Source organism: Aeromonas sp. QDB31, from assembly GCF_027707605.1.
GTDB lineage: Bacteria > Pseudomonadota > Gammaproteobacteria > Enterobacterales > Aeromonadaceae > Aeromonas > Aeromonas media.
The window spans coordinates 1-49,305 of sequence record NZ_JAPCIX010000022.1; the positions used below are offsets into that span (position 1 = coordinate 1).

The following is a 49,305-nucleotide window of genomic DNA, read 5'->3' on the forward strand; positions in this document are numbered from 1 at the left end:
GGTATCCATGATGGAGGCCCTCAAGGTGATGACCTACTCCAAGGTTAGTCTTCCAACACGTAATTGGGACAGCGCCTAAAAAAAGCCACCCGAAGGTGGCTGAAAAAGATGACGGAACTTCATAGAGCAAAGCATTCAGCGGGAACAAGTTGCTTCCCGTCACCCAGTAAGGAATACATTAACCGTGCCAACTTGGCAGAGTTGCCTTCCTTCCCCATCCCATCATGGGCAAACCACGACAGCACAGGCCCATGATGATAGAATCCCGCGGTTTCACATTTATGAAGAGTCGACCCCATGCCCTGGATACAAATTCGAATCAACGCCACCGCCAAGACTGCGGACAAGGTGAGCAACATGCTGCTGGGGCGTGGAGCCCAGGCGGTGACCTTTATGGATGCCCAGGATGTGCCCGTCTACGAGCCACTGCCTGGTGAAACGCCGCTCTGGGGCGAGACCGAGGTGATGGGGCTGTTCGATGCCGAAACCGACCCGGCCCCCACCATCGCCTTCTTCCAGCAGATCTTCGGGGAAGACGTCGGCTACAAGGTTGAGCAGCTGGAGGACAAGGACTGGGTGCGGGAATGGATGGATCACTTCCACCCGATGCAGTTCGGCAAGCGGCTCTGGATCTGCCCGAGCTGGCGCGACGTGCCGAATCCCGATGCGGTCAACGTCATGCTGGATCCGGGCCTGGCCTTCGGTACCGGCACCCACCCCACCACAGCGCTCTGCCTGCAGTGGCTGGATGGGCTGGATCTGGCCGGCAAGACGGTGGTCGACTTCGGTTGTGGCTCCGGCATCCTCGGCATCGCCGCCCTGAAACTCGGCGCCGCCCGGGTCATCGGCATCGACATCGACCCGCAGGCCATCCAGGCCAGCCATGACAACGCCGAACGTAACGGCGTCGCCGGCCAGATCGAACTCTACCTGCCTGCCGACCAACCGCAAGACGTCGAAGCTGACGTGGTGGTGGCCAACATACTGGCCGGCCCGCTGCGCGAGCTGGCGCCGCTCATCGCCGGCCACGGCAAGCCCGGCAGCCTGATGGCGCTCTCCGGCGTGCTGGAGAGCCAGGCCCCGGAGCTGGAGACCATCTACAGCCAGTGGTTCGACATGGACCCGACCGCGGTGAAGGAAGAGTGGTGTCGCCTCTCAGGCCGCAAGCACGGCTGATAGAGACCGTCATCTTGATGCCTGCGGTCACAAAGACGGCTGATAGAAAGCAGCTATTGCGGCGGCAACACTGCGGTCGCAAGCACGGCTGATAGCAACAGGTATCCTCTATACCCAACAAGGGCACCCCAGGGTGCCCTTGTCGTTTCCCGGCGCCAGCTGCGCGCCCTTCTGCCCACTCTGGGGAGAGCCTCACGCTTCTATTGCCCTTGATGGCTTATCCTCTCCTCCTTCACCCCATTGAGGCCTAGCCATGACCGAATACGAAAAGATGATCGCCAGCCAGCCTTACAACTGCATGGCCCAGGAGCTGGATGCGATACGCCGGGAGACGGCGTTCCGCTATCGCCGCTTCAATCGCGCGGAAGAGGAGCAGCAGCAGTTGGCGCTGCTCAAAGAGATCGTCGGCGAGCTGGCGGAGGGCGCCTTTATCTGCCCGCCCCTCTACTGCACCTATGGCCGCCACATCCACCTTGGCGAGCGCAGCTACATCAATATGGGGGCCACCCTGCTGGACAACGCGCCTATCCGCATCGGCGCCGATGTCATGATAGGGCCGAACGTACAGATCTATACCGCCGCCCACGCGCTGGACGCCGATGAGCGCATCCAGGGGGTAGAAACAGCGCTGCCGGTGACCATAGAGGACAGGGTCTGGATCGGTGGTGGCGCCATCCTGCTGCCGGGGGTCACCATAGGACGGGAGGCCATCGTCGGTGCGGGCGCAGTGGTGACCAGAGACGTCCCTGCCGGAGCGCGGGTGGTGGGCAACCCGGCCCGCATCCTGCCCGCCAGGGCCTAGATGCCAGTGACCGGCAGCTAGGGGCCCACAGACGCCGTGGTGCTGATGCAGAAAACCGCCCATAAAAATAAAGCCCAATGTCATAACGACGCTGGGCTGTAAAAAGGTGCTACGGAATTGCGACTCTCATCGCAGAAAATTAGAAGGGGTCACCTTCTAAACTGGCAGTGGGATAATAACGGGGCGCAAACGTTTTACATAGGGTAATCAACCAGGATTGAGAACAGCCTCTCACTATTCAAAAAATGTCCGGCCAACCCCCTACCCCCCTCTTGGCAAGCCTCCAATTTTGAGTACAGCCCGATGTCGTTCCGGGGGAAATAAAAAAGCCCTGAATATTCAGGGCTCTTGTGCATTATCTTTGACTCAGAAGCGACGTACGAAGTCGGCGATCGGCAACTCCCGCAACTTGCGCGCCTCCAGCATGGGGGTGCCCAGGTAGAGGAAGCCCACCAGTTGATCGTCCGGTGCCAGCCCCAGCCCCTGATTGATCCCCTCGTCGAAGATGAACCAGCCGGAGCGCCAGATGCCGTTGAACCCCTGTGCCTGGGCCGCCATCTGCATCGCCATCAGGGCGCAGCCAGCGGAGAGCTCCTGCTCCAGTTTAGGTACCTTGGGGTGCGCCTGATAGCGGGTCGCGACGGCCACCACCAGGGGCGCTCGCAGGGGCGCCTCACTGCATTTCTTGATGCTATCTTCATCCTCGCCGCGGGTGCGAGCGGCGTCCGCCAGCAGGGTCCCCAGACGCTCACGCCCCTCCCCTTCAAACAGGATGAACTGCCAGGGAGTCAGGGTGCCGTGATCCGGCGCTCGCAGGCCGGCCTTCAAAATATTGTCGAGCACCTCGCCACTCGGGGCCGGGGTGGTCAGACGGCCACAGGAGTGGCGGTTGAGTAACAGGGAGAGGGCATCCATGGTCAGTTCCTTATCAGGAGGCAATGATGGCGCTACCTTAGCACAGCCCGAAGGGGAGCACAGCCAGGGCCGGTCGGCACCACCAATGATAACCCCCTGATAGTCAGGGGGTTATCATTGGTGGTGCCGGCTCAGGCCAAGGCGCTAGATGACGGACGCCAGCTCGGCTCCCTGGCGGATGGCGCGCTTGGCGTCCAGCTCCGCCGCCACGTCGGCACCGCCTATGATATGCACCGGCTTGCCCGCCGCCTGCAGGCCGGCCTGCAGCTCCCGCAGGGGCTCCTGTCCGGCGCAGATGATCACCTGATCCACCGGCAGGCACTGTCTGGCTTCCCCCACCTGGATGTGCAGCCCTTCATCGTCGATGCGCAGGTACTGCACGCCGGAGAGCATCTGCACCTTGCGGTTCTTCAATACGGTGCGGTGGATCCAGCCTGTGGTCTTGCCGAGGCCATCCCCCACCTTGCTCTCCTTGCGCTGGAGCAGCCAGATCTGGCGCTCGGGAGCGTCGATCACCGGCGTCATCAGACCGCCGCGCTCGCCGAGGCTCTTGTCGATGCCCCACTCCCTGAGCCAGTGATCGCGATGATGATCCGCGCTCCCCTCCGCCTTCTTCTCCACCAGGAACTCGGCCACGTCGAAGCCGATGCCGCCGGCCCCGATCACCGCCACCTTGTCGCCCACCGGCTTGCCATCGCGCAGCACGTCGAGGTAACTCAACACCTTGGGGTGATCGATGCCGGGAATGTTGGGGGTGCGCGGTCGTATGCCGGTGGCGAGGATCACCTCGTCAAAACCACCGCCAAGCAGGCTCTCGGCGCTCTGGCGCTGGCCCAGATAGAGTTCGACGCCGCACTTCTCCAACCGTCTGGCGAAATAGCGCAGGGTCTCGTGAAACTCCTCCTTGCCCGGGATCTGCTTGGCGAAGTTGAACTGGCCGCCTATGGTCGGCGCCTGATCGAACAGGCTCACCTGATGGCCGCGCTCGGCGGCGTAGCAGGCGAACGCCAGCCCGGCCGGCCCGGCCCCCACCACCGCCAGCCTCTTGGGCTGGGGCACCCGGCCGAAATTGAGCTCGGTCTCGAAGCAGGCGCGGGGATTGACCAGGCAGGAGGCGCGTTTTTGCTTGAATACGTGATCCAGGCAGGCCTGGTTGCAGGCGATGCAGGTGTTGATCTCGTCCGCCCGGTTCTCGGCGGCCTTGATGACAAACTCGGGATCCGCCAGGAAGGGGCGCGCCATGGAGACCATGTCCGCCTCCCCCTGCGCCAGGATGCGCTCGGCCACCTCGGGGGTATTGATGCGGTTGGTGGTGATAAGCGGCACTGTGAGGTGCTTTTTCAGCTCGGCGGTCACCCAGCTGAAGGCGCCGCGCGGCACGCTGGTGGCTATGGTGGGGATGCGCGCCTCGTGCCAGCCGATGCCGGTGTTGATGAGGCTCACCCCGGCCTGCTCCAGCGCCTTCCCGAGCGCTATCACCTCCTCTAGGGAGGAGCCCTTCTCCACCAGATCCAGCATGGAGAGGCGGAAGATGATGATGAAGTCGCTGCCGACCCGCTCGCGAATGGCCCGCACGATTTCCAGCGGAAAACGCATGCGGTTTTCGCTGCTGCCACCCCAGCCGTCGCTGCGCTGGTTGGTGCGCTCGCAGATGAACTGGTTGATGAGATAGCCTTCCGACCCCATCACCTCGACACCGTCATAGCCCGCCGCCTTGGCCAGTGCCGCGGTCGAGGCGAAGTCCCGTATGGTGCCACGGATCTGCCGCTCACTCATGGCGCGCGGCTTGAATGGAGAGATGGGAGCCCGGATGGCGCTCGGCGCCAGGCTGAACGGATGATAGGCATAGCGACCGGCATGGAGGATCTGCAGGGCTATCTTGCCCCCCTCCTGATGCACGGCGCCGGTCACCTTCTTGTGCTTGGCGACCTGCCAGGGGAAGCTGAGCTGCGAGCCATGGGGCACCAGGCGCCCCCGCAGGTTGGGGGCGATGCCACCGGTGACGATGAGGGCGACACCGCCGCGGGCGCGCTCGGCATAGAAGGCGGCCAGCTTGTCAAAGCCCCCCTTCTCCTCCTCGAGGCCGGTGTGCATGGAACCCATCAATACCCGGTTCTTGAGCTGGGTAAAGCCGAGATCCAGGGGTGTCAGCAGCGTTGGATACAGGCTCATGACGCACTCCTTTTAGAGGCAGACGCACAAGATGCCGCCAGCACATGGTGACGAAGAAGGGGACTGCGGGGGGTCAGCAACGTCGGGTAGCGGCTCACAGGGCCTCCAGTTAATTTTTTGTTATCAAACTGAGGCTAGAGTAAAGAATCGAAAATCCTTTTTCAAACAAATGTTTGGACATTTTTTCGGCGAACAGCCGTATCCCGAAGCCAGGGGGGGCGATCCCAGCCAAGCGAAAATGGCAATTGGCGGGTCAACTGGTTAATAATGCCCTTCTCTACCCATTAACAGGGCGTTAGCACGGCTATGTCTATTTTCAAAGGTCTGGGGTGGCTGTTTCGCAGCCTCTGGCGTCTGCTCAACTTTACCCGCTTGATGCTGGTCAATCTGCTGTTTCTCATCGTCGTGCTGGTCATCGCCTTCAGCCTCAACCAGAGCGAGACCCCCAGCACCCCCATAGAGGGCGCCCTCACCCTCAATCTCGCCGGCGTACTGGTGGAACAACGCACCCAAACCGATCCGACGGTGCAACTGCTGAGACAGGTGGAGAAAAGCGACGATCAGCCGAGCGAAATCGTGCTCTCCGACCTGTTGTGGGCCATCAAGAGCGCCGGGGATGACGATCGCATCAAGGCACTGGTGCTCAAGCCCCAGGGGCTGCAGGGAGCCAGCCTCTCCAAGCTGCAGGAAGTGGCAAGCGCCATCGACGCATTCAAGGAGAGCGGCAAACCGGTCATCGCCATGGCCGACTACTACAGCCAGGGCGCCTACCTGCTCGCCGCCCACGCAGACCACGTGCTGCTCAACCAGAGCGGCGCCGTGCTGATCGAAGGCTTTGGCGTCTACCAGACCTACTTCAAGTCGGCGCTGGAGAAGCTCAACGTCACCCCCCATGTGTTCAAGGTCGGCACCTACAAATCCTTCGTCGAGCCCTATACCCGGGATGAGATGTCCCCCGAGAGCAAGGAGGCGAACCAGCGCTGGCTGGATCAGCTGTGGCAATCCTATGTCACCGACGTGGCCGAGCAGCGGGAGATAGAGCCGGATGCTGTCGCACCAGACAAGGATCACTTCCTCGAGCTGCTGCGCAAGGCCGGTGGCAATGCCGCCAGCTACGCCCTCGACAACGGCCTGGTGGATCAGCTCGCCACCCGTGACGAGATGACCCAGGCGGTGATCAAGGAGGTGGGCGAGAGCGAGGATCACGGCTGGAAAGGGGTCGGCCTGAAAGAGTATCTGGCCGCCATCCCCGAGCAATATCCCCAGAGCGGCAAGGATGAGGTGGGTCTCATCACCGCCAGCGGCGCCATCATGGACGGGGTGCAACCCGCCGGTACCATAGGCGGCGACAGCCTGGCCGATCTGCTGGCCGAGGCCCGCCGCGATGACCAGGTGAAGGCCGTGGTGCTGCGGGTCGACAGCCCGGGTGGCAGCGCCTTCGCCGCCGAGCAGATCCGCGCCGAGCTGCTGGCCCTGAAGCAGGCTGGCAAGCCGGTGGTCATCTCCATGGGCAGCTACGCCGCCTCCGGTGGCTACTGGATCTCCGCCGATGCGGACAAGATCTTCGCATCCCCCACCACCCTCACCGGCTCCATCGGGGTGTTCGGCATGTTCGCCACCATCGACAAGGCGCTCTCCCAGTACGGGGTGCACACCGACGGCATCGGCACCACGGACTTCGTGGGGATCGGGCTGACCCGGGCCCTGCCGGAGCACGTCGGTCAGGCCATCCAGCTGAGCGTGGAAGACACCTACCAGCGCTTCGTCGGCCTGGTCGGCAAGGGCCGGGGCCTGAGCCCGGAAGAGGCGGAGAAAGCCGCCGAAGGCCGGGTCTGGACCGGCCTGGATGCCAAGGCACTGGGGCTGGTGGACGAGTTCGGCAACCTGGACGACGCCCTCAAGGCCGCCGCCGAGCTCGCCAACCTCAAGAGCTGGCAGGTCACCCCCATAGCACCAGAAGAGTCGGCAAGGGACAAGTTCCTGCGCGAGCTGTTCGACAGCAGCGCCCAGGCGCTGGCCCCGCACCTGCAAAGCTGGCTGCCCGCCGGGTTGGGCAAGGCGCTGGTGGAGATGAACCGCAGCCTGGACCCGCTGACCCGCTTCAATGACCCGCAAGGCACCTACGCCTTCTGCCCGGTCTGCGTGCCCTGATCCGGCATCGACAATAAAAAAACCGCCGAATGGCGGTTTTTTTATCCTCAGAACCCCATGGCGGTCAGCTCAGCAGACCCGCATCCACCCAGTGCTGCAACTCGGCCAGCACCCTCGTCTCGCGCACCGTCCACTGGGGACAGGGGCCAGCCAGCTGGGTCTTGTTGGTCTGCAGAGCCTCTTCCAGTGCGAACCAGCCCGGGGTGAAACCAAGGCGTATCTCGTAGGGTTGGGGGCGCGGCTCGCTCCACGCCTCCCCCACCTGGCAGAGGTAATAGAAGGAGCGGATGCAGTAGGCGTCGTAGTCGGCCTCGCGGGCGGCGCGAAACTCCCGGGTCTGCCCGAGCAGCAGACCCACGGCCACCAGCTCGGCGCCGCACTCTTCGCGCAGCTCCCGGGCCAGGGCGGTACCGTGGCACTCCCCCGCCTCTATGCCGCCCCCGGGGAACATCAGATCCCCGTTGACGCGAGAGTGCACCAACAGCAGTTCATCCCCGCGCATCACCACGGCCCTGACCGTGGTCCGCTCGAGCACCCGCCCCTCGCAGGGAACCTGACCATGGACGAGGCGGATGTCGAACGCATGGGCCCATTCACGGGCACTGGGTGGTAGCGGGATCATGGGGCCTGGTAGCTCCCTTCCCTGAGCGCGTCGACTATGGTGGCGGCCGCTTGATCCAGCCTCTCCTGCTGCTCCTTGCCGATGGCGTGGTAGATCCCGAGGCGGGTGGATGACACCTCGGGGGTCTCCTGAAACGACTCGCTCACCTTGCCCCACTGATAGGCCAGATCAAATGCTTTCTGCCCCATGTAGAGGGTGCTGAGGGCGGTGAGGATCCGGCTGTTGACCTTGTCCCCTTCCCCGTAGAGGGAGAGTGCATGGTGCATCAAGGCGATGGCCTTCTGGGGCTCGCTCTTGGCATAGATACCCCCCAGGGCCAGTTGCAGCTCCGGCTCCTCGAGGGCGGGGGTGCCTTCCAGCGCAAGGAAGCTGGCACGGGCCGCTGGATTGGTGTTGTTGGTCCAATGCCAGAGCAGCAGATAGGGATCCTGGGAACCACGGGTCTGCGCATCCAGCTGCGCCAGCTGAGCGCCGGCGGCCAGCATGCCCTCCACCCTGGGGCTCTTCTGCTCGCGGGCCCGCTTGTATTCGATGTTGGTGGAGTGCTCGGCACACTGCAGATAACGCTCCAGGCCACGCATCAACTCGTACTGGCGTCTGTCCGTGCCCTCCTCCTGGAGGTAGTAACGGGCACGGATGACATCGCTGCGCTCATGGCGACACCAGCCGTCGTCCACCAGATCCTCACACAGAGTCGGGGATTGGGAGCAGATGTTGTGGATCCTGTCGTCGTCGCAGGCCATCAGCGTCAGACAACAGGCGAGGGGGAGCAGTAACGGACGCTGTGAGAATAGGGTCATGGTTCACATCTGGTTGGTAACAATCGCAACCCGCACTGGCCACCGCCAACTAGCAAACAGGCTACATATCCATTACAATGCGCGCGCCGTATAAGGCCGCGACTGCAGAATAATATAACGAAACCGTCAGCCCTACACTGATCTGCATTCGACGAATGTCAATTTGCCCAGGCAACTTGCTTCAACAACGTGAAATAAAGGATCTGGTTAATGACCCACGAGCACTACTTGCAGGCGTGGCAGGAGAGCCAGGAGCTCGCCGAAGCCATGCAGCCCTTGATTGGTCGCCTCTACCGCCAGCAAGGGATAGAGATCACCCTCTACGGGCGCCCGCTGCAGAACGCCTCCACCATCGACATCCTCAAGGCCCACCGGGTCGTTCGCCGCCACCAGGGCGCCCCCCTCCCCATCCAGCAAAGCTTCCCCCTGCTCCAGGCCATGGTCGCCCTGAACCCGACCGCCGCCGAAGTGGACCTCGGCAAGCTGGCGGTGGGTTACTGGCAGGATCATCAGGATGAAGCCGGTATAGACGACTACCTGCGCGCCAAGCTGGCCCCGGCCCTGAACCGTGCCAGCGTGCCGGCACCGACCGACGTGGTGCTCTACGGCTTTGGCCGCATCGGCCGCCTGCTGGCCCGGCTGCTGATCGAGCGCACCGGCGCCGCCAACTCTCTGCGGCTGCGCGCCATCGTCGTGCGCGGCGGCCGCGAGGGGGATCTGGAAAAGCGGGCCAGCCTGCTGCGCCGCGACTCGGTGCACGGCCCCTTCAACGGCTCCATCGAGGTGGATAGTAATCGCAGCGCCATCATCGCCAACGGCACCTTCATCCAGGTGATCTATGCAAACAGCCCGGCCGACATCGACTACACCGCCTACGGCATCGACAATGCGCTGATCGTCGACAACACCGGGGTCTGGCGCGACGAGGCAGGCCTGTCCGAGCACCTCAAGGCACGCGGCGCCGCCCGGGTGCTGCTGACCGCTCCCGGCAAGGGGGAGATGAAGAACGTGGTGTTCGGGGTCAACCACGAGGTGATAGGCCCGGATGACAAGATAGTCTCCGCCGCCTCTTGCACCACCAACGCCATCACCCCTGTGCTCAAGGTGATGCAGGACAAGTTCGGCATCCGCCACGGCCATGTGGAGACGGTGCACTCCTACACCAACGACCAGAACCTCATCGACAACTATCACAAGGGCGAGCGACGCGGTCGCAGCGCGGCCCTCAACATGGTGATGACCAGCACCGGCGCCGCCAAGGCGGTGGCCAAGGCGCTGCCGGAGCTCAAAGGCAAGCTGACCGGCAACGCCATCCGGGTGCCGACCCCCAACGTGTCCCTGGCCATCATCAACCTGAGCCTGGAACAAGCCACCGACAGAGAGAGCCTCAACGCCTATCTGCAGCAGATGGCCCTGAGCTCGGCCCTGCATCGCCAGATCGATTTCAGTGCCAGCACCGAGCTGGTCTCCTCCGACATGGTGGGTTCCCGCTTCGCGGGCATAGTGGACTCCCAGGCCACCATCGCCGAGGGGGATCACTGCGTGCTGTACGTGTGGTATGACAACGAGTTCGGGTACAGTTGTCAGGTAGTACGGGTAATGGAGCAGATGGCCGGCGTAGTCCGTCAGGATCTGCCCGCCTGATCCCTTCATGGCTCAATTTTCAAGGAGAGGCCGAATGTCGTTTCAACAGGTGATAGGGCAGATGCCCAAGGAAGTGTACGAGCGGCTCAAGACCGCGGTCGAGCTCGGCAAATGGCCGGATGGCCAGCCCCTCACCGACGAGCAGAAGGCCACCTCGCTGCAGGCCGTGATGGCCTGGCAGGCGATGCACCTCGAGAATCCCGAGCACATGAACATAGGCCGTGACGGCGAGATCGTGATGAAGAGCAAGAGCGAGCTCAAACGCCAGTATCGCGATGAGGAAGAGATAGTCCGTATCGATCTCAGCCACTGAGCCTGACCCGCCCGCCACAACTAAAGAGGGGAGCCATTATGGCTCCCCTCTTTTTTCACTCTCCCCCATGGGGGGAGGTCAGAAGCTGTTCACGACCTGTAGCGAGAAGGCGTCAGCAAGGTGAAGAGCAGCGCAGGAACCGGAGCGTATAGATATACGTGAGGATTCCGAGCAGCACATGAGCCTTGATCACGGCTTCGCAGTAAGATCGTGGGCAGTTTCTCAGGGCGTCAGCTCGCCGCGCAGGGACTGCTGCATCAGCTCACGGATGCGCGGCGCCGGCAGATCCTGGCTCAGCAGGAAGTGCAGCTTGGTGAGCGCCGCCTCGGCGGTCATGTCAAAACCCGAGATGACCCCGGCCCGGGACAGCGCGTTGCCGGTGGCATAGCCCCCCATGTTGACCTTGCCGTGCAGACACTGGCTCAGGTTGACGATGATGACACCCCGGGCCGACGCCTCGGAGAGCAGCGCCAACATAGCCGGGTTCTGGGGCGCGTTGCCCACCCCGAAGGAGAGCAGGATCAGCGCCCGCACCGGTTGCTGCAGGATGTTGGCGATCACCTCCGCCGAGATGCCGGGATAGAGGGTCACCACGCCGATGGGCTGGGGGGTGATGTCGTGCAGCACCAGCGGCCGCTCGGACGGCACGCCCAGCTCCCCCGCTTCCAGGGAGATGGCGATACCGGCGTTGAGCAGCGGCGGGTAGTTCGGTGAATCGAAGGCGTGGAAGCCGTCCGCGTGCACCTTCTTGCTGCGGTTGCCGCGATAGAGCTGATTGTTGAAAAACAGCGTGACCTCGTGGATCGGGTAGTTGGCCGCGATATAGAGGGCATTGAGCAGGTTCTGCTGGCCGTCGGAGCGCAGCTCGGCGAGCGGGATCTGGGAGCCGGTGATGATGACCGGCTTGTGCAGATCCTCCAGCATGAAGGAGAGCGCAGACGCGGTGAACGACATGGTGTCGGTGCCGTGCAGGATCACGAAGCCGTCGTACTGCTCGTAGTTGTCACGAATGTCCTCGGCGATGCGCTGCCAGTCCGCCGGGGTCATGTCGGAGGAGTCGATGAGGGGGGCATATTCGTGAATATGATAATCCGGCATCTCGGGCCGGTGGAACTCGGGCATCCGCGCCAGACAATCTTCCATGAAACCCGCCATCGGCACATAACCGTGGTCGGAACGCTGCATCCCTATGGTGCCGCCCGTGTAGGCGATATAGATAGACTTCTTCACACCCTCTCCTCTCTCTGGACTGACAACCGGCAGACATTTAAAGGCTTAGCCGGTTCCTTCACTTCCTATTCCGGTGCCGCTCATGGGCGGGAAACTGGCGAATTATAGAGACTGCCGCTGCAAATGACAGCAGTCATTGTTGCGGGCCGGAACACGCCCAGCACACAGTGTTAAATGCTAGGTTAATGCACTGTTTTGAGCATTAATATGATGAAAATGGATATAAACGGTGATTTTTGCTACTATCCGGCGAATTTTTCATAAATGTCATCTGGATGCCTGATGAAATCGGGCTCGCATCGATCCCATTTTTACCTGGGACTGGGCCCGTGGCCCCCTCTTGAACTGGCGCCTGCGCCACACTGTTTCATCCCGGCTGAATCTGTGCGTCTTTCTCGCCAAAGACACAGCCGATCAACATGGGAGTACCGCATGATACAACTTGATTCCTACGCCACCCTGGTCGCCGCCACCCTGGTGCTGCTGCTCGGCCGTCTGCTGGTCAACCGGATTGGCCCCCTGCGCACCTTCAACATCCCCAAACCGGTGGCAGGCGGCCTGGTGGTCGCCCTGGTGCTGCTGCTGCTGCGCTCCACCATGCAGCTTGAACTGCAATTTGACACCACACTGCAAACCCCGCTGATGCTGGCCTTCTTCGCCTCCATCGGCCTCTCCGCTGATCTGGGCAGCCTCAAGCGCGGCGGCAAGGCGGTGATCACCTTCCTGCTGGTGGTCACCGGCCTGCTGCTGGTGCAAAACAGCCTGGGGGTCGGTCTGGCCACCCTGCTGGGTCTGGACCCGCACATGGGGCTGCTGGCCGGCTCCATCACCCTCTCCGGCGGCCACGGCACCGGCGCGGCCTGGGGCTCCATCTTCACCGAGAAGTACGGTGTGCAATCCGCCGCCGAGCTCGCCATCGCCTGCGCCACCTTCGGTCTGGTGCTGGGGGGACTGATCGGCGGTCCTGTCGCCCGCTACCTGGTGAAGAAGGTGCAGGTGCCCGGCGAGGAGCACAACCGGGACGGCGCCCCCCAAGGCTTCGAGATGCCGGACATGGAGCGACCGCTGACCACCTTCAGCGTGATCGAGACCCTGGCCCTCATTGCCATCAGCCTGAAGGGGGGCGAGATGCTCTCTCTCTACCTCAAGGGCAGCGCCCTGGAGCTCCCGGTCTTCGTCTGCGTGCTGTTCGTCGGCGTGCTGCTGCGCAACCTGCTGACCCTGCTGAACTGGCACGAGGTGAGTGATCGGGAAGTCTCCCTGCTCGGCAACGTCAGCCTGTCGCTCTTCCTCGCCATGGCGCTGATGAGCCTGAAGCTGTGGGATCTCGCCAGCCTGGCCCTGCCCATCTTCATTCTGCTGGCCGCCCAGACGGTGGCGATGGCGCTCTACGCCATCTTCGTCACCTTCAGGGTCATGGGCCGCAACTATGACGCGGCCGTGCTGGCGGCGGGCCACTGCGGCTTCGGTCTGGGCGCCACCCCCACCGCCATCGCCAACATGCAGGCCATCACCCAACGCTTCGGCCCCTCCCACCTGGCGTTTCTGGTGGTGCCCATGGTGGGTGCCTTCTTCATCGACATCATCAATGCCGTGGTGATCAAGCTGTTCCTGGCTCTGCCCTTCCTGTAATTCCCGTCCTCTCAGACGCAATATGCGCAAGAACCCTCAGTCCGGAGGATTCTGGTGACCAAAGCCCCCTCTTTTTGCAAAGAGGGGCTTTTTGCTCAATAGGAGTCAGACAGCGACCGCATTGATCACCTTCCACCGGGAATTCAGATAATAAGTGCGACACTCATGGATGAATGGCGAGAGGTGGCCAACTGCTGATTGGTGGTACCCTTCTGCTCGCCAAAGTAAAAGCAGTATCACCATGAGCTATCAGCAGTTGACCGAGGGGCAACGATACCAGTTATCGGTGCTTCGCGCACAGGGGATGTCCATCCTTGCCACCGCACGCGCCATTGGCGTTCATCGCTCCACCCTCTACCGGGAGCTGCGTCGTAACGCCGGGCCGCAGGGCTACCAGCCAGACAATGCGCATCAGCACGCCACCCACCGACGGGCCAGTGCGGCCAAATCTCGGCTATCTGCCGATGTCATCCAGTTTGTCGAGCTGACACTCGCCTGGTGGTGGAGCCCGGAGCAGATAAGCGCGGTGGGCAAGCAGATAGGCCTCATGGTGAGTCACGAGTGGATATACCGCCATGTGGCCGCCGACAAAGCCCGGGGTGGCCAGTTGTACCGCCATCTGCGCCAGGGCCACAAGCGCTACCGCAAGGGGGCGAGCAGCCTGCGTTCTCCCATCAAGGAAGCCCGCTCTATTGATGAACGGCCGGCTATCGTCGATAGCCGGGAGCGGCTCGGTGATTGGGAGGCGGACACGGTGCTGGGCAAGCAAGGCACAGGTGCACTGGTCACCCTGGTGGAGCGCAAGAGCCGGCTCTATCTGGTCAAGCGGGTCGCGAGCAAACAGGCTGGGGTGGTGCGGGATGCGATAATCGAGATGTTAACGCCCTACATCGAGCAGGTGCATACCATCACCTTTGACAACGGCGGCGAGTTTGCCGAACACAAGGCGATAGAGGAAGCGCTGGGTGCCGAGACTTACTTTGCGCACCCTTACTCTTCGTGGGAGCGCGGTCTGAACGAGAACAGCAATGGGCTGTTGAGGCAGTTTATCCCAAAGGGAACAGACCTGAGAGAGGTCACGGACGAGGATGTCAGGAGAGCGGAGCAGTGGCTCAACCTACGACCTCGGAAATGTCTCGGATTCAGGCAGCCTGTCAAGGTATTCGAAGAGTACCGTCAGGCGGCATAGGCGAGTGTCGCACTTCGAAGTTGAATTCGCGCACTACTATTGGCATACGACGTAGTCAATGCGAGGTGGTGCGGTGAGACTCAATAGTCTGCGCAATAAAGTGTCTCTCTATCTTCTGCTGCTGATCTCATGCGCAGCAGCCATCAGTTATGGCGTCAGCACGGCTGTACTCTCTGCCAATACCCGGATTTTAAACGAGCATAATCAGCAAGCAGCCCTGGATCGTGCACAGCAGTACATTGAATCCATGCAGAAAAGCCTCATGGTCAGCACACGGGACTATGCCGAATGGCGAGACTCCATTCGCTTCATCAATGGCAGCTTGCCCACTTATCTCGACGAGAACTTCAACGCGGGAACACTGGATAACCTCAATGCCCACTTTGTACTGTTCATCAGACCGGATCACTCGCTCTATCGTGTCATCGGTAGAGGGGGGGCAACCTACGTAACCTTGGGCGACTCCCACCCCATCTGGTCCAAAGCGCAGGACTATCTCTCTCACTACTGGTCATCACAACACACACGGGGATTCACACTGAACGGCTGGTATCAAGAGCACCCCATCCTGCTAGCGGTTCATCCTGTTCAAGACCCTGATGCCACCAACCCGCACGTGGAGGGCTGGATAGCCATGATCCGCCAACTTGATGGGACAGACGTGCAACAGATCCGGGACATGACCAAGCTGGACATCGAGTTTCTCCGAGATACAGGGGAGGCCCCTCTTGCCGAGCAGCGCGCTCTGCCAGACAGTGAAAATGCCCATCGCCTCATACTGCACGTCCCCCCGGATCACCAATTGCTGACGCAACAGCGGCTCAGCAATCGCATGCTACTCATCAACTCAACCCTGCTCCTGATCGCCGCCGGCCTGGGCACTATTACCATTTATGAACGCATGGTGATGCGTCGGCTCACCACTTTTACCCGCCTGGCCGAGCAATACAGCAGCTTGCAGCCCACAAGCAAACATTGGCCTTTATCGGGTAGTCCCGAGTTCGATACCCTGGCCAGGGCGCTCAATAGCATGGTGGAACAGCTCCGACTCTCGGAGCAGGCCCTCTACAACGAGGCCAGACGCGATGGACTGACCCAATTGGGCAACCGGAAATTGTTGAGCGAGCAGCTCAATCAGCATCCCTGCCTGCGCACCAAACATGACCGTGGCCGCATTGCCTTGCTGATGATCGATCTGGACGATTTCAAGACCCTCAATGACAGTCTGGGGCACGAGACAGGGGATCAGGTCTTGCTAACCATCGCAGGGCGTCTCAAGCAGGCTATTCGTGGTGAAGACATGCTGTTTCGCATAGGTGGTGACGAATTTGCCATCATCACCAAGATGGTCAGAGAGGAAGAGGGTGCCATTTCGCTCGCCGAACGGCTGATGCTGACTATATCCGGCCAGCAAATCGAGCAGGGGGGACGAAAAATCCAGGTCGGTGCCTCTATCGGAATCGCTTACGATGATGGTGCCATGGGCGCAGATGAGCTCATCCGAAACGCCGACTTGGCCATGTATGATGCCAAGCAGGCGGGCAAACATTGCTACCGTTGTTATCGAGAGATCTTGCATCATCAGCTTTCACAGCGCATGCAGCTGGAACAAGCGCTGCGGGAAGCGTTGCAACTGCGACAATTTGAGGTCTGGTATCAACCCATCATGGATGTGGAAAGTGACCGCGTCGCCATGGTGGAAACCCTGTGCCGCTGGCCCACCCCAACGGGGTTCTGCCCCCCCAGTGTATTTATCCCTCTGGCAGAACAGGCCGGGCTGATTATCCCCCTGGGCAAGTGGATTGCCGACCAGGCGATGGGAACGCTGCATGAACTGAGATACGCCTACCCCGACCTGAACATCAATATCAATCTGTCGGTACTGCAATTGATGGAGCCAGATCTGGTGACACAACTCACCGAGCTGGCCGATCGTCATCAGTTGCCAAGAAGCGCGATCCATTTTGAACTAACGGAGAGTCTGTTTGCCGAGAATCACGGTCGCTTGGAAGATCAACTGCTGGCACTGACTCAAGCGGGGTTCAAAATCCATCTTGATGACTTTGGCACCGGTTACTCCTCCCTGGAACGATTGCTATCTCTGCCTATCGATGCGATCAAACTGGACTACAGCTTCACCCAGACACTGCTGAAGGGGGATGAAAGACTCGTCAAAGCGGTGCTTTTACTGGGACGTGAACTTGACATGCCGGTCATTGCAGAAGGAGTCGAGACCGAGGAGATGCGTATACAACTCTACCAACTTGGGTGCCATTTGATGCAAGGCTACCTGTTTGCGCATCCCATGAACAAAACCGATCTGACTCAATGGCTTGAACTCAAAACTGGCACGGCGCCCACCGGATTGGCAGAGACCTGTAGCCAAGTGAATTCATTCACTCGCTGACGTTCCCAGGCGAACATGCCAGAGGGAGATCGCTTGGCGCAATTGACGCTTCGGCGCAAGCAGCGTTGACGACATAGCAACAGCCCCTGACGAACAAGCCCCGCGCTCTCTCGAGTGCGGGGCTTGTTTATGTCAGCTCGAACAGGCTGCGACTGGCGTCTTAGAGGATAAAGGTCGACACCTGCTGGTTCAGGTTGGTGGCGCGTCCCTTGAGGTTGTGCGCCTGATCAAGGTCGCGCATGGCGGAGGCGGTGATCTCGTCGCTCACATCCTTGATGGCGGTGGTGTTCTGGGTGATCTCGCCAGTCACCTGGGTCTGCTCCTCGGCGGCGGTGGCGATCTGACCCGCCATGTCGGAGATGAGCGAGACCGCCTGGGTGATCTCTTCGAGCGCAGCGGCGGCGGCATCGGCGTCCTTGACGCTGTTGTCCGCCAGCCCCTGGCTGGTCTGCATCAGGCTGACCGCCCGGGCCGTGGTCTGCTGCAGGGTCTCTATGGTGGACTGGATCTCCTGGGTGGAGTCCTGGGTACGGCGCGACAGCACCCGCACCTCGTCCGCCACCACGGCGAAACCGCGACCCTGTTCACCGGCACGAGCCGCTTCGATGGCCGCGTTCAGCGCCAGCAGGTTGGTCTGCTCGGCGATGCCCTGGATGGTGGAGAGGATGCCGGAGATGGCCTGGGCGTGGCGGCTCAGCTCGCCGATGACGCCGGTGGCCTGACCCACCTCCTCGGCCAGGTTGTTGATGGACTGACGAGTCTGGTTCACCAGCATCTTGCCCTGCTCGCTGCTCTGGGCAGATTGCTGAGCGGCGGCAGCGGTGTTCTCGGCGTTGCCGGCGATCTCCATGGTAGCGCTCGCCATCTCGGTGACCGCGGTGGCGACCATGGTCACCTCCTGCTGTTGACGCTGCAGCTCTTCCACCGCGGCCTGGTTGGTCACCAGGCTGCGCTCCGCATCGGCGTTCAGCTCGTTGGCGAGCTGGCGGATGTTGCCGATCAGCTGGTGCTGGCTGCCGACGAAACGGTTGAAGCTGTTGGCCAGCTGGCCCACCTCGTCATTGGCATCGATCTTGATGCGCTGGGTCAGATCGCCGTTACCGTCGGCGATGCGGGCCAGAGCCTGGGAAACCTTGCCGAGGGGGCCCAGCAGCAGGCTGACCAGCCAGGAGATGGCGAGGATGCTGCCCACCAGCACCAGCAGGGCCAGGCCGAGTTGGGTCATCAGCAGGGAGGAGAGCGGCGCCTCCAGGGTGGCCTTGTCCAGCACCAGCACCAGCTCCCAGTCGGTGTTCGGGATGTCCGTCGCCCACAGCAGCTTGTCGCGGCCTTCGTTGTCAAAATAGACGGGAACCAGGCTGTTGCTGCTCTTGCTCTGATCGATCAGGGCATTGGAGAGATCGTTGTCGATCTCACTGCCAGGTTTCATCGCCTTGGCTGCATCTTTATAGGCGATGACGGTGCCGTCCTTGTGCATCAGGATGGCGAAGCCGTCCGCCGGCAGGGCCATCTTGGTGACATCCTCCACCAGGGAGGCGATGGAGAGATCGCCGCCGACCACGCCGCCCTGGGCCGGCTGGGCCAGGGTCACCACCATGACGTTGTAGGCCACGTCCAGGTAGGGTTTGGTCACTATCATGCCGCCCTTGGCCATGGCTTCCTGATACCAGCCACGGGAGCGGGGATCGTAGCCGTCACGGTTGATAGAAGGATCCGAGTCGTTCATCTTGCCGCTGCCCTCACCGAAATAGGTGAGCTGGAAGCGACCGGACACCTGGGCCTGTTGCAGGGCGTTGAGGGGCTCGGGGCCAGCCTTGTTGCCAAGGGCCTGGATCACGTCGCGACGGGCGGCGAGCCAGTCACTGACGCTGGCGGCCTGCTGGCTACCGAGGCGCTGCACCTGTTCCTGACTGCCTTGCAGCAACAGGGACTTCTGGCTGCTGTAGCTCTGCCAGGAGAGCAGCAGGATCACCAGGGAGAGGGCGATCACCACAGACAACAGTATCTTCTGCTTGAGTGATAGGTTTTTCATCATGCTTTCTTCTTGTGGGGTCAGGAACAGGATTACTCGAAAAGTGCGCGGCACTCCATGTTGTTGTTAGCGGCCAAAGCGCACAAAACTGAAGCGGAGAATGGTGAGGCTGGCGATATTTTCTGCAAGAAAGCACAAAATAGCCTCCGAAATCGGTGACAGAAGGCGGCCAGGGCCAGCCAACCCTGTTTATTCCTTCCGCAATTGGCTAGAATATCCCGTTTTTAAATCACATCGACCCCGAGAGTTTTCACGATGTTTGAAGTCAATCCTGTATTAAACAAGCTTAAGGAGCTGTCTGAGAGGACCGAGCTGCTTAGGGGGTACCTTTGACTATGACGCCAAGAAAGAGCGTCTAGAAGAGGTCAATGCCGAGCTGGAACAGCCGGATGTCTGGAATGAGCCGGAACGCGCACAGGCGCTAGGCAAGGAACGCGTGTCACTGGACAACGTGGTCAGCACCATAGACGTCTTGACACAAGGTGCTGAGGACGTCGAGATGCTGGTCAGCCTGGCGGTCGAGGGCGAAGACGAGGAGACCTTCAACGAGGCCGTCGCCGAAGCCGATCAGCTGGAAGCCAAGCTGGTGGATCTCGAGTTCCGTCGCATGTTCTCCGGTCAGCACGACGGCTCCGACTGCTACATCGACATCCAGTCCGGCTCCGGCGGCACCGAGGCCCAGGACTGGGCCAACATGGTGCTGCGCATGTACCTGCGCTGGGGTGATGCTCACGGCTACAAGCCCGAGCTCATCGAATGCTCCGAGGGCGACGTGGCCGGCATCAAGTCCGCCACCGTCAAGTTCACCGGCGAGTATGCCTTCGGCTGGCTGCGCACCGAAACCGGCGTGCATCGTCTGGTTCGCAAATCGCCGTTCGACTCCGGTGGCCGTCGCCACACCTCGTTCTGCTCCGTCTTCGTCTATCCCGAGATCGATGACGACATCGAGATCGAGATCAACCCGGCGGATCTGCGCATCGACGTCTACCGCGCTTCTGGTGCCGGTGGTCAGCACGTCAACCGGACCGAGTCCGCGGTGCGTATCACCCACGTCCCGACCGGGGTAGTGGTGCAGTGCCAGAACGACCGTTCCCAGCACAAGAACAAAGATCAGTGTATGAAGCAGCTGAAGGCCAAGCTCTACGAGCTGGAAATTCAGAAGCAGAACGCCGAGAAGCAAGCCCTCGAAGAGACCAAGTCCGACATCGGCTGGGGCAGCCAGATCCGCTCCTACGTACTGGATGACTCCCGTATCAAGGATCTGCGTACCGGCGTCGAGACCCGCAATACCCAATCGGTACTCGACGGCGACTTGGACAAGTTTATCGAAGCCAGCCTGAAATCAGGCCTGTAAACAGAGCAGCAGGAATCACCATGTCTGAACAAACCACTACTCCGGAAGTCGACCAGACTCTCGAACTGAACAACGAGATGACTGAGCGTCGCTCCAAGCTGGCCGCCTTGCGCGCCCAGGGCAACCCTTTCCCCAACGACTTCCGTCGTGACAGCCTGTCCGGCGATCTGCACGCCGAGTTTGGCGACAAGAGCGCCGACGAGCTGGTGGCCTTGAATAAACGGGTGAAGATTGCCGGTCGTATCATGACCCGCCGGATCATGGGCAAGGCTTCCTTCGCGACCCTGCAGGACATGGCTGGCAAGATCCAGATCTACGTGACCCGTGACGACCTGCCGGAAGGCTTCTACAACGAGCAGTTCAAGAAGTGGGATCTGGGGGACATCGTCGGTGTCGAAGGGACGCTGTTCCGCACCAACACCGGCGAGCTCTCCGTCCATGTGGGCGAAATCCGCCTGCTGACCAAGGCACTGCGTCCGCTGCCCGAGAAGCACAAGGGCCTGACCGATCAGGAAGCCCGCTGCCGCCAGCGTTACCTGGATCTGATCGCCAACGAAGAGTCCCGCAAGACCTTCATGATCCGCACCCAGGTGGTGGCCGGCATCCGCAAGTTCTTCAACGAGAAGCGCTTCATGGAAGTGGAAACCCCCATGATGCAGGTCATCCCGGGTGGTGCCTCCGCGCGTCCGTTCGTCACTCACCACAATGCGCTGGACATCGACATGTACCTGCGTATCGCCCCCGAGCTCTATCTGAAGCGTCTGGTGGTGGGTGGTTTCGAGCGTGTCTACGAGATCAACCGCAACTTCCGTAACGAAGGTATCTCGGTGCGTCACAACCCCGAGTTCACCATGATCGAGTTCTACATGGCCTATGCCGATTACATCGATCTGATGGACCTGACCGAGGAGCTGCTGCGCACCCTGGCCCAGGACATCCTGGGTGACACCAAGATCCGTTACGCCAAAGAGGGCGAAGAGGGTCTGACCATCGACTTCGGTCAGCCGTTCCAGCGCCTCACCATGGTCGAGTCCATCCTGAAGTTCAACCCGGATGTGACCAAGGACGATCTGGCCACCCTGGAGAGCGCCACCGCCGTCGCCAAGCGTCTGCACATCGAGCTGATGAAGGGCTGGGAGCTGGGCCACGTGATCACCGCGATCTTCGAAGAGACCGTTGAGCACATGCTGCTGCAACCGACCTTCATCACCGAGTACCCGGCCGCCGTCTCTCCGCTGGCCCGCCGCAACGACGTGAACCCGGACGTGACCGATCGCTTCGAATTCTTCATCGGTGGCCGCGAGCTGGCCAACGGCTTCTCCGAGCTGAACGATGCAGAAGATCAGGCCAAGCGCTTCCAGGATCAGGTGAACCAGAAAGAAGCGGGCGACGACGAAGCCATGTTCTACGACGCCGACTTCGTCACCGCGCTGGAACACGGCCTGCCGCCGACTGCCGGTCAGGGTATCGGTATCGACCGTCTGGTGATGCTGTTCACCAACAGCCACACCATCCGCGACGTCATCCTGTTCCCGGCCCTGCGTCCGCAACAGAAATAAGCCTGCCGCTCGGCCAGCCCGAGCGCGCTAGCAATAAAATGCCCCGCAACTGCGGGGCGTTTTTTATGGCGAAGACAACAACCGGCTTGCGGCTTATGGGCAGGGCGGCAGCAGCCACTCCCCCTGCCACAGGGTCAGCGCCTGACCCGACATCCACACCCTGTCTCCCTGCAACTCGAGCACAAGCTCCCCGCCCCGCGCGGAGATCTGGCGCGCCCTCAGCTGCGTCCTGCCGAGGCGCGAGGCCCAGAAAGGCACCAGGGCGCAGTGGTTGGAGCCGGTGACCGGATCCTCCTCCACCCCGACCCAGGGGGCAAAATAGCGGGAGACAAAGTCATGGTTCGGATCCCTCGACGGCGCCGTCACCATCAAGCCACGACCGGGCAAGGCCCGCAGGGCGTGGAAGTCCGGCTTGAGTGCCCTCACTTCCTCCTCACTTGCCAACTCCAGCAGGAACTTGGCGCCGGCGGCCAGGGTCTGCAACGGCGTGCAGCCAAGGGCTTCGGCATAAGCGGGATCCAATGTCAGCGGAGCAAGGGGGATACGCGGAAAGTCGAGCCGGATCCACTCCCCCTCGGCGCAGGCCTCCAGCAGGCCGCTGCGGGTCTCGAAGCGCAGCGTCTGGGAGCGGGCCACAGCCCCGGTCTGCCACAGCACATGGGCCGCTGCCAGGGTACCGTGACCGCAGAGATCCACCTCGACCGTTGGGGTAAACCAGCGTAGCCGATAGTGCGCCTCCCCCAAGGGGCTGAGGAAGGCGGTCTCCGACAGGTTGAACTCCGCCGCCATGGCCTGCAGCTCGGCATCGCTGCGCTCCGGCCCCAATACGACGATGGCGGGATTGCCCCCGAAGGGGTGCTGGCTGAAGGCATTGACATGGAACAGTCTGGACATCGGCAGATCCTGAGAAGCAGAAAGGGACTCAATATTGCGATTTTTATACCACAGCCGGGGAGTCGCTGAGGCGGATTTCGGCTTTATAAATTCATAAATCGCATAAAGAAGATATTTTTATTCTTTGTTGTTATTCATTGCACCCCTTAACCTGACCAAAAATCAGACCATGGAAGACATGTGTGATGCAATTGACAGCCCCAATACCCAACATAAGCCCGCTCTCTGACGAACAGCAGCGCCAGCTGAATCAGGTCTTGTCGACCCTCAACACCCAGCAACTCGCCTGGGTGAGCGGTTATCTCTACGGCCTCTCCCAGTCAGGCATCCAGAGCGTCGCCACCAGCGCCGCCGTGGCCGCCTCCAGTGGCAGCCTGACCATTCTCTACGGCTCCCAGACCGGCAACGCCAAGGGTGTCGCCAGCACCATCCAGGCGCAGGCGAAGGCCCACGGCCTGCCGGTGACCCTGATCTCGATGGCGGACTACAAACCCAAGCAGCTCAAGAAAGAGAGCCATCTGCTGGTGGTAGTGAGCACTTACGGGGAGGGTGAACCACCGGAGAGCGCGGTCGATCTGTTCGAGCAGCTCAAGAAGGGCAAGATTGGCAAACTCGAAGGACTCAAGTTCGCCGTGCTGGGACTGGGTGACAGCTCCTATGAATTCTTCTGCCAGACCGGCAAGGACTTCGACGACTTCCTGTCCAAAGCCGGGGCCGAGCGCATTCATGAGCTCGCGAGCCTGGACGTGGATTATCAGGACGCGGCCAAGGTCTGGGGCGAGCAGGCCGTCGCTGCGGTGGCCACCACCCTCTCTGCTGGCGCCGCGACTGCCAGCGTGGCGGGCTCGGTGCAGCAAGCCGTCGGCCATAGCCAGTATCACAAGGAGAACCCCTTCCCGGCACGACTCTCGGTCAATCAGAAGATCACCGGCCGTGACTCCACCAAGGATATCCGCCATATCGAGATCAACCTGGAAGAGTCCGGCATCACTTATCAGCCAGGGGATGCGCTGGGCATCTGGTTCGACAACGACGCCGATCTCGTGGGGGAAGTGCTGGCCCTGACCGGCCTCTCCGGCGATGAAGCCACCGCCCAGGGCCCGCTGCGCGCGGCCCTGACCAGCCACTTCGAGCTGACCCGTTTGCACGGCGGTTTCATCACAGGACTCGCTGACATATCGGGCAACGCGGCACTGAAAGACCTGGCCGGCGACAAGGCCCAGGTCAACGCCCTGGTGGCCAGCGCCCAGGTGGTGGATGTGCTGAAACGCTTCCCCGCCACACTCACTGCAGAGCAGCTTGTCAAACTGCTGCGCCCGCTGACCCCTCGCCTCTACTCCATTGCCTCCGCCCAAAGCGAGGTAGAGGAAGAGGTGCACCTGACAGTCGGCGTGGTGCGCTACCCGCAGGAAGATGGCACAGTGCGCAGTGGCGGCGCCTCCTCCTATCTGGCAGACCGCCTGGCCGAGGACGCCGAGGTCAGGGTGTTCGTGGAGCACAACGACAACTTCCGCCTGCCCGCCAATCCCGATACCCCCGTCATCATGGTGGGTCCGGGCACCGGCATAGCCCCCTTCCGCGCCTTTATGCAGGAGCGTGAGGCACAAGGGGCCGAGGGCAAGAACTGGCTCTTCTTCGGCAACCCCCACTTCACCCAGGACTTCCTCTATCAGGTGGAGTGGCAGCGTTATGTGAAATCCGGCCTGCTGTCGAAGATCTCCCTGGCCTTCAGCCGGGATCAGGCCAACAAGATCTATGTGCAGGACCGCCTGCGCGAAGCCGGGCTTGAGCTCTACCAGTGGCTGGAAGCAGGCGCTCACGTCTATGTGTGTGGCGACGCCAACCACATGGCGAAGGATGTGCAGGAAGCCCTGCTGGATGTGATTAGCGATCATGGCCACAAGAGCCGTGAAGAAGCAGAAGAGTATTTGAGCGAATTGCGTCGTGCCAAACGTTATCAAAGGGATGTCTACTGATGAGCAAGCAACCAATCTCGAAGCAAGCAGCAGGACCGGTTGAAGGGCCACTGTCCGACAACGAACGCCTCAAGCGCGAAAGCAATTTCCTGCGCGGCACCATAGCCGAGGATCTGCAGGATCCCCTCACCGGTGGCTTCAATGGCGACAATTTCCAGCTGATCCGCTTCCACGGCATGTATCAGCAGGATGACAGAGACATCCGCCCCGAGCGCACCGCCCAGAAGCTGGAGCCGCTGCACAACGTCATGCTGCGTGCCCGTCTGCCGGGCGGCATCATCACCCCGGCCCAGTGGCAGGTGATCGACAAGTTCGCCGAAGAGCACAGCATGTACGGCAGCATCCGCCTGACCACCCGCCAGACCTTCCAGTTCCACGGGGTATTGAAGCGCGACATCAAGCTGATGCACCAGACCCTCAACAGCACCGGCATCGACAGCATAGCCACCGCGGGCGACGTGAACCGCAACGTGCTCTGCACCAGCAACCCGGTGGAGTCCGAGCTGCATCAGGAGGCCTACGAGTGGGCCAAGAAGATCTCCGAGCACCTGCTGCCCAAGACCCGCGCCTACGTGGAGATCTGGCTGGACGGCGAGAAGCTGGGGGACGACGAGGAGCCGATCCTGGGTTCCAACTACCTGCCGCGCAAATTCAAGACGACCGTGGTGATCCCGCCCCACAACGACGTGGATATCCACGCCAACGATCTCAACTTCGTGGCCATCAGTGATCATGGCAAGCTGGTGGGCTTCAACGTGCTGGTGGGCGGCGGTCTGGCCATGACCCACGGCGACACCACCACCTACCCGCGCAAGGCGAGCGATTTCGGCTTCATCCCGCTCTCCCACGTGCTGGAGGTGGCGGCCGCCGTGGTCAGCACCCAGCGCGACTGGGGCAACAGGGTCAACCGCAAAAACGCCAAGACCAAGTACACCCTCGAACGCGTCGGTGTCGAGGCCTTCAAGGCCGAGGTGGAGAGCCGCGCCGGCATCCAGTTTGGCGAGGTTCGCCCCTATGAGTTCACCAGCCGTGGCGATCGCTTCGGCTGGGTGGAGGGGATAGACGGCAAGCACCACCTGACCCTGTTTATCGAGAACGGCCGCCTGCTGGACTTCCCGGGCAAGCCCCTCAAGACCGGCATGCTGGAAATCGCCAAGATCCACCAGGGGGACTTCCGTCTCACCGCCAACCAGAACCTCATCATCGCGGGCGTCCCCGCCGGTGAAAAGGCCCGCATCGAAGCCCTGGCACGCCAGTACGGCCTGCTGGACGACGGCGTGAGCGAGCAGCGCAAGCAGTCCATGGCCTGCGTGGCCCTGCCTACCTGCCCGCTGGCGATGGCGGAAGCCGAGCGCATGCTGCCAGCGTTTGTCACCGACATCGAAGCCTTGCTGGCCAAACACGGTCTGGCGGATGACGCCATCATCTTCCGGGTCACCGGCTGCCCCAACGGCTGCGGCCGCGCCATGCTGGCGGAAGTGGGTCTGGTGGGCAAGGCGCCGGGCCGCTACAACCTGCACCTGGGGGGCAACCTCGAGGGGACCCGCATCCCTCGCCTGCATCAGGAAAACATCACGGAGCCGCAGATCCTGGCCGAGCTGGATGCCCTGATCGGCCGCTGGGCCAAGGAACGCGACGGGAACGAGTGCTTCGGCGACTTCGTGATCCGGGTTGGGGTAGTTGCGCCCGTTATCGACTCCGCGAGGGACTTCTATGCAGCCTGAACTGACTGAAAGCGGGCGGTTGAGACTGACCGCCGATGGCAGGCTCGACCTCGATGCCCTGCTGGCCCTCGGCCGCGAGGAGCAGACCGAGGCGCTGGCCCCTCTCAACCGGGAGCTGGACGCCATGAGCGCCCCCGAGCGGGTGCGCTGGGCGCTGGCGAACCTGCCGGGGGAACACGTGCTGTCGTCGAGCTTCGGCATCCAGGCGGCGCTGATGCTGCACCTGGTGAGCCGCGAGCGGGCCGACGTGCCCGTGGTGCTGACCGATACCGGTTATCTCTTCCCCGAGACCTACCACTTCATCGACGAGCTGACCGAGCGCCTAGCCCTTAATCTCAAGATCTACCGTGCCGAGCTCACGCCGGCCTGGCAGGAGGCCCGCTTCGGCCTCTTGTGGGAGCAGGGAGTGGAGGGGATCACCCGCTACAACCAGCTCAACAAGGTCGAGCCGATGGACAGGGCGCTGCGGGAGCTTGGCGCCCGCACCTGGTTCTCCGGCCTGCGCCGGGAGCAGGCGGGCAGTCGCGGCAAGCTGCCGGTGCTGGCCATACAGCGCGGCCGCTTCAAGTTCTTGCCGGTGATCGACTGGAGCAACAAGGACGTCTTCTACTACTTCAAGGAGCACGACCTGCCCTATCATCCCCTGTGGGAGCAGGGCTACCTCTCGGTGGGCGACGTCCACACCACCACCAAGTGGGAACCGGGCATGAGCGAGGAACAGACCCGCTTCTTCGGCCTCAAGCGTGAATGCGGCCTGCACGAAGAGAACGGCGAGCACGACGGCTCCGGCATCTGATCCTGGTGCGCAGCCTGTTACTGCGCCCCGCCCATAAAAAAACGCCCGGTAATAGCCGGGCGTTTTGCTTGCTGGTATCCATGGACTGGGCCGAGGCGGGGTTTAGCCCGCAGACTGCTCTTTCGCTGCGGCGGCGCGCGCCTGGGCCAGCCAGTCATTGACCAGGGCCTCGTGTCCCTTGAGCCAGGCATCGGCGTGACGCTCCACATCCGCCGGCTTGTTCTGCCCCTTGTTCATCAGACCGTTCTGGATGTTGATGTCATTGAGGGGCAGCTTGACGATGGAGAAGAGCTTGGCGGCCGCCGGGTTGGCCTCGGCAAACTGCTTGTTGGCGACTATGTGCATGGTGTTCACCGCAAAGCCGTAGTTCTTGCCGTTCGGCAGCCGGGTCTTGTCCGCATCAGGGGCATCGGCGGGTACCTCCAGCCACACCACATCCTTGCCCGGCACCAGCTCGCTGCTGAGCCAGTAGGGGGTCCAGGTGTAGTAGAGCACCGGCTTGCCAGCCTGGTAACGGGCCAGGGTATCGGCGATCAGCGCCGCGTAGTTGCCCTGCTTGTGGGTCACCGTGGTGGTCAGGCCGAACTCGTCCAGATGATGGTTGATGGCCCCTTCGCAGCCCCAGCCTGGGTTGCAGCCCACCAGATCGGCCTTGCCGTCGCCATCGCCGTCGAACAGCGCCGCCAGCTTGGGATCCTTGAGCTGGCCCAGGTTGGTGATGCCGTATTGGGCTGCAGTCTTCTTGTCCACCAGATACCCCTGGGCGGCACCGGCCACATAGGTGCCCTGACGGAAGAACACCTTGTCCCCCCCCGCCTGCTCGTACTTGTTGTCCTGCAGCGGTATCCAGTTGAAAGCGAGGAAGGTGCCGTCCCCCTGCGCCACCGAGGCGTAGGCCACGTTGTAGTCCACCTCCTGGGCCGGCTGCACCTCATAACCGAGGCGTCCCATCAGCTTGCTGACCAGCAGGCTCTGGAAGGCCTCCTCCGGCAAGGAGCTCTGCAGGGGCTGCACCTTGACCCCCTCCCCCGGCAGCTCGGCGCTGGCCATGGCGAGCGGACTCAGCAGTTGGGTACTCAGCAGCAATGTGCCCAGGGTCAATCCTTTGGTGATCTGTTTCATGCATTTACTCCTTTGTAATCGAGGGATTTGCCGCGGCCGCACAGGCGCAGCAGCAGGGCGGCGGGGCCACGTTGATACCAGCGGCCGGTACGGGTGCGATCCGGTTGTCCCATCGCCTGGGTGAGGCGATCCAGTACTATGGCCAGCAGCACTATGCCGAGGCCGCCGATGGAGGCGAGTCCCATATCGAGCCGGCCTATGCCGCGCAGCACCATCTGGCCCAGACCCCCGACCGCTATCATGGAGGCGATCACCACCATGGAGAGCGCCAGCATCAGGGTCTGGTTGACCCCGGCCATGATGGTGGGCATGGCGAGCGGCAGTTGAACCTTGAACAGCAACTGGGAGGGGCTGGCACCGAACGAGTGGGCCGCCTCCACCAGATCGGCGGGCACCTGACGAATACCCAGCATGGTGAGCCGGATCATGGGCGGCAGGGCGAAGATGACGGTCACCACCACCCCGGGCACGTTACCTATGCCAAACAGCATGACGATGGGGATGAGGTAGACAAACGCCGGGGTGGTCTGCATGGCATCCAGCAGCGGCCTAGTCCAGGTGGAGAGCCGCTCGCTGCGAGCCAGCAATATGCCCACCGGCAAGCCTATCAGCACGCAGAAGAACAGCGAGGTCAGCACCAGGGAGAGGGTCACCATGGCATCGGACCAGGCCCCGATAAGGCCGATCCCCACAAGAGACGCGAGCGTGCCGAGCGCCATGCGACCACCCACCAGCTGCCAGGCGATCAGGGTCAGGAGCCCCATCATCAGAGTGGAGGGCACTGTCTGCAGCAGCTGGGTCATGGCCCCCAGCGCCAGCTCCACGGGGGCGCGGATCAGCTGGAACACAGGCCGCAGGTTCTCCACCAGCCAGCCGATGCCCCCCTCGACCCAGGTATCCAGCGGCACCAGGGCCTGCTGGAAGGGATCCAGCCAGTCGACGGCGGCACTGTCATCGACGGCTGCGATCTGGCTCTGCCAGTCTGCCGCCTCCGTAGCCGTACTGCCCCAGGGATCCTCGGCTGTCGTGGTGGTGGTCGCAGCTCCCCAGGGGTCGGCCTGCGCCTCGTCGGCCCAGGTGGGAGTGCTGGTCAATAGCAACAGCGCCAGCAAGCCGGTCAGCAGACGGTTAAAGGGGTTGAGATTCATACCGGTGTACTCCTGTCCAGGGTGTTGAGCAGATTGGCCTTGGAGATGAGTCCCAGATAGGTGCCATCCTCCTCGACCACGGGCACCTGACAGGGTGCGGCGGCCACCTGGCTGATGAGTTCATTGAGGGAGGTGTCCGCCAGAATGGGCTGGATGTCCGCCAGCAACGCCTGCTCCAGGCTCCCCTTGTCACGCACCGCCCGACCGAGCGACTCGACCGAAACGACCCCGAGGAAGCGGCGGCTGCGATCCACCACATAGCCGTACTCCCGCTCCAGCTCCTTGAGCTGGCGCAGGGCGTTGCCCGGCCCGTCCGTGGTGTGCTTCTTGATGAGGGGGGTCTGCTTGCGGCTGGCCACATCTCGGGCGCTGAAGACGTTGGCGAGATCCACCCCGCGAAAGAAGGCGCGCACATAGTCGTTGGCGGGCTGGTTCAGGATCTCGTCCGGGGTGCCCACCTGCACCAGCTGGCCATCCTGCATGATGGCAATGCGATCGCCGATACGCATCGCCTCGTCCAGATCGTGGGAGATGAAGACGATGGTGCGCTGCTGGCTCGCCTGCAGCTTGAGCAGCTCGTCCTGCATCTCGGTGCGGATCAGCGGATCCAGCGCCGAAAAGGCCTCGTCCATCAGCAGGATATCGGGGTCGTTGGCGAGCGCCCGGGCCAGGCCGACCCGCTGCTTCATGCCGCCGGAGAGGGCGTCGGGGAAGGCGTCAATCCACTGACCCAATCCCACCTGATTGAGCGCCTGACGGGCACTCTGCTGGCGCTCCGCCAGCGGCACCCCGGCCAGCTCCAGGCCGAAGGCGGTGTTTTCCAGCACGCTCAGGTGTGGCATCAGGGCGAAGGACTGGAACACCATGCTGATCTTCTTGCGGCGCACCTGGCGCAGCTCGCGCTCCGAGATGGCGGCGATGTCCTCGCCGTCGATCAGCACCTGGCCGCGGGTCGGCTCTATCAGCCGGTTGAATAGGCGCACCAGGGTGGATTTGCCCGAGCCGGAGAGGCCCATCACCACGAAGATCTCCCCCTCGTGGATGGCCAGATTGACATCCTGGACCCCCAGGGTCTGCCCGGTCTTTTGCAGGATGCTGGCGCGGTCGTGCCCTTTCGCCAGCAACTTGAACGCTTTTTCCGGCTGATCGCCGAAGATTTTGTAGAGTGATTTAACCTCGAGTTTGACTGTCATATTGTCCTTTTTTCATGGTCGACGACTTGCAAGGCAAACCGTCGAACGCGAGCCAACTACTTTTAACACTAAGTAATTTTGGGGCCTAATAAAAGAACCATAAGAGTCTCAATGAAGAGTGGCAATCATAACCTATTGATTTTAAATGGTTATTTTTAACATAAAAAACCATTTAAATGTGACACAACAGCATATGCTCAACAATGAAATGCAAACAAATTCAATCAAAATGCCGAATTTATTGAGAAAAAGGCTTGATTCAGGGGCAGGATACGAGGAAATAACTGCACTTATCTTCGAAGGGTTATTTTGATTAGACAACTAATCATTTTGGGAAGATGGACAAGAAAAGAGCTGATCAAGCGACGTTGTATAAACGCCTCCATTCACCGCGCCAGGAGCGGCCAACAAAAAGGCCCCTTGCGCAGCGCAGGGGGCCTTTCATCTACCACGGCAATACGCTGTCGTCAGCGCCTCTGCCAGGTCTCGAAACAGTAGGGATGAGGGTTTTTCTCATCAGCCTCATGAGGCTCGCGTTCAACGCAATGCCACTCTCCCTCATCGAAGGCGGGGAAGCGGGTATCCCCTGCCACCGCCAGATCGATCCGGGTCAGATAGAGGCTGTCGGCCCGGGGCAACAGCTGACCATAGAGATGGCCGCCGCCGATCACCATCAGCTCATCTGGTGCCTCGGCCTCAGATAAGGTGGCCAATACCTCGTCGATGGATGAAAAAACCTCTATGCCTGGTGCTTTGAATCCTGGGTTACGACTAATGACCAGGTTTCGGCGCCCGGGCAAGGGCCGACCGATGGACTCAAAGGTCTTGCGCCCCATCAGTACCGGCTTGCCCAGGGTGACCCGCTTGAAGTGGGCCAGATCCGCCGGCAGGTGCCAGGGCATCTGGTTGTCCAGACCGATCACACGATCGTGGGCCATGGCGGCAATCATGGAGATTTTCATGGTGTCAGCCTCTCACACAACCATTCATATTATGGGCCGGTTACGGTACACGACCAGGGAAGGTATCGCCAGCCCGAAGCTCAATGCGCCTACTATAAAGATAGCCTTCAAGCCGTTCTCCACCGCGCTCTGGATAAGCTCCATGGTCACCCCGGAGATGTTGAGCTCCACTATGGCTATCATCGCCTTGAAGGCATAGCTGCCGGGGATCATGGGGATGATGGAGGCGACGCTGAACACCGGACGCGGCGCCAGCAACCGGCGCGACCAGTAGACGCAGACAAAGCCGACCGTAGTCGCCGCCGCCAGGGTGGCCCACTCGATGGGCATGCCGTAATGGATGAGCAGGGTACGCAGACTGTGGGCCAGGGCGCCGCCCATGGCGCAGTACTTCAACATCCGTGGCGGCACGTTGAACAGCATGGCAAACCCTACCGCCGGAATGGCAGACCAGAAGGCATCCTTGGCCAGCAGCCAGATCAAATCCATCATACCTTCCACCCCCAGATGCCGGTCACCGACATGGCGAGGATGATACCGATATGGATCCGCGCGCTGATGGATGGTCGGGTTGATACAGCGTCAAATCCCTTCATACTTTCCACCCCCAGATACCGGTCACCGACATGGCGAGAATAATCCCTATCGCCGCGCTGATGGTCAGCAGGGTCGCCGTGCCCCAGCGGGCCAGCCCCATGTTGAAGTAACCCTTCACCATGTCGGAGACCGCGTTGATCAGCGGAAAACCGGGCACCAGCAAGAGCACGCTGGCGGCCATGGCGAGATAGGGCTGCTCGCCCCAGCCAAAGAAGGTGGCGCTGGAGGCGAGCAATGTGGCGATGAAGCCGGTCACGGCGAAATTGATGAGGGGGCTATGGTGGTGGCGAGCCATCAGCTGGCGAACCCGCATGGCGACCGAGGCCGAGAGGCAGGTCACCATGAAAATGGGCCAGTCACCGCCGAACAGCAGGCTGAAGGCGCCGCAGGAGAGTCCCACCATGGGCACCACCAGCCAGGGGTGGTAGTGAAACGGCACTATGCCGTCGAGCCGCTGACGCACCTCGCGCGCGCCGATCAGCGCCTTTTCAGCCATGATGCAGATACGCTGGATCTCGCACACCACCTGCATGTTGATGCCATGCTCGCGCACCCGTCTCGTGGTGGTGACACAACTGCCCTGATAGAGGCTGGTCAGCACGATGGCGCTGGAGGAGATGGCCATCTCGACGCTCTCCAGCCCCAGTGCCAGGCCAAGCCGAACCGTGGTCTGCTCTATGATGCGGCTCTCGGCCCCGAACTGGGCCAGCATCTGACCCGCCTTGACGATGATCCGGGTGATTTCCGTCTGCTGCTCCCGCGACAGCTCCCTTCCTGGTGTGATGCTGCTCATGATCCCTTTGAGTGTTAGCAAGGTGGAATATGCCGTGATATTACCCCAACCCTTATATTCCTTCATCTATATCTGCTGATTTACCTGATCACTATGTTATTCAACTTGTACTACAGGTCCATTTGCAGCAAATAAAAAACAAACCACCCAGCTTATTAACATTGGATGGTTTGAACTGAATGAAATATTGGGAAATAACGAGACTGGATGCCTGCCAACGCATTATTTATCCTTCACACGCTCTACCAGCCAGATCACATTGTTCGGCGGCACAATCTCTTCGCTCTCCTCCTGAGACGCCTCCTGCAGGTGAACGATGTGGCGGCGCATGGCATGAACGGATTCGTGCATCATATTGGCGATCCGGATGCAGCTGTCCAGATTGTTCCTGGCGAGACGACGCTGACAGTCGATGCGAAACTGCAGGCCTCGCAACCGCCGTTGCTGGTCCGGCCCCACCTGCGCGATCAGTGCCTCTATCTGCTGGTGCAGCAAGGCATCGAGCCGCTCCGGCTCGGCCAGGGCCCAGTGTTTCAGCGTATCAAAATCCGGCATCTCCATATCCCCTCCTGGCCAGACGCCTTGCGTGAATCTGCGTGACCACACCCGGCACATCATTTCGCTGTCCATAAACAGGTTATATAAGATGGTGGCGATTTAGGGTCAGCCCGCACCGATCCACAGGAGTCTGATTTTTCATCCATTTGGCGACTATGGGTCGAAAGGAAATATTTATTCGTTATGATTCATGAAATTATCCTCATGCGACCTGCGTCACTTTTTTTATAAATTTTAAAGGCTTTTATGGTTCTTCTTATTCCCTATTCATCGATAGCGAATAAATCTGCTTTTCGTTCGACTCTCAAATCTGGCCTTCCTGTGTCACGCCCATGCCGGTGCTTTAACATATCTCACTGATTATGTTATTTTATTTACCACTTTTTCCAATGACCAAGGGCAGATCATGAGCAAGGCAAGAATCGGTATCGTCACCGTCAGCGATCGCGCCAGCGCGGGCATCTATGAGGACCTCTCCGGCAAGGCCATCATAGACACGCTGAACGCCTATCTGACCTCAGAGTGGGAGCCCGTCTATCAGGTGATCCCGGATGAGCAGGATCAGATCGAAGCGACCCTGGTCCGGCTGGCGGACCAGGAGCAGTGCTGCCTCATCGTCACCACCGGCGGCACAGGGCCGGCCAAGCGGGATGTGACACCGGAGGCGACCGAGGCGGTGTGCGATCGCATGATGCCGGGCTTTGGCGAACTGATGCGGGCCGAGTCCCTCAAGTTCGTGCCGACCGCCATCCTGTCGCGCCAGACCGCCGGCCTGCGCGGCAGTTCCCTCATCGTCAACCTGCCGGGCAAGCCCAAGTCCATTCGCGAGTGTCTGGATGCGGTCTTCCCCGCCATCCCCTACTGCATCGACCTGATGGAAGGGCCCTATCTCGAATGTGACGAAGCCGTCATCAAGCCGTTTCGCCCCAAGAAATAGGCCCTGAGTGGGCGGGGAGCTCCCCGTCCACCTCCCAACTTGCAGCCGTTTATTTGCGGCCGTATACCTTGACCCCCGCCTTGCTCCCTTCCGAATTGCCATAGACCTCGACTCGCTTGATGCAAACCCGACTGCCGAGAGATTTCCAGCCGGACTCCTGATCCTCTTTCAGGCTCTTGTCAAAGTGCAGGGTCTTGCTGCGGTCATTGCCGTAGATCACCTTGACCCTGTCCAGGGTCAGCTCCCTTCCCGCCTTGACCATGATGGACCTGGCCGGTCGGCAGATGATGATGGGAATAATGGCTGGGTGGTCGCCCACCCCCAACAGGATGGTGTTACCCAGCCGAAATTCATCATCAGCCCTGGCGGGCGAGGCCCCCCCCCACCACAGGCAAGAGAGTAGAAAGGCCAGCAGCCCAAGGCGCAGCGGAGATTGAACAGAACAAAAAGCTAAAACAGACATGATGCCTCCCAACAAAGTGGGAGACATATTAATTAATCAAACCTAAACCCAAGCTGTACTGGAGCTGTACCGGGTGCAACCGGACGGGCTGGACAGCCCCCTCAACCCCAGCGCTTGAAGATGAGGGAAGTGTTGATACCACCGAAGGCGAAGTTGTTGGACATCAGGTAGTCCACCGCCAGCGTGCGGCCATTGCCCATCACGTGATCCAGCGGGGCACAGGCCGGATCCGGCTCGGTCAGGTTGATGGTGGGGGCAAACCAGCCCTCCTGCATCATCTCCAGCGCCAGCCAGGCCTCGATGGCGCCGCAGGCTCCCAGGGTATGACCGAAGTAGCTCTTGAGCGACGATATGGGGGTCTTGTCGCCGAAGATGGCGGCGGTGGCGTGGCTCTCGGCGATGTCGCCCCGCTCGGTGGCGGTGCCGTGGGCACTGATGTAGCCGATGTCGGCGGCCTTGAGTCCGGCCTGGGCCAGCGCCATCTCCATGCACAGCTGCATGGTCTCCTGCTGGGGCTGGGTCACGTGGGTGGCGTCGCAGTTGGTGGCAAAGCCCACCAGCTCGGCGATGATGGTGGCCCCGCGCGCCTGCGCATGTTCCAGCTCCTCCAGCACCAGGGTGCCTGCCCCCTCGCCAATCACCAGCCCGTCCCGCTGCCGATCGAACGGTCGCGGCGCCAGCTCGGGGTTGTCGTTCATCTGGCTGGTGGCAAACAGGGTGTCGAACACCACGGCCTCCGACGGGCAGAGCTCCTCGGCCCCGCCGGCCACCATCAGGGTCTGATAGCCGTGCTTGATCGCCTCAAAGGCGTAGCCAATGCCCTGGCTGCCGGAGGTGCAGGCGCTGGAGGTAGGGATCACCCGCCCGCGCAGACCGAAGAAGAGGCCGGCATTGACCGCCGCCGTGTGCGGCATCATCTGTACATAGGTGGTGGCCGTGATGCTGGCGGTGCTCTTGTCGTTGAGCATGACCCCGAAGGCACGGATGGGCTCCGTGCTGCCGATGGAGGAGCCATAGGCGATGCCGGTGCGACCATCGGTCAGCACGGGGTGGTCGGTAAGTCCCGCCCGTGCCAGCGCCAGTTCGGTGGCCACGGTCGCCAGCTGGGAGACTCTCCCCATGGCCCGCGTCTTCTTGCGCGGATAGTGGGCGGGCAGCACAAAATCGGCAATGGGCGCCGCCAGCCGGGTATTGAGCCCCTCGTAGATGGCCCATTCCGGCATGGCCACCACCGCATTGCGCCCCGCCTGCAACTTTGCCCGCACGCTCGGCCAGTCCTGGCCGAACGCCGTCACCCCGGCCATGCCGGTTACCACTACCCGCTTCATACCATACCGCCATTCGCAGAGATAAGCTGGCGTGCCACAGAGACAGCACCATGTTGAATCAACATCAGACAAGATCTCACCGACATCCGCGTCATACCATGCCCCCGTTGATGGAGATGACCTGACGCGTGACATAGCCGGCGATGTCCGACATCAGGTAAGAGACCAGCCCGGCCACCTCGTCAGCCTGCCCCATGCGCTTGAGCGGGATCAGCTTCAGCGCCTCGGCCTTCACCTCGGCATCCACCATGCCGGTGTCGATAAGGCCGGGTGCCACGCAGTTCACCGTGATCTTGCGCTTGGCGAGCTCCAGCGCCAGCGCCTTGGTGGCCCCCATGATGCCCGCCTTGGCGGCGCTGTAGTTGACCTGGCCCCGGTTGCCCATCAGGCCTGAGACCGAGGAGATGGTCACGATACGGCCGCCCCGGCGCAGGCCTATCATCGGCATGATGCAGGGCTTGAGCAGGTTGTAGAAGCCATCCAGATTGGTGTGCAGCACCCCGTCCCACTCTTCGTCGGTGAGGGCGGGAAAGGCGCCGTCACGGATGATGCCGGCATTGCAGACCACACCGTAATAGGCGCCGTGTTCGGCCATGTCGGCCTCCAGCCGCACGCGGCAACCCTGGCGATCGGCGATGTCGAACTGGATCAGGCGCCCCTGCCCACCGGCCGCTTGCAGGCTGTCCAGCGTCGCCTCGGCACCGGCGCGGTCGCCGTGGTAGTGCACCACGACGAGAAAACCGTCGGCGGCCAGCTTGAGGGCGATGGCGCGGCCTATCCCCTTGCTGGCGCCCGTGACCAATACGGTAGAGATCATGAAACGTCCTTCGCTAACAAATCGGATAACTCGCCGGGTGCGGGTTGATAGGTCGAGAGGCGTGCGGTGGCGCACTCCCGCCCATCTTGCAGGATCCGGCATTCGAAACTGGCCATGCCGCCGTCTTGCAACAGGCAGCTGGCCTCTATGGTGAGCAGGGCCCCCACAGCAAAGCTAGTAGGCTGGCAGCGGTACTTGCGGGTGCCGAGCAGCATGCCGATACGCACCGGCTCGCCGCGCAATCGCCCCTGCATGCCAGCCCAGGCGGCGATGGTCTGGGCCATCAGCTCGATGCCGACCCAGCCGGGCAGGTTGCCCTCGCCATCGAGCAGCAAGGCGTGGCGGGCACCGACACGGGTCTCGCAGCACGCCCGGCTCGCATCCACGGCGCAGAGCCGGTCCAGCAGCAGCATGGGGGCCTGATGGGGCAAGAGAGTATCGATGGCGGGCAACGGTGTGATCTCATTCATGAGGCAGATTTCCCGAACAGCAGGCTGACATTGTTGCCACCGAAGGCAAAGGAGTTGGAGAGGATCCGGGGCGTCGCCAGCGGGGTGGTGCCACTCACCAGCCGGATGGGAGCCAGCGCCGGATCCCCCGTCATCACCCGCTGGGGTGGCAACGGCAGTGCCCGTTCCAGCAGCAGGCAGGCGAGCGCAGCCTCGATGGCCCCCGCCGCCCCCAGAACATGGCCGGTGAGCGGCTTGGTGGAGCTGCAAGGCACCCTGTCCCCGAACAGGCGATAGACAGCCTGGCTCTCCATGGCGTCATTGAGGCGGGTGGCGGTGCCGTGCAGGTTGATGTAACCCACCTGCTCCGGCGTCAGACCTGCCTGGGCCAGCGCCATGCCCATGGCCGCCTCGGCCCCCACGCCGTCTGGATGCGGCGCCGAGATGTGCCAGGCATCGGACGATTCCCCCACCCCCAGCAGCGCGAGCGGCGCAGGTTGTCTGCTCAGCAGAAACAGTGCCGCCCCCTCGCCGATGTTGATCCCCTGGCGGCCGTTGTCGAAGGGCTGGCAGAGGGTGCCACTGAGGGACTCCAGGCTGTCAAAACCGTTGAGAGTCAGCCCGCACAGGCTGTCGGCGCCCCCGACCAGCACCGCATCCACCAGTCCGGCCGCCAGCATCCGCTGACCGCTGATGAAGGCACGGGCGCTGGAGGAGCAGGCGGTGGAGAGGGTGTAAGCGGGCCCTTCCAGGCCGAGGTGGCGAGCCAGAAATTCGGACGGGGAGCCCAGCTCCTGCTGACGATAGTCAAAGACGAGCGGCACGGCCTCCCCGCGCCGGGCAGCCGCCACCGCCAGTTCGGCCTCGCCGATCCCGGCGGTGCTGGTGCCAAGCACCAGCCCCACCCGCGCAGGGCCAAACGTCGCCAGCGCCTCGCCGAGGGCGTGCCGGATCTGGGCCAGCGCCGCCAGCAGCAGCTGGTTGTTGCGCGAGGCGTAAGGAGCCAGTGCCGCCGGTATGGCCGGCAACTCGCCTTCCACCCGCCCCACCGGGGTCAGGCGGCCATCCAGCAAGGCCTGGTTGTGGCGGGTGAGCGGCGTGCTCCCCTTGGCCTGCCAGGCCAGCAGGGCCTCGGCGCTGGCATCAACGCCCTCACCCAGCGCCGAGATGAGGCCATAGGCGGTGATAAAACAGCTCATCGGCTCAGGGTCTCCAGTTGCAGGCGGTAGTGGAATACGTGCTGTTGCAGGCTGACCGGCTCGCGCACGCCGTCGATGTCGCGGTAATGGATCTCGCTGACCAGGGCGCCATCGGGGGCTCGCAGCCGGCGTGTCAGCCCTTGGTCCCGCAGCGTCCAGCCCGGTGGCAACTGCGGCTGCCAGCTGGCCAGCGGCCAGTAGCAGAGCATGACGTCCGCCAGCACCTGGGTCACGGGCGGCATGCCGGTGGCGAGCAGCGGGCTCAGTTGTTGGGTCGCTATGCCCTGCTGATCGTAACGCACTCGGAACAGCCGCACCCCGCTCGGGGTCAGGCCGACCAGGGTCAACTGGCTGCCATCGGCCTCCAGCACAGTCATCAGCTGATGGGCGCTCTCACCCACAGTGGCCGTCAGCAACTGCTGGCGATAGAAGGGGGTGGCCAGCACGGGGGCCGGCAGCGTCATGACACTGCTCTTGTCGAGATAGGCGGTGGGGGCCGGCTGGCTGCTGCAGCCCCCCAGCAAGAGGATGAGTAATGCGAACACTGATCTCATGGTTGCTCCGGCTCCCGCTCGTCATGCCTCCGCTTGTCCGCTTCCCTGTCCAGCACCAGGGGCGACAACAGGAAGGCGGTAAAGATACCGCCACTCAGCACCAGACCAAAGCCCGCGATGGCGGGGGTGTGACTCAGCGCCAGCAGACCGAAGGCCAGCTGGGTGGTGAGGTTCGCCAGCAGGATGGCGAGCAGGGTGGCACTCTGCCGCGCCAGCTCGCGCCCGCTGTGGGCGAAAAAGAGACCATAGTCGATACCGATGCCGAAGATGAGGCTGAGCGCCAGCACCCCGAACAGGGTGAGCGGCTGGCCGCAGGCGGCGAGCAGCGCCAACCCCATGGCCAGCGCAATCAGGTTGACCAGCAGCACCTGGGCCGCCCGGGCCGCCCCCATCCGCCGCCAGAGCAGCAGGGCCACCAGGCCGATGGCCACCGACAGCAGCTCCGCAAGCTTGATCCGGTAGTGGGCGAACAGCCGGCTCCACTCGCTGCGCTGATCCTGCCAGTAGACTCCCTGCTCGGCCGCCGCCAGCGCCGTCAGGGCCCCTTCGTCCACCACCCCCACCAGCGGCACCCAGATGGCGACGCGGCCATCGTCCAGCGAGTGCCACAGCAGACGGCTCCCCTCGCTGACCGGGCTGGCCAGCCAGGCCGCCGGGGTCAACCAACCGGGCTCGCGGACGGGGGCTTGCCCCCCTGCTGGTATTGGCACCCCGGCCTCTTGCAGTCGGGTCACCACTTGGGGCAACAGGGCCCGGATGGCGGCCGCATCCTGCTGCTGGCGCGCCAGCGAAGGCAGCCAGCGGGAAAGAGAGACAAAATCCTGCAGCGCACCGCGCTGTGTAAGCTCGGCCAGCCGGCCGTCGAGCCGCTCCAGTCGTTGCAGCGCCTGTTCGCCGTCCGCTCCCGTCACCAGAAAACCCTGCATGCCGCCCTGCTGGCCGGTCAGGGTCTTGATCTGGTTCTCCTGCGCCTGCAGTTCCACCGGCAAGGGTTGCAGCCGGCGGATGTCGTCATCCACCCGCAGCTGGCTGATGCCAAGAGCAGCCAGCAGCAGGCAGCAGAGCGGCAGGCCGATACGCACCAGCGGGCGTTGCCGCCAGGCCCTGAGCCAGGCCATCAGCAGTGGCTGAATGACCATGGGCCGGGTCGGCAGCGGGCCGGCCCAGCGCGGAAACAGGCAGAGCACGGTGATGAAGGCGCTGAACAGGCCCGCCAGCGCACACACCGCCAGCTGCTGCAGCCCGGGGAAGGGGGCGAACCAGAGCAGGCCATAACCGATCAGGGTCGTCAGCACCGCCAGCGACAGGCTCGGCAGCAGCCGTAGCCGGGTCTGATGCGCGCTCTCGTCGCCGCCGTGCAACCGCCGCTCGCACAGGAAGTGGATGGCGTAATCGATGGCGATGCCGATGAGGCTGCTGCTGATGACCAGGGTGAAGACATGGATCTCGCCAAACAGGATGAGCACGGCGCCCAGCCCCCACATCAGCCCCACGCCAATGGGCAGCAGGGAGAGCAGCAGCGCCCGGGTCGAGCGGAACACGCCCCAGATCAGCAGGATGACCCCGATCATGGAGCCAAGCCCTATGGTGGAGATGTCCTGCTGGGCCAGGTTGCTGGCGTGCTGGCTGTAGAAGAGGGTGCCACGGCGCAGCAGCTCGGCACCGGGATAAGCCTGGGCCAGCCGCTGCTCGGCGTTGTCGAGCGCCCTCAGCACCCCCTGATTGCGCTGGATGTCGAAGGCGGAGAGATCCAGCTCGGCGCGCACCATGTACCAGTCACGCCCCCCCTTGTCCCGGCTGATCAGCCAGCCCGCCTTGAGCTGCATGGGGCCGCTGACCTCGGCCAGCACCCCGGCCCGGGTCAGCAGCAGGGGATCGCTTTGCCACTCGGCGCGAGAGACGCCGCCAAAGGGCGAGTAGATCTGGCCGAGCACCCACTGACTCCACCCCTCGGCGCCAGCCGCCAGCCGGGCCCGGCTCGCCTCATCCAGCCGCTGCCAGGCGAGACTGTGCAGATAGACCTGCCAGGCGGAGGCCAGCTCGGGCTGATGCCCCTTGATGTGGGAGAAGGCCGCTATCTGGCCGAGTTGTGTTACCCATAGCTCGGCCGCCGCCTGCCCGCTCTGTCCGGCCGGCAGACTCAGCATCCAGACCAGCTGGCGGTCGAGCTGCTGCAGCAAGCCCTGCTGCAGGGCCGGATCCAGATCGCTGCGGGATGCATGGGGCAGCAGATCCATCAGGCTGGTGTTGATGCGGCTGTGGGGCAGCTGCCAGGCGAGTACCGCCGCCAGCAGCAGACAGAGGCCGATCCAGAGCGTGCCAAGCCGGTGCCAGGTGGTTTCAGCTTGCAGCAAGGTCGACTCTCCCGGCCAGACCACGGGCAGTGGCTTGGCGCGATGCGGGGCTAATGGGCAGCAAAGCGGGCCTGCTCCTCAGGGGTCAATGGCAGGGGGCGCTCGCGCCAGCCACTGAAGCGGATGCGGGTGCTGTCACCCTGCCGATCGGCGATGAGCAGCTGATCCAGCTGCCCCTGCCCGCTCAGGGTGAGGCTGGCGAACACCTTGTCGAGCGGCGCCTGCGTGGGCACCATCACCAGCTGCCAGCCCGCCTCCGAGCTCTGGAAATCGATGCTGAAGTAGCGGCTCAGGGTCGCCTCGTCCGAGCCGAACAGCGCCAGCAGCATCTGGCTGAATTCCAGCAGTTGGGGGCTGTCGATGACGGTGGCGGGCTGACCCGCCACCTGCTGCACCATGCGTTGCGGCGTCAGGGTGAGTGTCAGGGCAAAGGGCTTCTGCTGCTGCCACCAGAGGCCGAGGTCGCGCACCAGCAGCAGCTCGCCGGATGCCTTGAGCGGCTGGCTCAGTCCCGCCACCTGTTTCTCCTGCTCGAAATGGGCCTGCCGGGCCGGGCTCAGGGTCAGCAACTGCTGCACCTGGTCACGGGTCAGGGGGGCCGCCTGCAGTGGCCACGCCAGCAGCAGGACCAGTCCGACCATCAGCCGGTTCAGAAGAGGGGTCACTGGCTCACCCCCAACTTGTCCAGCAGCACCTGGGGCGAGGCCAGGCACATCTCGCCGCTCGCCTTGCTCACCGCCACCTGGATGCTGTAGCCCTTGCTGGTGCGGGTGCCGCTCACGGCGTCGCTCAGCAGGTAGTCGATCTTCAACCGGTTCTGGTACTCGGTCAGGGTGGCACGCACCCGCACCCGCTGGCCGAAGCGCAGCGACGCCAGGTACTTCATCCGGGTGTCGATGATGGGCCAGAGGTAGCCGGAGGCCTCCATCTGCGGATAGTTGTAGTCGATGAGGTCGAGCAGGGCGCAGCGGGCCAGCTCGATGTAGCGAAAGTAGTGGCCGTGCCAGGCGACCGCCATCATGTCCACGTCGTGGAATGGGATGGTCACTTCGATCTCCGTGCTGATCTGCCAGGGTTCTTGCTGCATGGTTTTTCTCACAAGTCGTCTCCCCGCCAGCGCGACACAGCCACCCAGTCCACGTCGTGGAACGGGATGGTCACCTCGATCTCCGTGCTGATCTGCCAGGGTTCTTGCTGCATGGTTTTTCTCACAAGTCGTCTCCCCGCCAGCGCGACACAGCCACCCAGTCCACGTCGTGGAACGGGATGGTCACCTCGATCTCCGTGCTGATCTGCCAGGGTTCAGACGTAGTCTGGATACGGCTCATAGTGAAGAGTCCTGATAGAGGGGGTAGTGGCGCTGGCGAATGCGGGCTATCAGCGCCCTCAGCTCGGGCTCCAACGCCCTGTCTTCCAGCAGCGGGGCGAACTCGGCCCGCACCTGCACGACCATGTCGGCCAGCGCCGTGCCGAGCGGGCGGGTCAAGGGGGTGGGTCGGGCGAGGCGCAGCTCGACCCCCTGCACCGCCGCCAGCAGGCAGGCGGCCGCCACCTGTTCGGTCAGGGTCAGCACCCGCAGCGCATCGCGCGCCGCTATGGTGCCCATGCTCACCTTGTCCTGGTTGTGGCACTCGGTGGAGCGGGAGAAGACGCTGGCGGGCATGGTCTGCTTGAGCGCCTCCGCGGTCCAGGCCGAAACGCCGATCTGTACCGCCTTGAAGCCGTGATTGATCATCTGCCGCTCATCCGGCGCGCCGGAGAGGTTGCTCGGCAGGCCGCCGTTGAACTTGCTGTCCACCAGCTGGGCCAGCTGGCGATCCAGCAGGTCGGCCAGGTTGGCGACGGCCGTCTTCATGCTGTCCATGGCCATGGCGATGTGACCGCCGTAGAAGTGGCCGCCGTGCATCACATGCTCCCCCTCCCCGTCGATCAGCGGGTTGTCGTTGGCGCTGTTGAGCTCGTTCTCGATGAGCTGACGCCACCAGGGCAGGCTGTCGGCCACCACCCCGATGACGTGGGGGGCGCAGCGCAATGAGTATCTGTCCTGTAGCCGGTCGCTGTGGCGCGGCAGCTCGCCGGCTACCAGGTCTTCCCTCAACCAGGCCGCGATCCCCTGCATGCCGGGGTGCGGCTTGGCGGCAAACAGCCGCTCGTCGAAGTGGAAGGCGTTGCCCCCCATGGCGACGCTCACCAGCGCGGTAATCCGGGTCGCCAGCCGCATCAGGTAGTCGGTGCGGGCATAGGCGAGGCAGGCCAGCGCCGTCATCACCGAGGTGCCGTTCATCAGTGCCAGCCCCTCTTTCGGTCGCAGGCGCAGGGGGGTGACCCCCAGCTCCAGATAGACCTCGGCGGCGGGGCGCAGCACACCATCGTGATGGAGCTCACGCTCCCCCACCAGCACGGCGGCGACGTAGGAGAGCGGGGTAAGATCGCCGCTGGCGCCCACCGACCCCTCTTCGGGAATGCGCGGCACCAGATCCTGCTCCAGCAGCCAGCAGAGCCGCTCGAGCAAGGCCGGGCTGACCCCGGAGACTCCTTGCGCCAGGGAGCAGAGCCGGGTCGCCAGCACGGCGCGGGCGGCATCGAGCTCGAGATCCGCCCCCAGCCCGCAGCCGTGAAAACGGGTCAGGTGCAGCGGCAGCTCAGGCACCAGCTCGGTCGGCACCGGCCGGGTCACCGAGTCGCCGTAGCCGGTAGTCACCCCGTAGATGACCCCCTCTTCGGCCAGCAGCCGGTCGAGAAAGTCGGCGCCCCGCTGGATGCGGGCCATGAAGGCGGGATCCGGATTCAGTGCGGGGGTGGCGCGCCCTTCGGCCAGCGCCACCACGTCCTCTATGGTCAGCGGCTCGGCGCCGAAGGTGACCCGTCTCATCTCACTCTTGTTCATCGGTCAGCTGCCAGAAATCAAAAAAGTTGAACCAGTCCAGCGGGGCCTGCAGGCAGTGATGCTGCAGGCGATCGGCATAGGCTTGCACCCGGGACGCAAGAATCTGTTGGCGCCCCTGCCGTGGCAGGGGTTGGCCGTCGGCAAAGGGCTCGAAATGCACCCGAAAGCGGCCCTGCTCCTTGAGGCCGAACATCAGGTAGACAGGGCAGCCCAGCACGCTGCTGAGCACAAAGGGCCCGAGCGGAAAGGGCGCTGGTGCGCCGAGGAAATCGGCCCAGATCACCCGCTTCTCCCGGGTCACCGAGGTGCGATCGCCGACGATCACCACCCACTCTCCCCGCTCCAGCTTCTCCTTGAGCAGGATGGCGGTATCGGCCCCCAGCTCCTGCACCTGGATGAGATTAAGGTGCGAATCCGGGTTGATCTGTTTGAGCAGGGCGTTGAAGCGGGCCGCATGGCGGGTGAACACCAGCGCATTGATGCGCAGCCCCTGCTTGCGGCTGCCCAGGGCGCGGCACAGCTCCAGATCGCCCAGGTGGGAGCCCAGCAGCAGAACGCCCTGACCGCTGTTGATGGCGGCCTGGTAGTGCTCCGCCCCCACCAGTTCCACCTCTTGCTCGGTGATGTCGCCGCGCCAGCCGGCCAGCTTGTCGAGCGCCGCCTCGCCAAAGCGCAGGAAGTGGCGAAAGCTCGATCGCGGCTCGGTGGGCAGCGCCACCCCCTGCGCGCTGGCGAAGCGCTCGAGGCGGGCCAGATAGGCTTGGGATGCCTGGCGCTGGGCACGGCCGGTCAGCCAGAAGTAGCCGATGACCGGATAGAGCAGCAGGGAAAACCCTCGCCGCCCCAGCAGGCGATAGCTGGTCAGCATGATCTGCATGCCGAGCAGGGATCCCCGCTCCGGGGTGCGTGACCAGTGAGTGCGCCGCTCGCGCCACAGCTGCGCCGCCCGGACGCCAAGGCGGCGGGGCCAGCGGCCGATGCGCAGCAGCTGATCCCACAGCAGGCGGCACACCAGTCGGGTGTGCATCCAGGAGATGTCGCGGTTGTCACGCCAGAGCTGGAAGTGGGAGCTGCCATCGGCGGGATAGATGACCCGGGTCGGCACGAAGCGCACCGCCACCCCGGCCCAATGGAGGCGCACCATCACCTCGGTATCGAAATCCATCCGCCGGCCGAGCGCCACCCGTTCGAGCAGCGCGCAGGTGGCCGCCAGCGGATAGACCCGAAAACCGCACATGCTGTCCTTGATGGCGAACGACAACGTCTCGATCCAGACCCAGACATGGGTGATGTAGCGGCCGTAGAGGCGCCCCTTGGGCACGGAATCATCGTAGAGCGGGCGGCCGGAGATGAGCGCCGCCGGGTGTTTGTCCGCCTCGGCCAGCAGGGCCGGCAGGTCCGCCAGATCGTGCTGGCCGTCGGCATCCACCTGCAGGGCGTGGCTGAAGCCGAGTGCATGGGCGCGGCGCAACCCCGTCATCACGGCGCCGCCCTTGCCCTGGTTGTGAGGGTGACGCAGCAGGGTGACCCAGGGGTAACGCGCAGCCAGCGCATCCAGCTCGGCGGCGGCAACCGGCTCGCTGCCATCGTCGATCAGCAGGCAGGGCAGCCCGTATTCGGCCAGCCGCGCCAGCACGGCGGCCAGCGGGCCAGCATGGTTGTAACAGGGGATGAGAATGCAGGGCGTCATGGGATCAGCCGCACCCGTCCGCTGCTCGCTGGCTCATCGCCGAGCAGATACTGAAAGAGGAGCTGGTCCTTGTCTGCCTGCCACTGCAGGCGCAGGCTGCACTCGGCTCCGGGGCGCAGGGGGCGCTGGAACTTGAGCTGATCCACCCCGTGAAACGGCTGCGCCAGCTTGAGCAGGCTGGCGGCATAGTGCATCACCCAGTGGATCTGGGTCACCCCGGGCAGCAGGGGCGCACCGGGAAAATGGCCTGTAAACCAGGGCAAATCGGGATCGAGCCGCAGTCGCAGGCGCACCTCGTCGGCCAGCGTCTCGCAGGCAAGCACGGTGGGCAAGGTGTTCGGTGGCAGAGAGTCAACCGAGAGGCTCATCGAACAGCTCCTTGAGTTGTGGCCAGGGGCGCTTGCCCTGGGCATTGACGGGCATCTGTTCGACCCGGCGCACGCTGCGCGGCAGGGCGACCGGCTCGAGCCAGGGACGCAGCTGCTGGCGCAGGGCCAGCAGGAAGCGGCCCTGACCCAGTTCGGCCCAGCGGGCGGTGCCCGCCTCGCTCAACACCAGCACGGCGCCGAGGATCTGGCGCTGGCCCTGCAGCAGCGGCAGCACGGCGGCCGATTCCACCTCCGCCAGCCCCTGCAGGCGCGCCTCCACCTCGTCGAGGGAGATGCGCTTCTCCTCCAGCTTGACCACCCGATCCTGGCGACCCAGCAGCTCGAACCCGGCCCCCGTCATCAGGATACGATCGGCGCAGGCCAGCCAGTCGTCCTCTGCCAGGAAGGGGGAGCGCAGCAGCAGGCCCTGATCCGGACCGACCCGCACCTCGACGCCGGGCAGCGCCGTCCAGGGGGTCTGCCCCTGGTGGCGCTGGCGCCAGCCGATGCCGCCGGTCTCGCTGCTGCCAAAGATCTCCACCGGCAGCTGACCGAGCAGCAGTTTGGCCTGCTGGGCATCCCCCGGTTGCAGGGGACCGCCGGAGGAGACGATCAGCCGGCAGCCGGCGGCGGGAATGGCCGGGTCAAGCCGGCTCAGAAACGCTGGGGAGGCGATCAGGCACCAGGGGGCCGTTTGCAGCGCCAGCTGCTCCGGGTAGTCGATGCTGCGACGATCAAAGGGGAGACCGAGAGCAAGCGGCAACAAAATGCGAAACAGCAGGCCGTAGATGTGCTGGTGACTGACGCTGGCCAGCACCCGGGTGTCGGCCAGCCGCTCGCCCCACAGCGCCATCTGCACCCGCAACTCCGCCTCCAGCTGGGGCCAGGCCTTGGGGATCGCCTTGGGCTCACCGGTGGAACCGGAGCTGAACAGGGTGAGATCGAGGCGTTCGGGAACCTGGCTGGCGTGATCTTCATCCAGCTCGCCATGGGCGTCGGCCAGTGGCAATTGCAGTTGGGGCACACCGAGCCCCTCGCCTGGCAGCTCGCCGTCTGTGAGCAGGCCATCGAACTGCGCCTGCAGCGCCTGCAGACCAGCCAGCCGCTGATGGCCCGGCAGGATTGCCTGATAGCCACCGAGGGCGCAGGCGAGTAGTGCTTGCGTGAACAGCAGGCTGTCATCGAAGCAGAGGGCCCAGCGCGCACCTGGCTGGCCGGCGCCGGCGTGGCGGGCCATGGCCCGGGCCAGTTGCAGGCTGCTGCGGCGCAGCTCGGCCAGGGTCACCTCGCCGCCTTGGCCGAACGCCACCACGCACTCGCCGTCCCGCTGCCAGATAGTTTTCAGCAGGGTCATGGGGCCAGCCTCTTGAGCAGGCGGCGGCGCACCAGATACTCAGCCCCCATCAGGCCGCCCATCAGGGCGTAGCTGATGAGACCGTTGTAGAGGCTCCAGAGCGCCAGATCCCCGTGCCAGATGGTGAAGGCCGCCAGCGCGCCGTTGATGACGAAGAAGCCGCACCAGACCTGGGTCACCCGCCGGGTGTAGCCGATGGCTGCCGGCGGCAAAACGGGATCCTGCAGGCGGGCCAGCCGCTCCACCAGGCTCATGGGGCGGGTCAGGCTCCAGCCGAACAGGCAGAGCAGCGCCAGGCTCACCGCCAGCGGGTAGTAGAGCAGCCAGTGCCGGGCGCTGAACAGGGCAGACAGCAGGGTCAGCCCCAAGCCGATGCAGGCCAGCAGGCGGCCCAGCCAGAGCCACTCCGGCAAGGGGCCGAGCCGGACCCGCCCCTTGAGCAGGCCAGGCAAGAGTCGCAGCGAAAAGATGAGCAGCAGACCGAGCAGCAGCGGGGTCTGACCGGCGTGGGTCAGCCCCCAGTAAACCGCCAGCGGGTAGAGCAACAGGGCACCACCGGCCAGCCAGGAGAGCCAGCGCATCATGGCAGGGCGTGCACCGGCATCAGGCGTCGGCCAGCAGACGCTCGACCGCATCCACCACATCGTTGACGCTGCGCACCGACTTGAACTCTTCCGGCTTGATCTTCTTGCCGGTCAGCTTCTGCAGGTGCACCACCAGATCGATGGCGTCTATGCTGTCGAGCTCGAGATCCTGATAGAGGCGGGCCTCTGGGGTGATAGCCTCTTCGTCGACCTCGAACAGCTCGACGAGGGCGGCCTTGATCTGGGCAAAGATGTCGTCACGGGTCATGGCTCAGGCCTCCCCTTTCGACTGGGCCTGCACCAGGGCGACCAGCGCCGCGACAGAGGCGAAATGACGACGGGTGTTTTCATCCTCGGCGGAGAGCACGATGCCGTAGCGGCCCTTGATGGCAAGGCCCAGCTCCAGCGCATCGATGGAGTCCAGCCCCAGGCCGTCACCGAACAGCGGCGCCTGACTGTCGATGTCGTCAGGGGTGAGCCCCTCGTAACTGTTCACCCAGATGGCATTGACAGGAAAAAGTGAGACGATCATCCCTTGATCCACTGTTGCCCCTTGCCTG

44 protein-coding genes are annotated in these 49,305 nt (G+C 63.0%); 14 read left to right on the forward strand and 30 right to left on the reverse strand.

The genetic code is table 11. The features are described from left to right. Positions 1 to 297: 297 nt before the first annotated feature. On the forward strand, positions 298 to 1,176 hold the full coding sequence (gene prmA / locus PG898_RS17520; protein ID WP_268434843.1) for a 50S ribosomal protein L11 methyltransferase: 879 nt from the start codon (positions 298 to 300) through the stop codon (positions 1,174 to 1,176). A 253-nt stretch (positions 1,177 to 1,429) separates the two neighbouring features. Next, positions 1,430 to 1,978 (forward strand): sugar O-acetyltransferase, encoded by a 549-nt coding sequence (locus PG898_RS17525; protein ID WP_005326543.1) that lies wholly within the window; start codon positions 1,430 to 1,432, stop codon positions 1,976 to 1,978. Between the two features lie 366 nt (positions 1,979 to 2,344). Here PG898_RS17525 and PG898_RS17530 read toward each other — a convergent pair whose 3' ends face one another. Together PG898_RS17530 and PG898_RS17535 are read right to left on the reverse strand one after the other, a co-directional pair. After that, on the reverse strand, positions 2,345 to 2,893 hold the full coding sequence (locus PG898_RS17530) for an NAD(P)H nitroreductase (protein WP_005326541.1): 549 nt from the start codon (positions 2,891 to 2,893) through the stop codon (positions 2,345 to 2,347). A 144-nt stretch (positions 2,894 to 3,037) separates the two neighbouring features. Then, positions 3,038 to 5,065 carry an NADPH-dependent 2,4-dienoyl-CoA reductase gene (locus PG898_RS17535; protein WP_005326538.1) on the reverse strand — a complete coding sequence of 676 codons (2,028 nt, stop codon included), beginning with the start codon at positions 5,063 to 5,065 and terminating at the stop codon, positions 3,038 to 3,040. Positions 5,066 to 5,371: 306 nt separating this feature from the next. Here PG898_RS17535 and sppA point away from each other — a divergent pair, with 306 nt between their 5' ends. Further along, positions 5,372 to 7,216 (forward strand): signal peptide peptidase SppA, encoded by a 1,845-nt coding sequence (gene sppA, locus PG898_RS17540; RefSeq protein WP_005326536.1) that lies wholly within the window; start codon positions 5,372 to 5,374, stop codon positions 7,214 to 7,216. Between the two features lie 64 nt (positions 7,217 to 7,280). Here the strand turns inward: sppA and PG898_RS17545 are convergent, their stop codons facing one another. Together PG898_RS17545 and PG898_RS17550 are read right to left on the reverse strand one after the other, a co-directional pair. Next, entirely contained in the window at positions 7,281 to 7,838 is a 558-nt protein-coding gene (locus PG898_RS17545; RefSeq protein WP_270824746.1) for an NUDIX domain-containing protein, read from the reverse strand. Beyond that, positions 7,835 to 8,638: a DUF2989 domain-containing protein gene (locus PG898_RS17550; RefSeq protein WP_041205173.1), complete on the reverse strand. Its 804-nt coding sequence runs from the start codon at positions 8,636 to 8,638 to the stop codon at positions 7,835 to 7,837. The genes PG898_RS17545 and PG898_RS17550 overlap by 4 nt, the downstream gene beginning before the upstream one ends. A gap of 210 nt (positions 8,639 to 8,848) precedes the next feature. Here PG898_RS17550 and PG898_RS17555 point away from each other — a divergent pair, with 210 nt between their 5' ends. Both PG898_RS17555 and PG898_RS17560 read left to right on the forward strand, forming a co-directional pair. Beyond that, positions 8,849 to 10,282, forward strand: coding sequence for a glyceraldehyde-3-phosphate dehydrogenase (locus PG898_RS17555; protein WP_270824745.1), 1,434 nt, complete (start codon positions 8,849 to 8,851; stop codon positions 10,280 to 10,282). Between the two features lie 34 nt (positions 10,283 to 10,316). Next, complete coding sequence (locus PG898_RS17560; RefSeq protein WP_041205171.1) at positions 10,317 to 10,595, forward strand: YeaC family protein; 279 nt, start codon at positions 10,317 to 10,319, stop codon at positions 10,593 to 10,595. A 222-nt stretch (positions 10,596 to 10,817) separates the two neighbouring features. Here PG898_RS17560 and ansA read toward each other — a convergent pair whose 3' ends face one another. After that, a complete protein-coding gene (gene ansA, locus PG898_RS17565; protein ID WP_042648756.1) occupies positions 10,818 to 11,825 on the reverse strand; it encodes an asparaginase in 1,008 nt (335 codons plus the stop codon). A 432-nt stretch (positions 11,826 to 12,257) separates the two neighbouring features. Between ansA and gltS the strand changes: the two genes are divergently transcribed. The 3 genes from gltS to PG898_RS17580 all read left to right on the forward strand — a co-directional run bounded on the left by gltS (position 12,258) and on the right by PG898_RS17580 (position 17,053). After that, on the forward strand, positions 12,258 to 13,457 hold the full coding sequence (gltS, locus tag PG898_RS17570; RefSeq protein WP_005326527.1) for a sodium/glutamate symporter: 1,200 nt from the start codon (positions 12,258 to 12,260) through the stop codon (positions 13,455 to 13,457). 241 nt (positions 13,458 to 13,698) lie between these two features. After that, on the forward strand, positions 13,699 to 14,646 hold the full coding sequence (locus tag PG898_RS17575) for an IS30-like element ISAs2 family transposase (protein WP_019706001.1): 948 nt from the start codon (positions 13,699 to 13,701) through the stop codon (positions 14,644 to 14,646). 73 nt (positions 14,647 to 14,719) lie between these two features. Next, positions 14,720 to 17,053 (forward strand): bifunctional diguanylate cyclase/phosphodiesterase, encoded by a 2,334-nt coding sequence (locus PG898_RS17580; protein WP_182310189.1) that lies wholly within the window; start codon positions 14,720 to 14,722, stop codon positions 17,051 to 17,053. Between the two features lie 160 nt (positions 17,054 to 17,213). Here the strand turns inward: PG898_RS17580 and PG898_RS17585 are convergent, their stop codons facing one another. Next, positions 17,214 to 19,085, reverse strand: coding sequence for a methyl-accepting chemotaxis protein (locus tag PG898_RS17585; protein WP_171273361.1), 1,872 nt, complete (start codon positions 19,083 to 19,085; stop codon positions 17,214 to 17,216). 255 nt (positions 19,086 to 19,340) lie between these two features. On the opposite strand from PG898_RS17585, the gene prfB reads away from it, so the two are divergent. Next, a protein-coding gene (gene prfB / locus PG898_RS17590; protein WP_152565378.1) for a peptide chain release factor 2 occupies positions 19,341 to 20,439 on the forward strand; the annotation gives its coding sequence in 2 pieces (ribosomal slippage) (positions 19,341 to 19,415 and positions 19,417 to 20,439; 1,098 coding nt in all). A 20-nt stretch (positions 20,440 to 20,459) separates the two neighbouring features. Next, positions 20,460 to 21,998, forward strand: a complete 1,539-nt coding sequence (gene lysS, locus PG898_RS17595; RefSeq protein ID WP_005326517.1) for a lysine--tRNA ligase — start codon at positions 20,460 to 20,462, stop codon at positions 21,996 to 21,998. Positions 21,999 to 22,091: 93 nt separating this feature from the next. On the opposite strand, the gene PG898_RS17600 is transcribed toward lysS, so the two are convergent. Beyond that, positions 22,092 to 22,892 (reverse strand): PhzF family phenazine biosynthesis protein, encoded by an 801-nt coding sequence (locus PG898_RS17600; protein WP_374395544.1) that lies wholly within the window; start codon positions 22,890 to 22,892, stop codon positions 22,092 to 22,094. 185 nt (positions 22,893 to 23,077) lie between these two features. On the opposite strand from PG898_RS17600, the gene PG898_RS17605 reads away from it, so the two are divergent. From PG898_RS17605 to PG898_RS17615, 3 genes are read left to right on the forward strand one after another with little or no spacing between them, the layout of a single operon-like run. Next, on the forward strand, positions 23,078 to 24,868 hold the full coding sequence (locus tag PG898_RS17605) for an assimilatory sulfite reductase (NADPH) flavoprotein subunit (RefSeq protein WP_270824749.1): 1,791 nt from the start codon (positions 23,078 to 23,080) through the stop codon (positions 24,866 to 24,868). Beyond that, complete coding sequence (gene cysI / locus PG898_RS17610; RefSeq protein ID WP_270824744.1) at positions 24,868 to 26,592, forward strand: assimilatory sulfite reductase (NADPH) hemoprotein subunit; 1,725 nt, start codon at positions 24,868 to 24,870, stop codon at positions 26,590 to 26,592. Before PG898_RS17605 ends, cysI begins: the two co-directional genes overlap by 1 nt. Next, positions 26,582 to 27,388 (forward strand): phosphoadenylyl-sulfate reductase, encoded by an 807-nt coding sequence (locus tag PG898_RS17615; protein ID WP_270824743.1) that lies wholly within the window; start codon positions 26,582 to 26,584, stop codon positions 27,386 to 27,388. The genes cysI and PG898_RS17615 overlap by 11 nt, the downstream gene beginning before the upstream one ends. A 102-nt stretch (positions 27,389 to 27,490) precedes the next feature. Here PG898_RS17615 and proX read toward each other — a convergent pair whose 3' ends face one another. From proX to PG898_RS17650, 7 genes are all read right to left on the reverse strand, one after another. Next, entirely contained in the window at positions 27,491 to 28,510 is a 1,020-nt protein-coding gene (gene proX / locus PG898_RS17620) for a glycine betaine/L-proline ABC transporter substrate-binding protein ProX (RefSeq protein ID WP_270824742.1), read from the reverse strand. After that, entirely contained in the window at positions 28,507 to 29,658 is a 1,152-nt protein-coding gene (gene proW, locus PG898_RS17625) for a glycine betaine/L-proline ABC transporter permease ProW (protein ID WP_270824741.1), read from the reverse strand. Before proW ends, proX begins: the two co-directional genes overlap by 4 nt. After that, on the reverse strand, positions 29,655 to 30,851 hold the full coding sequence (gene proV / locus PG898_RS17630; RefSeq protein ID WP_218409529.1) for a glycine betaine/L-proline ABC transporter ATP-binding protein ProV: 1,197 nt from the start codon (positions 30,849 to 30,851) through the stop codon (positions 29,655 to 29,657). Before proV ends, proW begins: the two co-directional genes overlap by 4 nt. A gap of 467 nt (positions 30,852 to 31,318) precedes the next feature. Then, positions 31,319 to 31,813 (reverse strand): type 3 dihydrofolate reductase, encoded by a 495-nt coding sequence (gene folA / locus PG898_RS17635; protein WP_043129962.1) that lies wholly within the window; start codon positions 31,811 to 31,813, stop codon positions 31,319 to 31,321. 24 nt (positions 31,814 to 31,837) lie between these two features. Then, the gene (locus PG898_RS17640) at positions 31,838 to 32,305 is read right to left on the reverse strand and encodes a threonine/serine exporter family protein (RefSeq protein ID WP_041205157.1); all 468 of its coding nucleotides are present in this window, start codon (positions 32,303 to 32,305) and stop codon (positions 31,838 to 31,840) included. 100 nt (positions 32,306 to 32,405) lie between these two features. Continuing rightward, positions 32,406 to 33,203, reverse strand: a complete 798-nt coding sequence (locus PG898_RS17645) for a threonine/serine exporter family protein (RefSeq protein ID WP_049832147.1) — start codon at positions 33,201 to 33,203, stop codon at positions 32,406 to 32,408. 222 nt (positions 33,204 to 33,425) lie between these two features. Beyond that, entirely contained in the window at positions 33,426 to 33,764 is a 339-nt protein-coding gene (locus PG898_RS17650) for a DUF3135 domain-containing protein (protein WP_005326491.1), read from the reverse strand. A gap of 403 nt (positions 33,765 to 34,167) precedes the next feature. On the opposite strand from PG898_RS17650, the gene mog reads away from it, so the two are divergent. Next, positions 34,168 to 34,698: a molybdopterin adenylyltransferase gene (gene mog / locus PG898_RS17655; RefSeq protein ID WP_005332022.1), complete on the forward strand. Its 531-nt coding sequence runs from the start codon at positions 34,168 to 34,170 to the stop codon at positions 34,696 to 34,698. Between the two features lie 49 nt (positions 34,699 to 34,747). On the opposite strand, the gene PG898_RS17660 is transcribed toward mog, so the two are convergent. The 16 genes from PG898_RS17660 to PG898_RS17735 all read right to left on the reverse strand — a co-directional run bounded on the left by PG898_RS17660 (position 34,748) and on the right by PG898_RS17735 (position 49,277). Next, positions 34,748 to 35,161 (reverse strand): DUF2541 family protein, encoded by a 414-nt coding sequence (locus PG898_RS17660; protein ID WP_041206827.1) that lies wholly within the window; start codon positions 35,159 to 35,161, stop codon positions 34,748 to 34,750. Positions 35,162 to 35,262: 101 nt separating this feature from the next. Further along, a complete protein-coding gene (locus PG898_RS17665) occupies positions 35,263 to 36,489 on the reverse strand; it encodes a beta-ketoacyl-ACP synthase (protein ID WP_005332019.1) in 1,227 nt (408 codons plus the stop codon). A gap of 91 nt (positions 36,490 to 36,580) precedes the next feature. Then, positions 36,581 to 37,306, reverse strand: a complete 726-nt coding sequence (locus PG898_RS17670) for a 3-ketoacyl-ACP reductase FabG2 (RefSeq protein WP_111912816.1) — start codon at positions 37,304 to 37,306, stop codon at positions 36,581 to 36,583. Continuing rightward, positions 37,303 to 37,776 (reverse strand): ApeP family dehydratase, encoded by a 474-nt coding sequence (locus tag PG898_RS17675; RefSeq protein WP_111912818.1) that lies wholly within the window; start codon positions 37,774 to 37,776, stop codon positions 37,303 to 37,305. The genes PG898_RS17670 and PG898_RS17675 overlap by 4 nt, the downstream gene beginning before the upstream one ends. Continuing rightward, the gene (locus PG898_RS17680; RefSeq protein ID WP_111912820.1) at positions 37,773 to 38,954 is read right to left on the reverse strand and encodes a beta-ketoacyl-[acyl-carrier-protein] synthase family protein; all 1,182 of its coding nucleotides are present in this window, start codon (positions 38,952 to 38,954) and stop codon (positions 37,773 to 37,775) included. The genes PG898_RS17675 and PG898_RS17680 overlap by 4 nt, the downstream gene beginning before the upstream one ends. Continuing rightward, the gene (locus PG898_RS17685) at positions 38,951 to 39,508 is read right to left on the reverse strand and encodes a DUF3261 domain-containing protein (protein ID WP_111912822.1); all 558 of its coding nucleotides are present in this window, start codon (positions 39,506 to 39,508) and stop codon (positions 38,951 to 38,953) included. Before PG898_RS17685 ends, PG898_RS17680 begins: the two co-directional genes overlap by 4 nt. Continuing rightward, positions 39,505 to 41,862, reverse strand: coding sequence for an MMPL family transporter (locus PG898_RS17690; protein ID WP_270824740.1), 2,358 nt, complete (start codon positions 41,860 to 41,862; stop codon positions 39,505 to 39,507). Before PG898_RS17690 ends, PG898_RS17685 begins: the two co-directional genes overlap by 4 nt. 50 nt (positions 41,863 to 41,912) lie before the next feature. Then, on the reverse strand, positions 41,913 to 42,503 hold the full coding sequence (locus PG898_RS17695; RefSeq protein WP_270824748.1) for an outer membrane lipoprotein carrier protein LolA: 591 nt from the start codon (positions 42,501 to 42,503) through the stop codon (positions 41,913 to 41,915). Between the two features lie 20 nt (positions 42,504 to 42,523). After that, positions 42,524 to 42,949 carry an acyl-CoA thioesterase gene (locus tag PG898_RS17700; protein WP_042648425.1) on the reverse strand — a complete coding sequence of 142 codons (426 nt, stop codon included), beginning with the start codon at positions 42,947 to 42,949 and terminating at the stop codon, positions 42,524 to 42,526. A gap of 237 nt (positions 42,950 to 43,186) precedes the next feature. After that, positions 43,187 to 44,749, reverse strand: a complete 1,563-nt coding sequence (locus PG898_RS17705; RefSeq protein ID WP_270824739.1) for an HAL/PAL/TAL family ammonia-lyase — start codon at positions 44,747 to 44,749, stop codon at positions 43,187 to 43,189. Continuing rightward, on the reverse strand, positions 44,736 to 46,439 hold the full coding sequence (locus PG898_RS17710; RefSeq protein ID WP_270824738.1) for a glycosyltransferase family 2 protein: 1,704 nt from the start codon (positions 46,437 to 46,439) through the stop codon (positions 44,736 to 44,738). Before PG898_RS17710 ends, PG898_RS17705 begins: the two co-directional genes overlap by 14 nt. Beyond that, complete coding sequence (locus tag PG898_RS17715) at positions 46,436 to 46,807, reverse strand: ApeI family dehydratase (protein ID WP_270824737.1); 372 nt, start codon at positions 46,805 to 46,807, stop codon at positions 46,436 to 46,438. The genes PG898_RS17710 and PG898_RS17715 overlap by 4 nt, the downstream gene beginning before the upstream one ends. Further along, positions 46,791 to 48,161 (reverse strand): AMP-binding protein, encoded by a 1,371-nt coding sequence (locus tag PG898_RS17720; protein WP_270824736.1) that lies wholly within the window; start codon positions 48,159 to 48,161, stop codon positions 46,791 to 46,793. Before PG898_RS17720 ends, PG898_RS17715 begins: the two co-directional genes overlap by 17 nt. After that, positions 48,158 to 48,796, reverse strand: a complete 639-nt coding sequence (locus tag PG898_RS17725) for a hypothetical protein (protein WP_270830629.1) — start codon at positions 48,794 to 48,796, stop codon at positions 48,158 to 48,160. Before PG898_RS17725 ends, PG898_RS17720 begins: the two co-directional genes overlap by 4 nt. Beyond that, on the reverse strand, positions 48,765 to 49,013 hold the full coding sequence (locus PG898_RS17730; RefSeq protein WP_011707160.1) for an acyl carrier protein: 249 nt from the start codon (positions 49,011 to 49,013) through the stop codon (positions 48,765 to 48,767). The genes PG898_RS17725 and PG898_RS17730 overlap by 32 nt, the downstream gene beginning before the upstream one ends. A gap of 3 nt (positions 49,014 to 49,016) precedes the next feature. After that, entirely contained in the window at positions 49,017 to 49,277 is a 261-nt protein-coding gene (locus PG898_RS17735; protein WP_270824747.1) for a phosphopantetheine-binding protein, read from the reverse strand. Between the last annotated feature and the right edge of the window lie 28 nt (positions 49,278 to 49,305).

What these genes read in the sequence shown, in the direction of transcription:
- prmA (WP_268434843.1), top strand. Translation starts at nt 298, where the DNA reads ATGCCCTGGATACAAATTCGAATCAACGCCACCGCCAAGACTGCGGAC.
- PG898_RS17525 (WP_005326543.1), top strand. Translation starts at nt 1,430, where the DNA reads ATGACCGAATACGAAAAGATGATCGCCAGCCAGCCTTACAACTGCATG.
- PG898_RS17530 (WP_005326541.1), bottom strand. Translation starts at nt 2,893, where the DNA reads ATGGATGCCCTCTCCCTGTTACTCAACCGCCACTCCTGTGGCCGTCTG.
- PG898_RS17535 (WP_005326538.1), bottom strand. Translation starts at nt 5,065, where the DNA reads ATGAGCCTGTATCCAACGCTGCTGACACCCCTGGATCTCGGCTTTACC.
- sppA (WP_005326536.1), top strand. Translation starts at nt 5,372, where the DNA reads ATGTCTATTTTCAAAGGTCTGGGGTGGCTGTTTCGCAGCCTCTGGCGT.
- PG898_RS17545 (WP_270824746.1), bottom strand. Translation starts at nt 7,838, where the DNA reads ATGATCCCGCTACCACCCAGTGCCCGTGAATGGGCCCATGCGTTCGAC.
- PG898_RS17550 (WP_041205173.1), bottom strand. Translation starts at nt 8,638, where the DNA reads ATGACCCTATTCTCACAGCGTCCGTTACTGCTCCCCCTCGCCTGTTGT.
- PG898_RS17555 (WP_270824745.1), top strand. Translation starts at nt 8,849, where the DNA reads ATGACCCACGAGCACTACTTGCAGGCGTGGCAGGAGAGCCAGGAGCTC.
- PG898_RS17560 (WP_041205171.1), top strand. Translation starts at nt 10,317, where the DNA reads ATGTCGTTTCAACAGGTGATAGGGCAGATGCCCAAGGAAGTGTACGAG.
- gltS (WP_005326527.1), top strand. Translation starts at nt 12,258, where the DNA reads ATGATACAACTTGATTCCTACGCCACCCTGGTCGCCGCCACCCTGGTG.
- PG898_RS17575 (WP_019706001.1), top strand. Translation starts at nt 13,699, where the DNA reads ATGAGCTATCAGCAGTTGACCGAGGGGCAACGATACCAGTTATCGGTG.
- PG898_RS17585 (WP_171273361.1), bottom strand. Translation starts at nt 19,085, where the DNA reads ATGAAAAACCTATCACTCAAGCAGAAGATACTGTTGTCTGTGGTGATC.
- lysS (WP_005326517.1), top strand. Translation starts at nt 20,460, where the DNA reads ATGTCTGAACAAACCACTACTCCGGAAGTCGACCAGACTCTCGAACTG.
- PG898_RS17600 (WP_374395544.1), bottom strand. Translation starts at nt 22,892, where the DNA reads ATGTCCAGACTGTTCCATGTCAATGCCTTCAGCCAGCACCCCTTCGGG.
- PG898_RS17605 (WP_270824749.1), top strand. Translation starts at nt 23,078, where the DNA reads ATGCAATTGACAGCCCCAATACCCAACATAAGCCCGCTCTCTGACGAA.
- cysI (WP_270824744.1), top strand. Translation starts at nt 24,868, where the DNA reads ATGAGCAAGCAACCAATCTCGAAGCAAGCAGCAGGACCGGTTGAAGGG.
- PG898_RS17615 (WP_270824743.1), top strand. Translation starts at nt 26,582, where the DNA reads ATGCAGCCTGAACTGACTGAAAGCGGGCGGTTGAGACTGACCGCCGAT.
- proX (WP_270824742.1), bottom strand. Translation starts at nt 28,510, where the DNA reads ATGAAACAGATCACCAAAGGATTGACCCTGGGCACATTGCTGCTGAGT.
- proW (WP_270824741.1), bottom strand. Translation starts at nt 29,658, where the DNA reads ATGAATCTCAACCCCTTTAACCGTCTGCTGACCGGCTTGCTGGCGCTG.
- proV (WP_218409529.1), bottom strand. Translation starts at nt 30,851, where the DNA reads ATGACAGTCAAACTCGAGGTTAAATCACTCTACAAAATCTTCGGCGAT.
- folA (WP_043129962.1), bottom strand. Translation starts at nt 31,813, where the DNA reads ATGAAAATCTCCATGATTGCCGCCATGGCCCACGATCGTGTGATCGGT.
- PG898_RS17640 (WP_041205157.1), bottom strand. Translation starts at nt 32,305, where the DNA reads ATGATGGATTTGATCTGGCTGCTGGCCAAGGATGCCTTCTGGTCTGCC.
- PG898_RS17645 (WP_049832147.1), bottom strand. Translation starts at nt 33,203, where the DNA reads ATGAGCAGCATCACACCAGGAAGGGAGCTGTCGCGGGAGCAGCAGACG.
- PG898_RS17650 (WP_005326491.1), bottom strand. Translation starts at nt 33,764, where the DNA reads ATGGAGATGCCGGATTTTGATACGCTGAAACACTGGGCCCTGGCCGAG.
- mog (WP_005332022.1), top strand. Translation starts at nt 34,168, where the DNA reads ATGAGCAAGGCAAGAATCGGTATCGTCACCGTCAGCGATCGCGCCAGC.
- PG898_RS17660 (WP_041206827.1), bottom strand. Translation starts at nt 35,161, where the DNA reads ATGTCTGTTTTAGCTTTTTGTTCTGTTCAATCTCCGCTGCGCCTTGGG.
- PG898_RS17665 (WP_005332019.1), bottom strand. Translation starts at nt 36,489, where the DNA reads ATGAAGCGGGTAGTGGTAACCGGCATGGCCGGGGTGACGGCGTTCGGC.
- PG898_RS17670 (WP_111912816.1), bottom strand. Translation starts at nt 37,306, where the DNA reads ATGATCTCTACCGTATTGGTCACGGGCGCCAGCAAGGGGATAGGCCGC.
- PG898_RS17675 (WP_111912818.1), bottom strand. Translation starts at nt 37,776, where the DNA reads ATGAATGAGATCACACCGTTGCCCGCCATCGATACTCTCTTGCCCCAT.
- PG898_RS17680 (WP_111912820.1), bottom strand. Translation starts at nt 38,954, where the DNA reads ATGAGCTGTTTTATCACCGCCTATGGCCTCATCTCGGCGCTGGGTGAG.
- PG898_RS17685 (WP_111912822.1), bottom strand. Translation starts at nt 39,508, where the DNA reads ATGAGATCAGTGTTCGCATTACTCATCCTCTTGCTGGGGGGCTGCAGC.
- PG898_RS17695 (WP_270824748.1), bottom strand. Translation starts at nt 42,503, where the DNA reads ATGGTCGGACTGGTCCTGCTGCTGGCGTGGCCACTGCAGGCGGCCCCC.
- PG898_RS17700 (WP_042648425.1), bottom strand. Translation starts at nt 42,949, where the DNA reads ATGCAGCAAGAACCCTGGCAGATCAGCACGGAGATCGAAGTGACCATC.
- PG898_RS17705 (WP_270824739.1), bottom strand. Translation starts at nt 44,749, where the DNA reads ATGAACAAGAGTGAGATGAGACGGGTCACCTTCGGCGCCGAGCCGCTG.
- PG898_RS17710 (WP_270824738.1), bottom strand. Translation starts at nt 46,439, where the DNA reads ATGACGCCCTGCATTCTCATCCCCTGTTACAACCATGCTGGCCCGCTG.
- PG898_RS17715 (WP_270824737.1), bottom strand. Translation starts at nt 46,807, where the DNA reads ATGAGCCTCTCGGTTGACTCTCTGCCACCGAACACCTTGCCCACCGTG.
- PG898_RS17720 (WP_270824736.1), bottom strand. Translation starts at nt 48,161, where the DNA reads ATGACCCTGCTGAAAACTATCTGGCAGCGGGACGGCGAGTGCGTGGTG.
- PG898_RS17725 (WP_270830629.1), bottom strand. Translation starts at nt 48,796, where the DNA reads ATGCGGTCGAGCGTCTGCTGGCCGACGCCTGATGCCGGTGCACGCCCT.
- PG898_RS17730 (WP_011707160.1), bottom strand. Translation starts at nt 49,013, where the DNA reads ATGACCCGTGACGACATCTTTGCCCAGATCAAGGCCGCCCTCGTCGAG.
- PG898_RS17735 (WP_270824747.1), bottom strand. Translation starts at nt 49,277, where the DNA reads ATGATCGTCTCACTTTTTCCTGTCAATGCCATCTGGGTGAACAGTTAC.